58 protein-coding genes (1 of these 58 only partly in view) are annotated in these 54,845 nt (G+C 70.6%); 27 read left to right on the top strand and 31 right to left on the bottom strand.

Annotated features, from left to right (window positions below):
* The 6 genes in view from ACQPWU_RS54825 to ACQPWU_RS54800 are tightly spaced (at most 12 nt apart) and all read left to right on the top strand, a layout consistent with a single transcriptional unit that may run on beyond the window.
* Positions 1-963, top strand: the 3' portion of a protein-coding gene (locus ACQPWU_RS54825; RefSeq protein WP_433435040.1) for an acyl-CoA dehydrogenase family protein. The gene continues 225 nt to the left of window position 1, outside the view; only the last 963 of its 1,188 coding nucleotides appear in the window; its start codon lies beyond the left edge, outside the window; its stop codon occupies positions 961-963.
* 12 nt (positions 964-975) lie between these two features.
* Positions 976-2,151 carry an acyl-CoA dehydrogenase family protein gene (locus ACQPWU_RS54820; RefSeq protein ID WP_433435039.1) on the top strand — a complete coding sequence of 392 codons (1,176 nt, stop codon included), beginning with the start codon at positions 976-978 and terminating at the stop codon, positions 2,149-2,151.
* The gene (locus tag ACQPWU_RS54815; RefSeq protein WP_433435038.1) at positions 2,148-3,185 is read left to right on the top strand and encodes a BMP family ABC transporter substrate-binding protein; all 1,038 of its coding nucleotides are present in this window, start codon (positions 2,148-2,150) and stop codon (positions 3,183-3,185) included. The genes ACQPWU_RS54820 and ACQPWU_RS54815 overlap by 4 nt, the downstream gene beginning before the upstream one ends.
* Positions 3,185-4,762 (top strand): ABC transporter ATP-binding protein, encoded by a 1,578-nt coding sequence (locus ACQPWU_RS54810; RefSeq protein WP_433435037.1) that lies wholly within the window; start codon positions 3,185-3,187, stop codon positions 4,760-4,762. Before ACQPWU_RS54815 ends, ACQPWU_RS54810 begins: the two co-directional genes overlap by 1 nt.
* The gene (locus ACQPWU_RS54805) at positions 4,759-5,886 is read left to right on the top strand and encodes an ABC transporter permease (protein ID WP_433435036.1); all 1,128 of its coding nucleotides are present in this window, start codon (positions 4,759-4,761) and stop codon (positions 5,884-5,886) included. Before ACQPWU_RS54810 ends, ACQPWU_RS54805 begins: the two co-directional genes overlap by 4 nt.
* Positions 5,874-6,782: an ABC transporter permease gene (locus ACQPWU_RS54800; protein ID WP_433435035.1), complete on the top strand. Its 909-nt coding sequence runs from the start codon at positions 5,874-5,876 to the stop codon at positions 6,780-6,782. The genes ACQPWU_RS54805 and ACQPWU_RS54800 overlap by 13 nt, the downstream gene beginning before the upstream one ends.
* A gap of 9 nt (positions 6,783-6,791) precedes the next feature.
* Here ACQPWU_RS54800 and ACQPWU_RS54795 read toward each other — a convergent pair whose 3' ends face one another.
* Entirely contained in the window at positions 6,792-7,346 is a 555-nt protein-coding gene (locus ACQPWU_RS54795) for an OsmC family protein (RefSeq protein ID WP_433435034.1), read from the bottom strand.
* Between the two features lie 106 nt (positions 7,347-7,452).
* On the opposite strand from ACQPWU_RS54795, the gene ACQPWU_RS54790 reads away from it, so the two are divergent.
* From ACQPWU_RS54790 to ACQPWU_RS54765, 6 genes are all read left to right on the top strand, one after another.
* Complete coding sequence (locus tag ACQPWU_RS54790) at positions 7,453-8,469, top strand: helix-turn-helix domain-containing protein (protein WP_433435033.1); 1,017 nt, start codon at positions 7,453-7,455, stop codon at positions 8,467-8,469.
* A gap of 122 nt (positions 8,470-8,591) precedes the next feature.
* Positions 8,592-8,978, top strand: a complete 387-nt coding sequence (locus ACQPWU_RS54785) for a DoxX family protein (protein ID WP_433435032.1) — start codon at positions 8,592-8,594, stop codon at positions 8,976-8,978.
* Between the two features lie 114 nt (positions 8,979-9,092).
* A complete protein-coding gene (locus tag ACQPWU_RS54780) occupies positions 9,093-10,307 on the top strand; it encodes a cytochrome P450 (protein WP_433435031.1) in 1,215 nt (404 codons plus the stop codon).
* Between the two features lie 2 nt (positions 10,308-10,309).
* Positions 10,310-10,954, top strand: a complete 645-nt coding sequence (locus tag ACQPWU_RS54775) for a TetR/AcrR family transcriptional regulator (RefSeq protein WP_433435030.1) — start codon at positions 10,310-10,312, stop codon at positions 10,952-10,954.
* A 13-nt stretch (positions 10,955-10,967) separates the two neighbouring features.
* Positions 10,968-11,168, top strand: coding sequence for a ferredoxin (locus ACQPWU_RS54770; protein WP_433445531.1), 201 nt, complete (start codon positions 10,968-10,970; stop codon positions 11,166-11,168).
* A 37-nt stretch (positions 11,169-11,205) separates the two neighbouring features.
* Positions 11,206-12,414 (top strand): cytochrome P450, encoded by a 1,209-nt coding sequence (locus ACQPWU_RS54765; RefSeq protein WP_433435029.1) that lies wholly within the window; start codon positions 11,206-11,208, stop codon positions 12,412-12,414.
* Here ACQPWU_RS54765 and ACQPWU_RS54760 read toward each other — a convergent pair.
* Positions 12,404-13,573, bottom strand: coding sequence for an FAD-dependent monooxygenase (locus ACQPWU_RS54760; RefSeq protein ID WP_433435028.1), 1,170 nt, complete (start codon positions 13,571-13,573; stop codon positions 12,404-12,406). The genes ACQPWU_RS54765 and ACQPWU_RS54760 overlap by 11 nt on opposite strands.
* A gap of 18 nt (positions 13,574-13,591) precedes the next feature.
* A complete protein-coding gene (locus tag ACQPWU_RS54755; RefSeq protein ID WP_433435027.1) occupies positions 13,592-14,068 on the bottom strand; it encodes an SAM-dependent methyltransferase in 477 nt (158 codons plus the stop codon).
* Between the two features lie 97 nt (positions 14,069-14,165).
* Between ACQPWU_RS54755 and ACQPWU_RS54750 the strand changes: the two genes are divergently transcribed.
* Both ACQPWU_RS54750 and ACQPWU_RS54745 read left to right on the top strand, forming a co-directional pair.
* Positions 14,166-16,880, top strand: coding sequence for a helix-turn-helix transcriptional regulator (locus ACQPWU_RS54750; RefSeq protein WP_433435026.1), 2,715 nt, complete (start codon positions 14,166-14,168; stop codon positions 16,878-16,880).
* 151 nt (positions 16,881-17,031) lie between these two features.
* Positions 17,032-17,394 (top strand): YciI family protein, encoded by a 363-nt coding sequence (locus tag ACQPWU_RS54745; protein WP_433435025.1) that lies wholly within the window; start codon positions 17,032-17,034, stop codon positions 17,392-17,394.
* A 48-nt stretch (positions 17,395-17,442) separates the two neighbouring features.
* Here ACQPWU_RS54745 and ACQPWU_RS54740 read toward each other — a convergent pair whose 3' ends face one another.
* Entirely contained in the window at positions 17,443-18,468 is a 1,026-nt protein-coding gene (locus tag ACQPWU_RS54740; protein WP_433435024.1) for a hypothetical protein, read from the bottom strand.
* Between the two features lie 153 nt (positions 18,469-18,621).
* Here ACQPWU_RS54740 and ACQPWU_RS54735 point away from each other — a divergent pair, with 153 nt between their 5' ends.
* From ACQPWU_RS54735 to ACQPWU_RS54725, 3 genes are read left to right on the top strand one after another with little or no spacing between them, the layout of a single operon-like run.
* The gene (locus ACQPWU_RS54735; protein ID WP_433435023.1) at positions 18,622-19,107 is read left to right on the top strand and encodes a phosphoheptose isomerase; all 486 of its coding nucleotides are present in this window, start codon (positions 18,622-18,624) and stop codon (positions 19,105-19,107) included.
* The gene (locus tag ACQPWU_RS54730) at positions 19,104-19,316 is read left to right on the top strand and encodes a HypC/HybG/HupF family hydrogenase formation chaperone (RefSeq protein ID WP_433435022.1); all 213 of its coding nucleotides are present in this window, start codon (positions 19,104-19,106) and stop codon (positions 19,314-19,316) included. The genes ACQPWU_RS54735 and ACQPWU_RS54730 overlap by 4 nt, the downstream gene beginning before the upstream one ends.
* On the top strand, positions 19,313-19,912 hold the full coding sequence (locus tag ACQPWU_RS54725; protein ID WP_433435021.1) for a D-sedoheptulose-7-phosphate isomerase: 600 nt from the start codon (positions 19,313-19,315) through the stop codon (positions 19,910-19,912). Before ACQPWU_RS54730 ends, ACQPWU_RS54725 begins: the two co-directional genes overlap by 4 nt.
* 26 nt (positions 19,913-19,938) lie before the next feature.
* Here ACQPWU_RS54725 and hypE read toward each other — a convergent pair whose 3' ends face one another.
* The 13 genes from hypE to ACQPWU_RS54660 are packed head-to-tail and all read right to left on the bottom strand — an operon-like array spanning position 19,939 to position 29,369.
* The gene (hypE, locus tag ACQPWU_RS54720; protein ID WP_433435020.1) at positions 19,939-21,012 is read right to left on the bottom strand and encodes a hydrogenase expression/formation protein HypE; all 1,074 of its coding nucleotides are present in this window, start codon (positions 21,010-21,012) and stop codon (positions 19,939-19,941) included.
* The gene (gene hypD / locus ACQPWU_RS54715) at positions 21,009-22,163 is read right to left on the bottom strand and encodes a hydrogenase formation protein HypD (protein ID WP_433435019.1); all 1,155 of its coding nucleotides are present in this window, start codon (positions 22,161-22,163) and stop codon (positions 21,009-21,011) included. Before hypD ends, hypE begins: the two co-directional genes overlap by 4 nt.
* An 11-nt stretch (positions 22,164-22,174) precedes the next feature.
* Positions 22,175-22,447, bottom strand: coding sequence for a HypC/HybG/HupF family hydrogenase formation chaperone (locus tag ACQPWU_RS54710; protein WP_433435018.1), 273 nt, complete (start codon positions 22,445-22,447; stop codon positions 22,175-22,177).
* Complete coding sequence (locus tag ACQPWU_RS54705; protein ID WP_433435017.1) at positions 22,425-22,790, bottom strand: hydrogenase maturation nickel metallochaperone HypA; 366 nt, start codon at positions 22,788-22,790, stop codon at positions 22,425-22,427. Before ACQPWU_RS54705 ends, ACQPWU_RS54710 begins: the two co-directional genes overlap by 23 nt.
* A gap of 6 nt (positions 22,791-22,796) precedes the next feature.
* The gene (locus ACQPWU_RS54700) at positions 22,797-22,904 is read right to left on the bottom strand and encodes a DUF6893 family small protein (protein WP_433435016.1); all 108 of its coding nucleotides are present in this window, start codon (positions 22,902-22,904) and stop codon (positions 22,797-22,799) included.
* Between the two features lie 11 nt (positions 22,905-22,915).
* Positions 22,916-23,713 (bottom strand): hydrogenase maturation protease, encoded by a 798-nt coding sequence (locus ACQPWU_RS54695; protein WP_433435015.1) that lies wholly within the window; start codon positions 23,711-23,713, stop codon positions 22,916-22,918.
* A complete protein-coding gene (locus tag ACQPWU_RS54690; protein ID WP_433435014.1) occupies positions 23,710-24,585 on the bottom strand; it encodes a hypothetical protein in 876 nt (291 codons plus the stop codon). The genes ACQPWU_RS54695 and ACQPWU_RS54690 overlap by 4 nt, the downstream gene beginning before the upstream one ends.
* A gap of 6 nt (positions 24,586-24,591) precedes the next feature.
* Entirely contained in the window at positions 24,592-25,230 is a 639-nt protein-coding gene (locus ACQPWU_RS54685) for a DUF6084 family protein (protein ID WP_433435013.1), read from the bottom strand.
* A gap of 11 nt (positions 25,231-25,241) precedes the next feature.
* A complete protein-coding gene (locus tag ACQPWU_RS54680; RefSeq protein ID WP_360688155.1) occupies positions 25,242-25,460 on the bottom strand; it encodes a hypothetical protein in 219 nt (72 codons plus the stop codon).
* Entirely contained in the window at positions 25,457-26,056 is a 600-nt protein-coding gene (locus tag ACQPWU_RS54675) for a DUF5947 family protein (RefSeq protein ID WP_433435012.1), read from the bottom strand. The genes ACQPWU_RS54680 and ACQPWU_RS54675 overlap by 4 nt, the downstream gene beginning before the upstream one ends.
* Positions 26,053-26,490 carry a hypothetical protein gene (locus ACQPWU_RS54670; protein ID WP_433435011.1) on the bottom strand — a complete coding sequence of 146 codons (438 nt, stop codon included), beginning with the start codon at positions 26,488-26,490 and terminating at the stop codon, positions 26,053-26,055. The genes ACQPWU_RS54675 and ACQPWU_RS54670 overlap by 4 nt, the downstream gene beginning before the upstream one ends.
* Before the next feature lie 10 nt (positions 26,491-26,500).
* Positions 26,501-28,306 (bottom strand): nickel-dependent hydrogenase large subunit, encoded by a 1,806-nt coding sequence (locus ACQPWU_RS54665; protein ID WP_433435010.1) that lies wholly within the window; start codon positions 28,304-28,306, stop codon positions 26,501-26,503.
* Between the two features lie 16 nt (positions 28,307-28,322).
* Positions 28,323-29,369: a hydrogenase expression protein HypE gene (locus tag ACQPWU_RS54660; RefSeq protein WP_433435009.1), complete on the bottom strand. Its 1,047-nt coding sequence runs from the start codon at positions 29,367-29,369 to the stop codon at positions 28,323-28,325.
* A 108-nt stretch (positions 29,370-29,477) separates the two neighbouring features.
* Here ACQPWU_RS54660 and ACQPWU_RS54655 point away from each other — a divergent pair, with 108 nt between their 5' ends.
* Positions 29,478-29,993: a hypothetical protein gene (locus ACQPWU_RS54655; protein ID WP_433435008.1), complete on the top strand. Its 516-nt coding sequence runs from the start codon at positions 29,478-29,480 to the stop codon at positions 29,991-29,993.
* Positions 29,994-30,045: 52 nt separating this feature from the next.
* On the opposite strand, the gene hypF is transcribed toward ACQPWU_RS54655, so the two are convergent.
* From hypF to ACQPWU_RS54610, 9 genes are all read right to left on the bottom strand, one after another.
* Positions 30,046-32,313 carry a carbamoyltransferase HypF gene (hypF, locus tag ACQPWU_RS54650; RefSeq protein ID WP_433435007.1) on the bottom strand — a complete coding sequence of 756 codons (2,268 nt, stop codon included), beginning with the start codon at positions 32,311-32,313 and terminating at the stop codon, positions 30,046-30,048.
* An 89-nt stretch (positions 32,314-32,402) separates the two neighbouring features.
* Positions 32,403-33,128, bottom strand: a complete 726-nt coding sequence (locus tag ACQPWU_RS54645; protein ID WP_433435006.1) for a hypothetical protein — start codon at positions 33,126-33,128, stop codon at positions 32,403-32,405.
* A 130-nt stretch (positions 33,129-33,258) separates the two neighbouring features.
* On the bottom strand, positions 33,259-33,936 hold the full coding sequence (locus tag ACQPWU_RS54640) for an alpha/beta fold hydrolase (RefSeq protein ID WP_433435005.1): 678 nt from the start codon (positions 33,934-33,936) through the stop codon (positions 33,259-33,261).
* Between the two features lie 83 nt (positions 33,937-34,019).
* Positions 34,020-34,295: a GlsB/YeaQ/YmgE family stress response membrane protein gene (locus ACQPWU_RS54635; protein ID WP_360688182.1), complete on the bottom strand. Its 276-nt coding sequence runs from the start codon at positions 34,293-34,295 to the stop codon at positions 34,020-34,022.
* 311 nt (positions 34,296-34,606) lie between these two features.
* Positions 34,607-34,732, bottom strand: coding sequence for a hypothetical protein (locus ACQPWU_RS54630; protein WP_433435004.1), 126 nt, complete (start codon positions 34,730-34,732; stop codon positions 34,607-34,609).
* 100 nt (positions 34,733-34,832) lie between these two features.
* Entirely contained in the window at positions 34,833-39,146 is a 4,314-nt protein-coding gene (locus tag ACQPWU_RS54625) for an HAD-IC family P-type ATPase (RefSeq protein ID WP_433435003.1), read from the bottom strand.
* Positions 39,147-39,174: 28 nt separating this feature from the next.
* On the bottom strand, positions 39,175-39,807 hold the full coding sequence (locus ACQPWU_RS54620) for a hypothetical protein (RefSeq protein WP_433435002.1): 633 nt from the start codon (positions 39,805-39,807) through the stop codon (positions 39,175-39,177).
* 117 nt (positions 39,808-39,924) lie between these two features.
* On the bottom strand, positions 39,925-40,536 hold the full coding sequence (locus tag ACQPWU_RS54615) for a VC0807 family protein (protein ID WP_433435001.1): 612 nt from the start codon (positions 40,534-40,536) through the stop codon (positions 39,925-39,927).
* Positions 40,536-41,936, bottom strand: coding sequence for a hypothetical protein (locus ACQPWU_RS54610; protein WP_433435000.1), 1,401 nt, complete (start codon positions 41,934-41,936; stop codon positions 40,536-40,538). The genes ACQPWU_RS54615 and ACQPWU_RS54610 overlap by 1 nt, the downstream gene beginning before the upstream one ends.
* A 110-nt stretch (positions 41,937-42,046) precedes the next feature.
* Here ACQPWU_RS54610 and ACQPWU_RS54605 point away from each other — a divergent pair, with 110 nt between their 5' ends.
* The gene (locus ACQPWU_RS54605; RefSeq protein ID WP_433434999.1) at positions 42,047-42,643 is read left to right on the top strand and encodes a TetR/AcrR family transcriptional regulator; all 597 of its coding nucleotides are present in this window, start codon (positions 42,047-42,049) and stop codon (positions 42,641-42,643) included.
* 28 nt (positions 42,644-42,671) lie between these two features.
* On the opposite strand, the gene ACQPWU_RS54600 is transcribed toward ACQPWU_RS54605, so the two are convergent.
* Entirely contained in the window at positions 42,672-43,142 is a 471-nt protein-coding gene (locus ACQPWU_RS54600) for a PPOX class F420-dependent oxidoreductase (protein ID WP_433434998.1), read from the bottom strand.
* 70 nt (positions 43,143-43,212) lie between these two features.
* On the opposite strand from ACQPWU_RS54600, the gene ACQPWU_RS54595 reads away from it, so the two are divergent.
* Positions 43,213-43,845, top strand: coding sequence for a nucleoside/nucleotide kinase family protein (locus ACQPWU_RS54595; RefSeq protein ID WP_433434997.1), 633 nt, complete (start codon positions 43,213-43,215; stop codon positions 43,843-43,845).
* 7 nt (positions 43,846-43,852) lie between these two features.
* Here the strand turns inward: ACQPWU_RS54595 and ACQPWU_RS54590 are convergent, their stop codons facing one another.
* Positions 43,853-44,200, bottom strand: coding sequence for a luciferase family protein (locus ACQPWU_RS54590; protein WP_433434996.1), 348 nt, complete (start codon positions 44,198-44,200; stop codon positions 43,853-43,855).
* A 216-nt stretch (positions 44,201-44,416) separates the two neighbouring features.
* Between ACQPWU_RS54590 and asnB the strand changes: the two genes are divergently transcribed.
* The 4 genes from asnB (at position 44,417) to ACQPWU_RS54570 (ending at position 49,192) form a co-directional block, all read left to right on the top strand.
* Positions 44,417-46,267, top strand: a complete 1,851-nt coding sequence (asnB, locus tag ACQPWU_RS54585; protein ID WP_433434995.1) for an asparagine synthase (glutamine-hydrolyzing) — start codon at positions 44,417-44,419, stop codon at positions 46,265-46,267.
* A 203-nt stretch (positions 46,268-46,470) separates the two neighbouring features.
* Positions 46,471-47,310, top strand: coding sequence for a glycerophosphodiester phosphodiesterase (locus tag ACQPWU_RS54580; RefSeq protein WP_433434994.1), 840 nt, complete (start codon positions 46,471-46,473; stop codon positions 47,308-47,310).
* 98 nt (positions 47,311-47,408) lie between these two features.
* On the top strand, positions 47,409-48,113 hold the full coding sequence (locus ACQPWU_RS54575; protein ID WP_433434993.1) for a ThuA domain-containing protein: 705 nt from the start codon (positions 47,409-47,411) through the stop codon (positions 48,111-48,113).
* Complete coding sequence (locus ACQPWU_RS54570) at positions 48,098-49,192, top strand: Gfo/Idh/MocA family protein (RefSeq protein ID WP_433434992.1); 1,095 nt, start codon at positions 48,098-48,100, stop codon at positions 49,190-49,192. The genes ACQPWU_RS54575 and ACQPWU_RS54570 overlap by 16 nt, the downstream gene beginning before the upstream one ends.
* A 79-nt stretch (positions 49,193-49,271) precedes the next feature.
* On the opposite strand, the gene ACQPWU_RS54565 is transcribed toward ACQPWU_RS54570, so the two are convergent.
* Positions 49,272-50,387, bottom strand: coding sequence for a Vgb family protein (locus tag ACQPWU_RS54565; RefSeq protein WP_433434991.1), 1,116 nt, complete (start codon positions 50,385-50,387; stop codon positions 49,272-49,274).
* Positions 50,388-50,650: 263 nt separating this feature from the next.
* Positions 50,651-51,223, bottom strand: a complete 573-nt coding sequence (locus ACQPWU_RS54560; protein WP_433434990.1) for a hypothetical protein — start codon at positions 51,221-51,223, stop codon at positions 50,651-50,653.
* A 339-nt stretch (positions 51,224-51,562) separates the two neighbouring features.
* Between ACQPWU_RS54560 and ACQPWU_RS54555 the strand changes: the two genes are divergently transcribed.
* Genes ACQPWU_RS54555 through ACQPWU_RS54545 form a run of 3 tightly spaced genes read left to right on the top strand, consistent with a single transcriptional unit; the run spans position 51,563 to position 54,006 of the window.
* Complete coding sequence (locus ACQPWU_RS54555; RefSeq protein ID WP_433434989.1) at positions 51,563-52,150, top strand: hypothetical protein; 588 nt, start codon at positions 51,563-51,565, stop codon at positions 52,148-52,150.
* Positions 52,151-52,155: 5 nt separating this feature from the next.
* Complete coding sequence (locus tag ACQPWU_RS54550) at positions 52,156-53,232, top strand: hypothetical protein (protein ID WP_433434988.1); 1,077 nt, start codon at positions 52,156-52,158, stop codon at positions 53,230-53,232.
* A gap of 42 nt (positions 53,233-53,274) precedes the next feature.
* The gene (locus tag ACQPWU_RS54545; protein WP_433434987.1) at positions 53,275-54,006 is read left to right on the top strand and encodes a class I SAM-dependent methyltransferase; all 732 of its coding nucleotides are present in this window, start codon (positions 53,275-53,277) and stop codon (positions 54,004-54,006) included.
* 166 nt (positions 54,007-54,172) lie between these two features.
* On the opposite strand, the gene ACQPWU_RS54540 is transcribed toward ACQPWU_RS54545, so the two are convergent.
* Positions 54,173-54,802 (bottom strand): TetR/AcrR family transcriptional regulator, encoded by a 630-nt coding sequence (locus ACQPWU_RS54540; RefSeq protein WP_433434986.1) that lies wholly within the window; start codon positions 54,800-54,802, stop codon positions 54,173-54,175.
* Positions 54,803-54,845 lie beyond the last annotated feature (43 nt).

Raw genomic sequence — 54,845 nt, 5'->3', positions numbered from 1 at the left:
CTCGCGGTCGCCGATTCATCCGTGGCTCAGACCCTGCTCCCGCACTTCGTGCTGCTCGGCGCGGTTGTCGGGCTGGCCTCCGACGAGCTGCGCGAGCGCGTGCTGCGCGACGTCCTCGCCGGCGGACTGATCGGGAACGCCACCTCGGAGCGCGGCACCAAGCACGCCTGGGATCCGCGGACGACAGCGCGCGCGGACGGCGGCGAGGTCGTGGTGAACGGGCGCAAGTACTACGCCACCGGCGCGCTCAGCGCCACCTGGATCTCCGTGCTCGCGAAGGACGAGGAGGGCCGGCTCGTCACGGTGTTCGTCCCGCGTGACGCCAAGGGGCTGGAGCTGTCCGGCGACTGGACCTCCTTCGGCCAGCGGGCGACGGTCAGCGGCAGCGCCGTGCTGAACGACGTGCGCGTCGACGCCTCTCACGTGGTGCCGCTCTATCGGGCGTTCGAGGGCCCCACCGTGGGCGGTGCCTTCGACCAGCTCATCCACATCGCGATCGACGTCGGCATCGCCCGCGCGGCGCTGGAGGACGGCGCCGCCTTCATCCGCGACCACAGCCGGCCCTGGTTCGAGTCCACCGTCGAGCGCGTCACCGACGAGCAGAGCGTGCTCGTCCGGTTCGGCCAGATCGCCGGCCGCGTGCTCGTGACCGAGCTCGCACTCGCCAGGGCCGCCCAATTGCTCGACGAGGTCGTCGCCGCCGGGCCGGACGATCACAACACCGCGCTGCTGTCCGCCCACGTGGCCGCCGTGAAGACGCAGGCGGCCCAGGTGGCGGTGCAGACCTCCAACGACGTCTTCGAGCTCGCCGGGACCCGCGCCACCGACGCCGCGTACGGGCTCGACCGCCACTGGCGCAACGCCAGGACGCACACACTCCACGATCCGGTCCGCTGGAAGGAGTTCCACCTCGGGAACTTCCTGCTCAACGACGTCCGCCCGCCGCGCAACCCGCTCAACTGAAGGGCCGCCGACGTGACCTCGAACCTCGACAAGATCAGAGCAGTGATCGAGAGCCTCCACGACGGCGCCGCCGGGCGCGACCGGGACCGGGAGCTCCCCGTCGACGAGCTCCAGGAGCTGGTCAGGGCCGGCATCGGCGCGCTGCGGGTGCCGGAGGAGCACGGCGGGTCCGGCCTCCCCGTCAGCGTCCTGGCAGAGATCCTCATCGAGCTCGCCGCTGCCGACTCCAACCTCGCCCAGATCCTCCGTGGCCACCTGGGGCTCGTCGAGCTGCTCCGGCTGTGGCCCGCCGGGGCCGGGCGCGACCGGCTGCTCCGCTCTGCGGCGGCGGGGGAGTTCTTCGGGCCGGCGGGGGCCGAGCGGACCGGCGCCGACCTGCGTACCCTGTCCGCGCGCCTCGACGCGGACGGCGACGCCCTCTTCCTGAGCGGCGAGAAGTACTACACCACCGGCAGCCTGTTCGCCGACCGGCTCAACGTGCTCGTCCCCTATCGGGACGGGTACGCCTCGGCCGTCGTCCCGAGGAACGCGCCGGGCGTCAGCGTGATCGACGACTGGGACGGCTTCGGGCAGAGACTGACCGCCAGCGGGACGGCCACCTTCGAGCGGGTGCCCGTCGATCCGGAGCTGCTGTTCCCGCACGACGATCCGGCGGCGAACGACTACGTGGACGCGTTCTACCAGTTCGTGCACTCGGCGACGCAGGCGGGAATCGTCCAGCGGCTGGCCGACGACCTGTCCGCGCTGGTCCGTGAGCGTAAGCGCAGCTATCCCCTGGCATCCACCCAGACGCCCAGCGCGGACCCGCAGGTGCTCGCGCTGGTCGGGCAGGTGCACAGCCACGCCTTCGCCGCGCGGGCGGCCGTGCTGTCGCTGGCCGGCGGCCTCGGCGGCTGGGCGGACGCCGAGGCACGCGACCGGGCCGCTCTCGACCGGGCGGTCGTCCAGTCCGCGGCGGCTCAGGTGCTCAACACGAGGCTCGCCGGTGAGGCGTCCTGGACCTTCTTCGACGCGGCCAGCGCCTCGGCCGTCAAGGGCTCGCTGAACCTCGATCGTCACTGGCGGAACGCACGCACGATCTCGTCTCACAACCCGGCGATCTACAAGGCCGCCCTCATCGGCGAGTACGCCGTCAACGGCACCCTCCCCGGCGGCTTCTTGAACTCCCACCGCGAAGGAAGATCATGAAGAACGGCAGGTCAGGGATCGCCGTCTCCGTCGCGCTGTCGCTGCTGCTCAGCGGATGCGGTGCGGCGGCCCGGCCGTCCAAGGGCTCGGGCGGTCCCGAGTTCGTCTACATCACCGACGCGCCCATCGGCGTGAACCAGTTCCTCGAGCTGGGCAAGACCGGCACGCGGGACGCCGCCAAGGCGCTGGGCGGCACCGCCAGGACGTTCGAGAGCGCCGACACCGACCAGTCCCGCCGCTCCAACATCGAGGCCGCCATCGCGGCCCGGCCCAAGGCCATCGTGCTGATCACGTTCGAGTTCGACGACCTGTCGGTGGAGTACGCCAAGGCGAATCCCGATCAGCAGTTCGTCCTGATCGATTCGTGCCCGGACGGCGCCGTCCCGGCCAACCTGCGATGCGGGGTCTTCAAGGAGTACGAGGCCTCCTACCTGCTGGGCGTGGAGGCGGGGCTGCTCACCAAGAGCAACCGCGTCGGGACGGTGGCGGCGATCGACATCCCGTTCTTCCACCGCTGGTCCAACTCGTTTGCGCTGGGTGCGAAGAGCGTCAACGCCAAGGTCTCCGACCAGCAGTTGTTCGTCGGCGGCGACAATCCCGTCGGGGATCCGGCACGGGCCAAGGAGCTGGCGCTGACCATCACCCAGGCAGGGGCCGACCAGGTCTTCGCCGTGACCGGCGGCGGCAACGGCGGCGTGTTCGAGGCGGCCAAGGAGTCGGAGGCGCTGGCCTACGGCGTCGACGTCAACCAGTGCCCGCAGGCGCCGGGACGCATCGTGGACAACGCGATCAAGCGGATCGACGTCGTGGTGAAGGACCTGCTCACGGGCATCGTCAAGGGTGAGCCGGGCGGGGTGAGCACGGCGTACGGGCTGGCCGAGAACGGGTCCACGGTGACGAGCCTCAGTGACGGCGCAGCCGCCAGCCAGTGCGCGATCATGAAATATCCGGACATCTTGGCGAAGGTTCGGCAGGCGCGCGACAAGATCGTCAGCGGCGAGGTCGTCGTGCCCGACCCGGTGAAGGCCGGTTGATGGTCCACCTGGAGCTTCAGGGCATCACGAAGAGGTTCCCCGGAGTCCTCGCCAACGACGCGATCTCCCTGACCGTGCCCGCGGGGCAGGTGCACGCGCTCATCGGCGAGAACGGCGCGGGGAAGTCCACCCTGATGTCGATCCTGTACGGGCTCGTCCGGCCAGACTCGGGCCGCATCCTGCTCGACGGCGTGGAGCGGTCGTTCGCCTCGTCGCAGGACGCCATCCGCGCGGGCCTCGGCATGGTGTTCCAGTCGTTCAAGCTCTTCGAGGAGCTCACCGTCGTCGAGAACGTGGTCTTCGGAGCCGAGCCACGGCGGGGCCGGCTCCTTGGGCGAGGCTGGTTCCTCGACCGCGGGGCGGCCGAGCGCACGGTCGAGGAGATCTCCCGTACGTTCGGGTTCGACCTGCCGCTCCGCCGCCGGGTGAGCGATCTCCCCGTCGGCGTGCTGCAGCGGGTCGAGATCGTCAAGGCGCTCTACCGCGAGGCCGAGGTGCTGATCCTCGACGAGCCCACCGCGGTGCTCACGCCGCAGGAGGCCGAGGCGCTGTTCGCGGTGCTGCGCTCCCTGGCCGTCGCCGGCAAGTCCGTCATCTTCATCACTCACAAGCTCGACGAGGTGATGGCGGTGGCGGACCGGGTCACCGTGCTCAGGGACGGCCGCGTGGTCGCCACCCACGACGTCGCGCGGACGTCGCCGCGCGAGATCTCCGCGGAGATGATCGGGCGGGAGGTCGAGCCCCGGGAGCGGCGGGCGGGCCGGGAAGGCGGCCCTGTCGTGCTGGAGGTCGACTCGCTCAGCGTGAGAGCCGGAGGGCGGAGCCTGCTCGACGACGTCTCGCTCCGGGTCCACGGCGGAGAGATCGTGGGGGTGGCCGGCGTGGCCGGCAACGGGCAGGACGTGCTGGCCGCCGCCCTCGCCGGCCACACCCCCGTCGCGAGCGGGACGATCACGCTGCTCGGCCAGGACGTCACACGGGTGGGCAACGCCCGGCGCCGTGCCGCCGGGCTCAGCCACATTCCCGAGGACCGCAACCGGTCCGGGACCGCGGCGCAGGGCGACGCCGTCGTCAACCTCGGCATCGGCTACCACCGTGCCCCTCCGCTGCTCGAAGCCGGGCTGCTGCGCCCACGCGCGCTCCGGGCCCACGCGGAGCGCCTGATCGACCGGTTCGGCGTGAAGATCACCTCACCTTCCACACCGGTGGGCACGCTGTCGGGCGGGAACGCGCAGAAGCTCGTGGTGGCCCGCGAGCTGGGGCGCGAGACCCGGTTCCTGCTGGCCGAGCAGCCCACCCGGGGCGTCGACATCGGCTCGATCGAGGCCATCCACGCCGAGCTCGACGCGTACCGGCGGCGAGGTGGTGCGATCCTGCTCGTCTCCAGCGAGCTCACCGAGATACGTAGCCTTTGCGACCGCGTCGTCGTCATGTTCGAGGGGCGCGTCATGGCCGACCTGGCGACCGGCACGGTCAGTGACGCCGACCTCGGCCTGCTCATGGCCGGCCGCCACCCCGTCGCCGATCAGGTGGAGGAGCAGCCGGCCTTCGTCGACCAGTTCGGGGAGCGGTCGTGAGGGAGCGGCTCAAGGCGCGCGGGGCCGACGTCGTCCTGGCCGACGGCACCGTGGCCGCGGCGGGCCTCACCGTTGTGATCGTCGCGGCCCTGCTCCTCGCGTCCGGATACGACCCGGTCGCCGTCTACGTGACGATGGTCGGGGGCTCCCTGAACGGGGCCGGACTGGTGTCCACGCTCCAGCAGGCGATCCCCGTCATCGGACTGACCCTGGCGCTGAGCTTCTCGTTCCGCGCGGGCGTCTTCAACCTGGGCGGCGAGGGGCAGTTCGTGATCGGGGGATGTGTCGGCGCGGTCGTGGCGCTCAGCCTTCCTGGGCCGGGAATCGTGGTCATCGCCGCATCTCTGGCCGCGGCCGCGCTGGCCGGGGCCGTATGGGGCGCGATCCCCGCACTGCTCCAGGAGCACCTCGACGCGCCGATCTTCGTGACCAGCCTCCTGCTGAACTACCCGGCGATCGCCATGACCTCCTATGCCGTCAAGACCTGGCTGAAAGACCCGGGCAGTTCCCTGATGGCCACGCCGCGCGTCGCGGAGAGCCGCCAGATCGGGCCGCTCATCTCCGCCGACTCCGGGCCGGGGCAGACCATCGCCCAGATGTTCGGCTCGGACAGCGCCGCGGCCCTGATCACGTCGGGCCTCAGCCGGTCGGTGCTGGTGGTGGCGGCCATCTTCCTGCTCACCGTCTTCGTCGACACGCGCCTGCCCATCGGGCTCGAGGCGCGCGTACTCGGACTGAATCCGCAGCTCGCCAGGCATGCCGGGGTGGACGTCGCCCGCGTCATCCGCGTGCACATGCTCATCGGCGGCGCGATCACCGGCGTGGTCGGCACGCTCGTCGTCCTGAGCAGCCACTACCGGTTCATCGACGGCGCGCTGGACGGCACCGGCTACGCCGTCACCGCACTCCTGGTCGTGCTGCTCGGCCGGAGCCGGCCGTGGGGTGTCGTGCTCGCGGGCTTCCTCTTCAGCGCCCTGATCGTGGGCGGCCAGGCGATGGAGCGGGAGTACGGTCTGTCGTCCTACCTGTCCATCATCATCCAGGCGCTCGTGATCTTCCTGGTGACGCTGCGCCTCCTCCGCCGATTCCCGCGATGGGTCTGGAGCACGCGATGGAAGTCCTGACCGAGCTGCTGTCGCCGGGGACGCTGGCCTCGTTGACGCGTGCGCTGATCCCGCTGCTGCTGCTGGGCATGAGCGGGCTGCTGTGCCATCGGGTCGGCGTGTTCAACATCGCGCTCGAAGGCTTCATGCTGATGGGCGCCTTCGCCGCCGTGGCCGCGAGCGCCATCACGGGCCTGCCCTATGTCGGGGTGGCCGCGGCTGGGCTGAGCGGCGGGGTGGTCGCCACGGCGTTCGCGATCGGCACGGTCTGGCGGCGCGGCGACCCGATGGTCCTCGGCATCGCCGTCAACCTGCTGGTCTCGGGGCTGACGACGTACCTGCTCTGGGCGGTGTTCGGCGTGCGCGGCACTTTCCAGACACCGGAGATCAGGCCCCTGCCGTCGCTCTTCGGCTCCGGCCTGCCGGTCGTGGGGCCGGCGCTGGCCACGCTGAGCGCCCTCGGCCTGCTCGCGCTCGCCGGCCTGCCCGCCATGCAGGTGTTCCTGAACAGGACGGTCTGGGGACTACGGCTGCGCGGCGTCGGCCTGGACGCGAGCGCCGCGGAGTCGCTCGGCGTCAACCCGCGTCGCCTCCGGTTCCTCGTGATCGCGTTCGCGGGCGTGCTGGGGGGCGTGGCGGGGGCGCAGCTGTCGCTCGGCTCGGTGGCGCTGTTCACGGAGAACATGTCGGCCGGCCGGGGCTGGGTGGTGGTGCTCGCTCTCCTGCTCACCAACGGCCGCGTCTGGCCGCTCGTCGGCGTGCTCGCCGTGTTCGCCCTGGCCGACGCCGTGGGGATCAGGCTCCAGACGTACGGCTTCCCGGTGCAGCTGTCCGACGCGGCGCCCTACCTCGCCACGCTCGCCGTGATCGTCGTCGTGGGCCTCCAACGGCGCAGGCGGCGCCGTCTCGCGGAGTGACGGACGCGGTCAGGCGGGGTCGACGATCCGCAGGCTGGCCACCACCGGCGTCGGGCGCCGGATCGTGTTGGCCACGGGGGAGCCGCTGATGACGCGATCCCACAGGTCCCTGACGACCTCGTCGTCGGCGTCGGCGCTGACGGAGCCGACGACCTGCAGCGTCAGGTAGCCGGTGGTGCCGTCCTCGGCCGGATCGCCCTTCTGCAGGAGGTTGTCGAAGCCGCCCGTGACCTCGACACTGAGGTGGCGCAGCGCGATGCCCCGAAGCGTCGTCTGCAGCACCATGCCGGCGGCGATGCAGGACCCCAAGGCCGCCAACACGTATTCGTGCGCGGTCGGCGCGGCGTCGTGGGAACCGAACTCGGCCGTCTCGTCTGCGTCGATGTGGTGGCCCCTGGCGCTCGTGACCGTGTGAAAGCCGTTGTCCCACGTCGTGGTCGTCGTCCAGGGCCGGCTGACCGGCTGCACGCGGAGGGCGTCGGACAGCTTCGCGCCGAGCTCCAGGCGGAGCCGGGAGTCGATGCCGTTGACCGTGCCGGCCTCTGTGGGCCTGTCCGGGTTCACGGCCCGATGGTATCGTCCCGGGACTTGATAGCCTGCCCCTCGAGTCCGAGCGCGGATCATGCGGGTCCGGCGTCCGGACGATCGGCGTCGGCGAAGGTTGCGCAGGTTGAGTTCAGCCCAGTTCGGTATCGGTCGGCTCGACGACCTTTTCCACGGGCTCATCTGGGGTGAGAACATCGTCTGGATGCTGGTGGAGGGCCACGGCCCCGCCTTCGTCCCGGCCGTGGCCGACGCGGCCCGCACCGCCAACGCCGAGGTCCACGTCCTGGGCGCCGACGACCTCGTCCCGCCGAAGACGGTGGACACCGGGCGCGAGGCGATCTACCTCATCGACCTCACCGGGGAGAGCGGCGAGGCGGACCTCGGGAGCCGCGTGGCGGACGTCGCCGGGCAGGTGTTCCGCGGCCGGGCCGTCGCCCATTGGTTCGTCCGCGGGCAGGAGGACCCCACCGACGGGCTCGCGCAGTGCGTGATCAGCGTCGACCGGGACCACCTGCGCATCGACCGCGCCGACTCCCGCCCCAACACCATCCGGGGCGCGCTCCTGCCCTTCGAGGTCGGCGACGACGGGCGCCTGAAGGTGGGCCCCACCTCCGCCGCGTCCCTGCTCGGCAGGGGCATCAGGAGCTTGCGCAAGGAGCGCAACTGGAGCCAGACGCAGGTCGGAGCCCTGATCGGGGTGTCGGGGAGCGCGATCTCGCAGGCTGAGCGGGGCCAGCACGCGCTCTCGCTGGAGAGCGTGCTCGAGCTGTCGGAGAAGACCGGCATCCCGCTCGACCAGTTGCTGCGGAGCACGCCGACCACGGACGTGTACGTCTACCGGCCGCGCGAAGCGGACACGGGACAGCAGCAGCCACCGGGTGTCCTGGTCGACGACCCGCGGCACGGCATCCGGATGTCCAGCATCGTCATCCCGCCCCGCGGATCCACGACGCCCTCCCAGACAGGGCAGGCCTCGTCGTTGCTGGCCGTGGCCTCCGGCTTCGTCCGGGTCGTCCACTCCTCCTCGTCCCGGGTCGTCCTGCGCCAGGGCGACGTGCTGCGGGTCGCCTCGGGGACGGTTGCCAGCATCAGGAACATCGGTGACGTGAGCGCGCTGATCTTCTGCGTCACCTACGGATGACCGCCCGCTGATCGGCCGGGGGCGATGTCACACTTCTCGGGGCCGGGGCCTCTCAGAGGGTTGCCCAGGTGACGGCGCGACGCGCCGGCACCGCTCTCACGAATCATCCTTGGGGGTTCCCCGTGTCCACCGCCTATGTCGTCACCGCTCTGGTGACCATCGCCTTCAACACCTTCTCGGGTTTCGCCGCCATGACCCGCCTCAAGCCGATCATGCGGACGCTCGGTCCCGCGCTTGACAGGGCGGGCGTGCCGGAATCGTGGCTGGTCTTCCCGATAGGCGCGCTCAAAGCGGTGGGTGCGCTGGGGCTGGCGCTCGGGCTCCTGGGCGTGCCGTTGATCGGTACGGCCGCCGCGGCCGGTCTCATCCTCTACTTCGTCTGCGCGCTCTACACCCACCTGCGCGTCAGCGACTTCTCGCCGCAGTTCTTCCTCGCGATCGTGTTCCTCGGGTTGGCGGTGGCCACGCTGTCGCTGGACCCCGCGGTGGTGCTGGACATCGCGGGCTGATGGGTGAGCCCGCGCATTCGTTGAAGAGGAGGTAGATTTTAAATCAGTCGCTTGACTTAAGGTGCGCCGCTCTGGTTGGCTGATCGCGGTCGATGTCCACTCTTGGAGGTCACGGTGAGTAAAGCCGGCAGTGAGCAGGTGTTGAGCTATCCGATTCCGAGCGAGGCGGCGCTGGAGCCGCCCGCGGAGTGGGCGGAGCTGCGTCAGCAGTGCCCGGTCGCGCGGATCAAGCTGCCCAGCGGCGACGAGGCGAAGCTGGTGACCCGCTACGAGGACGTCAAGCAGGTGCTGTCCGACCCGCGCTTCACCCGGCAGCTGAACGCCGGCGACGCCGCCCGGATCTCCGCCAACGAGTCGGGCGGCGTCTTCAACTCGGACATGGCGATGTCGATTCCCCAATCCGGCGAGGGCCACCTGCGGTGGCGGCGGATGGTCGGCAAGTGGTTCACCGCCAAGCGCATGGCCGCGCTGCGGCCGGGGATCGAGGCGATGGCCGAGCGGCTCATCGACGAGATGGTGAAGGCCGGCCAGCCGGCCGACCTCAAGGCGGGCCTGGGCTTCCCGCTGCCGGTCTGGGTGATCTGCGACATGCTCGGGGTGCCCGACTCCGATCGGGACAGGTTCTCCCACTGGTCCGACACGCTGCTCAACCTGACCCGCTACACCGACGCGGAGATCCGCGCGGCGCATACCGAGTTCTTCGCCTACATGGCCACCCACATCGCCGCCAAGCGGGCGCAGCCGAGCGACGACCTGCTCAGCGAGCTGATCACCAGCGCCGAAGACGGCGGGCTGTCGGACAACGAGCTGGTGGCCACCGGCCTCGCCCTGCTGATAGCCGGGCACGAGACCACGGCAAATATGATCGGCAAGATGCTGAGCATGCTGCTGGCCGACCGGAGCCGCTGGGAGCGGCTGCTGGCGGACCCGTCGCTGGTGCGTACGGCGGTGGAGGAGGCGCTGCGCTTCGACGCCAACTCCGGCTTCGGCATGCCGCGCTACATCGGCGAGGAGGCCGAGGTCGGCGGGACGGTGCTGGCGCGCGGCACGACCGTGGTGTGCAGCATGGCCGCGGCCAACCGCGACGAGACCACCTTCGACGGCGCGGGCGAGATGGATTTGGGCCGCAGCCCCAACCCGCACCTGGCCTTCGGCGCCGGCGCGCACTCGTGCCTGGGGCAGGCGCTGGCCCGCACCGAGCTGCAGGCCGTGCTCGAGGTGCTGCTGCGCAAGCTCCCCTCCCTGCAGCTCGCCGTCCCGGTGGAGGACCTGCGCCGGCTCGAAGGACTCGTCGTCGGCGGCCTGCGGGAAGTCCCGGTGCGGTGGTGAGCATGGCCGTGCGAGCCGAGCGGGTCAGCGCGACCCGCGAGCAGATCCTGACGGCGGCGGAGCGGCTGTTCGCCGAGCACGGAGTGTTCGCCGTGTCCAACAGGCAGGTCAGCGAGGCCGCCGGACAGGGCAACAACGCGGCGGTCGGCTACCACTTCGGCACGAAGGCCGACCTGGTGCGCGCGATCCTGCACAAGCACGCCGAGCAGCTCGAGCGCATCCGCGCGCGCATGCTGGCCGAGGTCGGCGACTCGGACGAGGTGCGCGACTGGGTGGCCTGCCTGATCCGCCCGGTCACCGAGCATCTGGACGCCCTGGGCAACCCCACGTGGTTCGCCAGGTTCGCCGCGCAGGTGATGACCGACCCCGCGCTGCGCGACATCGTGATCGACGAGGCGCTGACCTCGCCCACGCTCGTCGAGATCGTCGCCGGGCTCAACCGATGCCTGCCGCAGCTGCCACCCGAGGTGCGGGCCGAGCGCAACGACATGACGAGCCAGCTCATGATCCACATGTGCGCCGAGCGCGAACGCGCCCTGGCCGACGGCAGGCCGACACCCCGGGCCACCTGGCACGGCGCCGCGACCGGGCTGATCGACGCCATCGTCGCGCTGTGGGCGGCCCCTGTCACATCATCCGACGCGTAGAGAGGAACCCATGATGAAAATTCGCGTTGACGAGGACAAGTGCTGCGGCGCAGGCCAGTGCGTGCTGCTCGCGCCAGACGTCTTCGACCAGCGTGAGGACGACGGCATCGTCGTCCTGCTGGAGGCGGAGCCCGCCGAGCACCTGCACGCGTCGGTCCGCGAGGCCGCCGCCGTCTGCCCCGCGGCCGCCATCGAGCTCAGCGAGAGCGCGTAACCCCTCTATGCCGACTTCTCCGGAAGGAGAGCACGCGATGACCGACACGTTGAGCCCGGCCGATGCTCCGGAGTTCCCGATGGCCAGGGCGGCCGGGTGCCCGTTCGACCCGCCGCCGGCGCTGCGCGACCTGCAGCAGGAGGGGCCGCTGGCCAAGGTCCGGCTGTGGGAGGGCCGCACCTCGTGGCTGGTGACGACGTACGCCGAGCAGCGGGCCCTGCTGGCAGACCCCAGGGTCAGCGCCGACATCACCCGCCCCGGCTACCCGAGCCCGGCGCCCAGCAGCGGCGGTTCGCTGAGCTTCATCCTGATGGACGACCCCGAGCACGCCCGCCAGCGCCGCATGGTGCAGGCGGCGTTCACGGTCAGGCGGGTGGAGACCATGCGCCCGGCCGTGCAGAAGATCGTGGACGACATGATCGACGACATGCTGGCAGGGCCGAAGCCGGTGGACCTGGTCGAGGCGTTCGCGCTGCCGGTGCCCTCGCTGGTGATCTGCGAGCTGCTCGGCGTGCCGTACGCGGACCACGACTTCTTCCAGCACAACAGCAAGACCATCATCAGGCGCACCGCGACACCCGAGGAGCGGGCCGCCGCCTTCGGGGGGCTGGCCCAGTACCTGGACGGCCTGGTGGGCAAGAAGCTCGCCGAGCCGGGCGACGATCTGCTGTCGCGGGTGGCCGGCAGGGTCAGCGCCGGCGAGCTGACCCGGCAGGAGGCCGCCCAGATGGGCGTGCTCCTGCTGATCGCCGGGCACGAGACCACCGCGAACATGATCGCGCTCGGCACGCTCGCCCTGCTGCAGAACCCCGGCCAGCTGGCCCTGCTGCGTGACACCGACGACCCCAAGCTGGTCGCGGGGGCGGTGGAAGAGCTGCTGCGCTACCTCAACATCACCCACAACGGGCGTCGTCGCGTCGCGCTGGAGGACATCGAGATCGCCGGCCAGACCATCCGGGCGGGGGAGGGGATCATCATGGCCAACGACATCGGCAACCGCGACCCCGCGGTCTTCCCCGATCCCGACGAGCTGGACATCCGCCGTGACGCCCGCCGCCACGTGGCCTTCGGTTTCGGCGTGCACCAGTGCCTCGGTCAGCCGCTGGCCCGCATGGAGCTGCAGGTCGCCTACAGCACCCTCTACCGGCGCGTCCCCACCCTGAGCCTGGCGACCGACCTGGACCAGATCCCGTTCAAGCACGACGGCGCGGTCTACGGCGTCTACGAGCTGCCCGTCACTTGGTGACGTTTCCCGCCAGTTCCGACAGGTTCATCGCCATCGTGTGATGGACGGCGGGGACCCAGTCCAAGGCGCGCAGGGCCGTGTTGCGCAAGGAGCGGAGGGGGCCGTTGCCCAACGTCGCGATTCGCGTCATCTTGTGGGTGAACGCGACGACCTCCTCCGCGACCGGGCGGCGCTCGGCCTCGTACGCGTCCAGGACCGTCTCCGGGGCGCCGTCACGCAGCAGCGCGGTGAGCTTCCCGGCGAGGTTGAGGGCGTCCTGGATGCCGGTGTTCATGCCCTGACCGCCGGCCGGGCTGTGGACGTGGGCCGCGTCCCCGGCCAGGAAGATCCGGCCCGCCCGGTAGCGGTCGGCCAGCCGGTGATGGACGCGGAAGCGGGAGCTCCACACGAGGTCGGTGACCTTGGCCGGATGGGTACGCGGACCGCGGGTGTCGAGGAGCGCCTGCACGTCGGAGATGTCCGGGCGTTCCGGGGCCTCGTCGAGCGTCGCGACGATCCGGTGGCGGCCGCCCGGCAGCGGGGCGACGACGGTCAGCCCCTCCGGGGCGAAGTACAGGGAGACCTCGTCCGCGGCTCCGGCCCAGTCGAGGCGCACGTCGGCGAGGATGAACGACTGGGCGTAGGTGTCACCCGTGAAGGGGATGCCGCTGTGCTCGCGTACCGTGCTGTGCATGCCGTCGGTGCCGACGACGTACGAGGCGAGGATCCGCCGGCCGTCGGAGGTCGTCGCGGTGACCCCCGTGGAGCTCTGCTCGACGGCCGTGATCTCGTGCGGGCGGTGCACCGTGCCGCCTACGGCCAGCAGCCGGTCCAGCAGCACCCGCTCCGTGACGTCCTGGGGCACCATCAGCGTGTACGGGAAGTCGGTCGGCAGCTTGTCGAAGGCCACCGTCAGCAGGATCCGGTCGTGGTCGCGTACGGTGAAGCGGGGCACGATGACGCCGCAGGAGACCAGCTCATCGCTCACGTCGATGTCACGCAGCACCTCTAAGGTGCGGGCGTGCACGACGGCGGCCCGCGAGGTGTTGGCGCCGCTCGCCGCCTTGTCCACCAGGACGGCGTCCACGCCCTGCCCGGCCAGCGCGGTGGCCAGGGCCAGGCCCGCGGGGCCCGCGCCGACGATCAGGACGTCCGTGCTCTCCGGAAGCTGTGCGTTCATGTCCGGGATCCCCTTGTCTCAGTAGTAGTTGCGCATCAGCTCGGTCGCCCAGGCCGGCTGCACGGTCTCGCCCTGCGGGGCGAACTCCGCCATGTACGGCTTGAGATCGAGGACCGGGCTGCCGTCGATGGCGTCCAGTCCGCGTACGCGCACATCGAGGCCGTCGACGGCGAGCAGCCGGCAGCGGGAGACCCCCAGCCGGTTCGGCCGGTTCTTGGCCCGCTGCGCGAAGATGCCCACCGGCGGCCAGTCGGGATTGCCCCTGGGGCGGCGGGCCGAAGTGTGTACGGAAGCCGGGTCCACGAGGTGGAAGAGGAACACCACCTCCAGGTGCGAGAACTCGTCAAGCCCGGCGAGCGAGTCCGGCCCGAAGCGTGTCCCGTCGAGGCGGATCAGCGCTTCCTCGGTGTTCCAGTCGTCGTCGAACGCCTCGGTGCGCCCGCCGACCACGGTTCCCACCGGTTGCAGGGACACGGCGGTCATAGTTCCTTCCATGCTCACGACCGTACGGGCCGGCCGCCGCCGGTGAATAAGTCACGATGACCGGGCGGCTCGCGGGCGCCGGCTGCCGCTTAGGTAGGGTCGGGGCATCATGATCGGGCGTAATGCGGAGATCGCCCTCCTCGAGAAGATGATCGTCGAGTCCGGGGGCAACGCCGTCCTCGTGCGCGGCGAAGCCGGGATCGGCAAGTCGGCCCTGCTGGCGGAGGTCGTGCGTACGGCCGGGGACGACCTGCTGGTGCTGCGGGTCACCGGCGTCGAGGCCGAGGCGGAGCTGCCCTTCGCGGCCCTGCACCTGCTGCTGCGGCCGGCGCGGCACCTCGTCCCCGGCCTTCCGGCGGCGCAGCGGGCGGCGCTGCTCGGCGCGTTCGGCGAGAGCCAGGAAGGCGCCCAGGACCGCTTCCTCGTCGGGCTCGCGGTGCTGACCCTTCTCGCCGACCTCGCCGAGGAGCGCCCCCTGCTGTGCCTGGTCGACGACGTGCAGTGGCTGGACCGCGCGTCGGTGGACGCGCTGGTGTTCGCGGCGCGCCGGCTGGAGGCCGAGCGGATCACCATGATCCTGGCCGCCCGCGACGACGGGGCGGAACTACCCGTCCACGGCGTTCCCGAGCTGAGGCTGGCCGGTCTCAGCCGAGCCGACTGCGAGACGCTGCTCGCGGAGTCGGCCGCCGACCTGGTCCCCGACGTCCGGGACCGCGTGATCGAGGAGGCCGAGGGGAACCCCCTCGCCCTCCTGGAGTTCGCCGCGATCCTCACCCCTGAGCAGCGCGCGGGGCAGCTGGCTCCGCTGCCGCTGCAACCGCCCAGGCTCTCCCTGGCCGGACGGCTCGAGCAGTCGTTGCGCGCCGCGGTCCGGCGGCTTCCCGAACGCACGCAACTCCTGCTCCTGGTCGCCGCGACCGAGGGCGCCGGCAGCTTGGAGCTCGTCCTGCGGGCGGCGGAGGGCTTCGGGGCGGGGCTGCCCGACCTGGAGCCGGCCGAGCGCCGCCATCTGGTGCGGGTCTCCGACGGCCGGCTGCGCTTCCGGCATCCCCTGGTCAAGACGGCCGCGTACCACGAGGCGCCCCTCGCCCGGCGTGTGGCCGCCCATCGGGCGCTGGCCGATGCGCTCGACGGCGACGAGCACGCCGACCGCAGGGCCTGGCATCTGTCCGCCGCCGCCGTCGGGCCCGACGAGGAGACGTCCGACGTGCTGGCCGCCGCCGGGGAGCGGGCCCGGCTGCGCGGCAGCCACGCCTCCGCCGCGACCGCGTACGAGCGGGCGGCGCAGCTGACCGTCGATCAGCACCGGCGGGCCGGCCGGCTGGCCGCCGCCGCCGACGCGGCGCTGGGCGCCGGGCAACTGGCCCGGGCCGGCGCCGCGGCCGATCGGGGCCGGCGTCTGACCGAGGATCCCGTGGTGCTGGCCCGGCTGGCCGCCGTACGGGCCGCGGTCGACTCCGAGCACGGCAACCCGATGCCGGGGGCGCTGATCGACGCCGCCGCCAGCATCGCCCGCACCGCGCCGGCCGACGCCGCGTCCCTGCTCGCGACCGCCGCCGGCGGGGCCTGGTTCGCCGGTGACCACGCCGCGCTGGAGCAGGCCGCGGACCTGCTGGAATCCGTCGTGCCCGGCGACGATCCCGTGGCCGGAGTGGTGCGCGGCATGGAACGGGTGGCCGCCGGCGACCCGGCCGCGGGCCTGCCGCTCATGCGCGCCGCCGTCTCGCCGCGCGACGCCATGGACCCGGTCGTCGGTACGTACGCGGTGTTCAGCGCGTTGATGACCGGCGACGACGACGCGGCCTGCGAACTGGCCGCCGCACGAGTGGCCGCCTGCAGGGAGCAGGGCCTGATCGGCGCGCTGCCGCATGCCCTGCAACTGCTCACCCAGGCGCAGATCCTACGCGGTAGACACGCGGAGGCTGCGGAGTCGGGCGCCGAGGCCTGGCAGATCGCGCACGACACCGGGCAGGCGGGGCGGCTGCGGCATCTGCACGGCATCCTGGCGCGGCTCGCCGCCGTCGAGGGCGAGGACGAGAAGTGCGTACGGCTCGCCCGGCAAGCCGAGGGCGCCGCCCAGGAACGCCACGGATCCGGGTGGGGCGGTTGCGCGCTCACCCTGCTCGACCTCGTACGAGGCCGGTACGAGGCGGTGGCCGAGCGGATGGCGCGGGTCCTCGACGGCCCGCTCGGCCACACCGTGATCGTCACCTTCGCCATAGCCGACTACGTCGAGGCCTGCGCCCGGCTGGGCGAACCGGACCGGGCGTCCGAGGCGTTCGCCAGGTTCGACGCCTGGGCGGCGGCCAGCGGCCGGCCGTGGGCCGCCGCCGTCGCGCACCGCTGCCGCGCCCTGCTCGCCCCGCGTGGCGAGGCCGAGGCGCACTACGACGCGGCGCTCCAGTGGCACGCCCAGGGAGGGCGGGAGTTCGAGCAGGCCAGGACCCAGCTGCTGTACGGCGAATGGCTGCGGCGGGCGCGCCGCCGCTCCGACGCCGGAGCGCAGCTGCGCGCCGCGATGAGCCGGTTCGCCGCGATGGGTGCCGCCCCATGGGCCGAACGGGCCCGTACGGAGCTGGCCGCGACCGGTGCCCGCGCCGACATGCCGGAGCTCGGCGTCCAGGCCAAGCCACTCGACGCGCTGACCCCTCAGGAGCTCCAGGTCGTACGGCTCGCCGCCACGGGCGCCACGAACCGGCAGATCGGCGCCCAGCTGTTCCTGAGTCCGCGGACGGTGGGGTTCCACCTGTACAAGGCTTTCCCGAAGCTGGGCATCTCCTCGCGCGCCGACCTGTCGGGCATCGACCTCGGCCGCCCCACCTGAGGGCGCGCCGTCCTTGACCGCTCTCGTCGTGGTTGTCCAGGCTGGCCTGGAGACCGATGTCGATTCGGCGGGGAGCCGTTCGTGTAGCTGGTGACCGCCGGCGCGGTGCCGGCGTCGTCATCCCCGAACGTCAAGAGAGGATCTCAGCGAGATGAGGCACTACCTGCTCAGCATCCAGCAGCCCGACGGCGGCCCGCTGCAGCCGGAGCTCCTGGAGCCGATCATGCGGGAGGTCGCCGCCTTCGACGAGGAGCTCAAGGCCGCCGGGGCCTGGGTCTTCGCCGGCGGGCTGCACGACGCGGGCGCGGCCGCCGTGGTGCGTCCAGGGAACGGCGAGTCGCTGGTTACGGACGGCCCGTACGTCGAGGGCAAGGAGCACGTCGGCGGCCTGTCCATCATCAAGGCGCCCGACCTGGAGTCCGCGCTGGAATGGGGCCGCAAGCTCGCCCGCGCGACCACACTCCCGATCGAGGTCCGCGAGTTCCAGGGCGAACCGGACGACCACCTGAAGTAGCCGGCCCGCACGTGACGGCGGGGCCTCACGGAGTCCCGCCGCCGCGGCTCACGGTGCCAGGGCGGCCGCGGCGCCGAGCGCGATCGGCCACACGACGAGCAGGTAGGACTCTCTCGGCCGGTTGGACAGCCGGTCGCCGTCACGGCTGCGGCCGTGCACCCGCAGGCCGTATCGCCCCGCGCCCTGGAACGTCAGGTTCGGCTCGGCGCCGTCCCCGCTCGTCAGGCCGGGGATGCACATCACGCCGGTCGTGGTGACGAACTCGATCTCCTCGTTCTGCTCCCAGCGCCGCACCGCCGCCTGCGGCGCGGCAGGCCGCCAGGTCACGTGCAGGTCGACGAGGCCCATCCGCTTCTCCGTGCGGATGAGCAGCGAGTCGGGAGCGGCGGCCACGAGCCCGTCCGGCAGCGGCGGCGGCACGGCGACGTCCTGGAACGGGTTGACGATCCGCACCTTGTGATCCGCAACTCGTGCCACGCCGCGCACCGGGGTGGGCAGCGCGGGCCGCCTGTCATGGCCCGTCACCCGGCCCCGTTCCGACTGCGGTAGCCCGTGCTCGCGGGCCCACCGCCGGATCTCGGAGGATTTGTCCGGCAGCCCCAGCTCCTCGGCGACCCCGACACCGAGCCTGGCCTCCGCCTCCGGGCCCACGTCCAAAGGCCACACGGTCACCAGGTAGAACTCGAACGGCACGCGCGGCACCGCCGTGGGGTCGATGTCGCGGCCGCGGGCCTGCACGCGCATGGCGTACCGGCCCGGCCCCTGCGGCGTCAGGATCGGAAAGCCTTCCGGAGGGTCTGCCATCAGGCCACATAAGCGCACCTCGCCGGTGAAGGTGATGAGCTCCACCTCCTCCACCTCGTCCCATCCCGCCGTGTCGAGTGGGGGCGGCTGATCGGCCAGGCGCACGGTGACGTCCACCACGCCGGTGTGGATCCCCGTCAGGATCACAGCGGCGCCGGGGGCGGAGGCGGTCAGGCCGTTGGGGGCACTGGTGGGATGATCGCTGCCAGGATCGCCGACCACGATCTGGCGGTAGCAGACGTTGACGTCGGCGCGGGCGGTGAGGGCCATGCCCGGGAGGCTACGGGTCCGGTCCGACATTCAGGGTGGGGCGCGGGCGGGCGAATCTTGCCGGGATCTTGCCGAATCGGTGGCGGAGAAATCCCCATCACCTGTGTCGGCCCACGGTCGAATGGGAGATGTCGTGCATCCGAGGAAGACGGGATGTCGAGAGTGCTCGATCGGGTCCGTGACGCCGCGGGTATGGCGCTGGTGGAAGACGTCGGCGCCGTCATCGAGGCCGCCTGCGACATGTCGGGGCGGTTCGGGCGAGGAGGCAGACTACTGGCCTTCGGCCGGGCCGAGGCGGCCGCGGACGCGGCGCACGTGGCGGTGGAGTTCACCCACCCGGTGATCGTGGGCAAGCGGGCGCTGCCCGCGTTCTGCCTGGGCAGCGAGCCCTCCTTGCTGCCGATCCTGGGACGCCCTCAGGACATCGCCCTGGGGATCCGGCCCGCCGGTGACGATCTCGCCGCCGCTCGCGAGCTCGGCATGCTGACCATCACCCTGACGGCGAACGAGGCGTACGCCGAAGCGGATCACGTGCTGCCGGCGCGGAGCGGGGATCCGCTGGTCGCGCGGGAGATCCACATCACGATGTACCACCTGCTGTGGGAGCTGGTCCATGTGTTCCAGGAGGCCGCCGCATGACCGAGGACGAATGTGAATCCTGCGTGACGTGCGGCGACGTCGCCGTACAGGTGCGGGTCGTCGGCCTGCTGCCCGCGGGGCTGGCCCGGGCCGACACCGGCGAGGGAACCGAGGAGATCAGCGTGGCGCTGGTGGACGCGCGGGTCGGCGACACCGTGCTGGTACACGCGGGTGAGGCCATCGCCGTGATCGGGAGGGACGGCCAGTGACCGGGACGCTCTATCCGTTCCTGCGGCGCGACCCGCTCGACCTGGCGATGTCCACCGCCGCGAAGGCTCTCGAGAGCCTGGAGCTGCGGAGGCGAGTGCTCGACGAGCTGGAGGAGCCGCTGCGGGCGTGCGCGGCGGCGATGGCCGCCGCATTCCGCGGCGGCGGGCGGCTGTTCACGTTCGGCAACGGCGGCAGCAGCACGGACGCCCAGTCGGTCGCGGCACTGTTCACCGGGCGTGGCCTGCCCGCGGTGTCACTGGCCTGCGACTCGGCGCTCGTCACGGCGCTGGGCAATGACATCGGCTTCGACGTGGTGTTCGCGCGCCAGCTCGCCGCGCTCGGCGGCGAAGGCGACATCGCCTGCGCGCTGTCCACCAGCGGCGGCTCGGCGAACGTGCTGAGCGGGCTGGCCCGGGCCGGGAGCCAGGGGATGGTGACGATCGGCTTCGCCGGCTCCGGTGGCGGGCGCATGGCCGAGGAGCGGATGGCCGAGCACCTGTTCGTCATCCCGTCGTCGTCGGTGCACCGCATCCAGGAGGCGCAGGCGACGCTCTACCACGTGCTGGCCGGGCTGGTCTCAGCACATGCGGCGTAGCGTCTCAGCACATGCGAGGTGGCGTCTCAGCAGATGCGGGGTAGCGGGTCGCCCACGAGCACGTCGACCACCCTGGTGCCGCCGAAGGCGGTGCGGAGCAGGACCAGCCCGGCAGGTGCGGCGGCGACGGTGCCGATGATCGCGGCGTCGGAGCCCAGCGGGTGGGAGCGCAGCGTCTCGAGTGCCTCGCCGGCGTGCTCGCCGTCGACCACCATCACGAAGCGGCCCTCGCAGGCCACGTAGAGCGGGTCGAGGCCGAGGAGCTCGCACACGCCGGTGACCTCGGGACGTACCGGGACCTGCTCCTCCTGCAGCACGACGGCCACCTCCGACGCGCGGGCCACCTCGTTGAGCACCGTGGCCACCCCTCCCCGGGTGGCGTCCCTCAGCGCCCTGAGGTGCTGCGGCAGCACCTTCAGCAGCTCGGCGACGATCCCGTGCAGGGGAGCCGTGTCGGAGGTGATCGGCGCCTCGATGCCGAAGTCGTCCCTGGCCAGCATGATCGCGGCGCCGTGCTCGCCGATCGGGCCCGACACGATGACGGCGTCCCCCGGCCGCGCCCGCGTGGCCGACAGCGTGACGGGCTGCTCGACGAGCCCGACTCCGGCGGTGGTGATGTAGCAGCCGTCGGCCTTGCCGCGCTGCACGACCTTGGTGTCGCCGGTGACGATCGTCACCTCGGCCACCGCCGCGGCCGCGGCCATCGAGTCGGTGATGCGCCGCAGGTCGGCGACGGGGAAACCCTCCTCCAGGATGAAGCCCGCCGACAGGTGGACCGGGCGGGCCCCGCACATGGCCAGGTCGTTCACGGTGCCGTTGACGGCCAGGTCGCCGATGTCGCCGCCGGGGAAGAACAGCGGCGACACCACGTAGGAGTCGGTGGTGAAGGCTATCTGGTCGTCCCCGAGCCGCAGGAGCGCGCCGTCGTCCAGGGGCGCGAGCAGCGGGTTGCGGAACGCCTCCAGGAAGACGGCCTCGATCAGGGTCTGCGTGGCCTTGCCGCCGGCGCCGTGGGCGAGCGTGATGCGCTCTTCCCTGATGACGGGCTTGCGCCGCCGTATGCGCTCGATGCGGTCGAGCACCTGCTGTTCGCGGCTCATGCCGGGCTCACCTCCTCCGCCGGCGGCCGGTGAGCCGCCGCACGCATCTGCTCCCGGCTGAAACGCCCGAAGTTGTAGTACGCGGCACAGGCGCCTTCCGAGGACACCATGCAGGTGCCGATCGGCGTCTCCGGGGTGCACGCGGTGCCGAACACCTTGCACTCCCACGGCTTGAGCACGCCCTTGAGCACCTCGCCGCACTGGCACGACTTGGGGTCGGCCACGCGCACGCCGGGCAGCTCGAAGATCCGCTCGGCGTCGAAGGAGGCGTACTCGTCCGCCATGGCGAGGGCGGAGTGCGCGATGAACCCGAGCCCGCGCCACTCGAAGTGCGGCCGCAGCCGCATCACCCGGCCGATGGCCGACAGCGCGATCTGGTTGCCGTGCCAGGGCACCACGCGGGCGTACTGGTTCTCCACCTCGCAGCGGCCCTCGGCGAGTTGGCCGAGCAGCATGTGCACGGAAGCGAGGATGTCCAGCGGCTCGAACCCGGCGACCACCATCGGCTTGCCGTAGTCGCGGGCGATGAACTCGTACGGCTCGCAGCCGATCACCGCCGAGACGTGGCCGGGACCGATGAACCCGTCGAGTCGCAGGTCCGGCGAGTCGAGGATGGCCTTGACCGCCGGAATGATCATGACGTGGTTGCAGAAGACGGAGAAGTTGGCCAGGCCCTCCTCCGCGGCCCGCAGCACGGTCATGGCGGTGGAGGGCGCGGTGGTCTCGAACCCGATGGCCATGAACACGACTCTGCGGTCCGGATTGGCCCGCGCGATCTTGAGCGCGTCCAGCGGCGAGTACACCATCCGGATGTCGGCACCCGCCGCCTTGGCGTCCAGGAACGAGCCCGCACCGCCGGGCACCCGCATCATGTCGCCGAACGACGTCATGATCACGTCCGGCTGCCGGGCGATGTGGATGGCGTCGTCCACCCTGCCCATCGGGATCACGCAGACCGGGCAGCCCGGACCGTGCACGAGGTTCACCTCGGGCGGCAGGTGGTCTTCCAGGCCGTGCTTGTAGATGGTGTGCGTGTGACCGCCGCACACCTCCATGAACGTGTACCGGCGGCCCGGCCGGCAGCGCGCGGCGATCTGCGCGGCGAGTGCCCGCGCCCGGTCCGCGTCGCGGTACTCATCGACGAACCGCATCAGAGGTCCCCTCACCCGATGTCCGAGGCACGCAGCGCGTCGAGCTCGTCCGCGTACGGTTGCCCGAGCCCCTCCAGGTAGTCGAGCACGGCCTGCGCCTCCTTCTCGGAGATCTTGGACAGCGCGAACCCGACGTGAACGAGCACCCAGTCGCCCGGTACGAGCGGCTCGTCGGCGAGCAGGCCGATGTTGATACGCCTGCGCACGCCGCTGACCTCCACCACGGCCAGGTCCTCGTGCTCGGGGAGGCGTTCGACGAGCTCACCGGGGATGCCGAGACACACCGGGCACCTCCTCGCCGAAGGTGACGGACTCGAGGACCAGCTCGTCGCCGCCGCTGATGTCGACGTCGTCACCGCCGCAGACCGGGCAGACGGCCAGCGTGTCCACCGATTCGGAGAGGCTGCCGCAGGTCTCGCAGCGCACCGTCATCGGCGTGACGACGAGCTCCAACGCGGCGTCCTGCACCGCCGTGCCGGCCGCGGCCATCGTGAACGCCTGGTCGAAGGCGTCGTCCACGACGGCGTGCCGGGCGCCGACGCGTACCCGGGCGGCCGTGACCCGCCTGCCTCCCGCCCGCTGCTGGATCAGCTCGACGAGGCCCTCGCACATCCCGATCTCATGCATGCCGACCTACATTCGTTCCATCTTCATGTACCGCCGGATGTCCGGCCATTGGTGGACGATCAGCGCTGCCAGCCCACAGAGGACGAGCAGCGTCACCACGCGCGATTTCCACATCTCACATCACCTCACCGGGGTGCCGGATCGCGGGAGCCCGGAACGGTGCTTTCCGCAATCATTTCCATAACCAGGGACTTCACAAGGCTCGCCGCCTCGCCGACCATCGCCCGCACCGGCTCGCTCAGCTCGAACGGCGCCTCCTCGACCGCCGTCGGCTCGCAGCAGACGACCCGCACCAGCGTGGGGAGCCTGCCGAGCTGGCGGGCCAGCCGCAGGACCCTGACCGGGTCCATGCCGTGCGTCTCCACCAGCGTGTCGCTCTCGTCCGGCAGCTCGGGCTCGAGGACGGTGAGCGTGCCAGGGACCTGGCCGCGCGCCGCCGCGTCCACGAAGACCACGCCCGCGTAGTCCCGTTGCAGGGCGTAGGCCAGGTCCATGCCGCGGATGCCGAAGTCGACGACGTCCACGCCCGGGATGGGCGGCTCCTCGGCCAGGCGGCGGACCACCTCGACCCCGAACCCGTCGTCTCCCAGGAACACGTTCCCGATCCCGGCGACCAGGACGCGGGTCGGGCTGCCGAGGGGCTCGATCTCCTCGACGGAGTAGAAGAACCGGTGGCCGGGCAGCCTGGCCTCGCCCAGGTCGCGCCCGGGATCGTCGTCGAGCGTGACCGCGACGTGGAAGGCGCCCTCGTCGTCCTGCTCCACGCTCTCCACCACCGCCTCGCGGCCGTCGAGCACGAGGTCGAAGACGTCAGCCTGGCTCCGGGGCCGCAAGCGGACCCGGCTTCCCGGCCCGACCGGCACGCCCGCGACGACCACCTCGTCAGGGCCGCGGCCCTCCATCTGCTCCCAGAATTCGTTCATGGCTCCGTCCTGTGCATGATGCCGTGCAGCCGCATCAGCTCCTCGGGTGTGAGGGCTTCGCAGCGGTCGAGGATCTCGCGGGCGCGCGGGTCCCCGTCACGGATCTCGTTCCGCTCCTCGTCGCTGAGGGCGAGCACGCTGAGCGTGAGAAGCTGGTCGATCTCGGTCGCGTCGAACAGGTCGCCGGGGCTCTCCGGCGCGATCTTCGGGTTGTCGTACAGGATGATCGGTGAGGACAGGACGGTGTCCTGCCCGACGAGCACCGGCCAGGCGCCGACGTTGTCGCAGCCCGCCGCGTACGCCCGCAGCTCCTCGGGCGGGTCCATGAGCGAGACGAACCGGGCGTCCGGCGCGTGCAGCACGGTGTGCGCGGAGACCAGCGTGCGCCGCATGGCCTCGTCGCGGGTGCCTCCGTGCCAGGGCGTCGTGTTGACCACCTCGGCCGTGATCTGGAACAGGCCCGGCCGCAGCAGCCGCGCGCTCACCTCGATCCGGCCGCACAGCGCCTCCCAGCCGCGCCCCACTCCGGAGCCGCGCCGCAGCCCGCCAGGAATGTCGATCTTCGTGATGACGGGGCCGGACAGCAGCTCGTCCAGGACGAGGTCCGGCACGTTCACCTCGCGCTCCTGCGCCTCCTGGCCGGGCGGGTCGCGGGTCACGACGTGCAGGAAGCGCACGCACACGTCCACGGTGTCGCCGGGCTCGGCTTCGAGCAGGCACTCGGTACGCATCAGCCACGGGCTGCCGTATCCCTCGGGGTGGATGCCGCCGATCGTCCAGCGATGCCGGTTCTTCAGCGCCGACTCCCGGTACGGCCACAGCAGGTAGCCCTCGTACAGCACGGCCTGCGCGATCTGCCTGACATGGTCCATGCGAGGTCAGCCTCCGCTCGTCTCCAACAGCGACCGCACCGCGTCGTCCCAGCCGAGCAGGGTGTGCCGCACCCGGTGCGCGTACAGGCGGTCGAACGTGTCGCGCTCCAGCCGGATCCAGGCGGTGCGCGGGAAGTGGCGGTCCATGAGCTCCCTCCACACCTCCACCGGCATGCGGAAGTCCGCCTCGGTGTCCCACGGCAGGTGGGCGGCCTGCAGGCGTTCCTCGTCGAGATAGAAGACGGTGCCGGTGAACAGGAACCGCAGCGGCACCTCGCCGTCGGGCAGGCCGTGCAGGTATTTGGCCGCGGCCACGTCGAAGTCATAAGTGCAGGGGACGCTGATCTGCGTGGTGGTGCTCCCGGCGAAGGCGGGAACGTGGGTGACCGTCTGCGTCCACAGCAGGCTGGAGAGGTTGCGCGCCCAGCTCTCGGGCCGGCCGAACAGCTCCGCGAGCCGCTCCCGCGCGTGCTCGTCGTAGCCGCGGCCGGTGGCGTCGATGCGGACCTGCGTGGCCAGCGTGAGCGCGCGGATCGGAGCGTCCGCGTCCAGGTGGAGCAGGAAGCGCAGCGCGGGCGCGACAGCGGGCTCCGCCGCTTCGGCGCCGCGCACCTCGATCCGCAGCGCCGGTGATGTCGATGGCATCGTGATCGAGGTCAGGCGGGCGACAGGTTCGGCATGTCGGGGTCGATCGGCTCGTGCATGCCGGGGTTGATGCCGGTCGAGCGCCTGGCCGTGGAGCGGCCGTCGGGCAGGTGCCCGTCCTGCTTGTCGTAGTTGCCGCTCTCGTTGCCCTCGTGCACGCCCTTGACGTGGGCGGGGGTGTCGGGGCGGACGTCCGCCCGGCCTGTCTTGATCGTCGTCTTCTTTCTCACGCCGTGCTCCTGTCACTGAGGTCGGTGAAGAATCGGTTGATGTGCTCGCGTACGTCCTGGCCGCCCGTCAGCCCTCGCCACCGGGTACGGATCGCGCCGACGAGCGCGTAACAGTCGTCCACCGGCACGATCCAGGCGCCGCGGTCGCGGTCGGCGAGCAGGGCCTCGACGTCGGGCTCCAGCTGCTGGAGCACCGGGTTGTCACGCCGCAGGCGCTCCCAGGCGGGCTGGTCGACGGGCGCCTGCACCGCCCCGGCCGGGCTCGGGTAGTACTGCGTCGGGAGCCCGGTGCCCGAGTCGTGGATCACGAACACCGTGCGTACCGGCGTCCGCAGGCCGGCCCAGGTCTCCTCGTCCAGGCTGAGGCCGCTCAGCCGGCGGCGGCGCTCCGGCACCAGCCGGTAGTGCCCGCCGCCGGCCGCCGCGTGGTCGAACAGCACCTGGCAGGCGCGGCACGCGCAGCGCAGCTCGCGTGCCGGCAGTTCGAGCAGGTGGCGGTGGGTGGCGGGCAGCGGCTCGGCGCACAGCTCGCAGTCCTGTGCCTGATGTGGCCGCTCACGTGGCCGCGAGGCGAGCCGGCGCAGCAGGCCGGTCATGTCGCCCGTGCCCGCCGGACGGCCAGGCTCTCGACCGGGATCAGGGCCGTGTCCACGAACTCGATCTCGACCCGTTCGATCTCCGGGGCCGCGTCCTGCACCGCCTGCCGCATGGCTGCCGTGGACGAGCGGCAGGCGCCCGCACGCAGGCGCAGGCGTACCAGGTCCTCCTCGACGGCGAGGACGTCGGCCGCGCTGCCGGCGAGCGCCGTCTCCACCCGGGCCCGCGTGTCCAGCGGGTGCAGGTCGTGCAGCAGGAGCAGCGGCGAGACCAGCTCGTCCGCGGCCAGGTGCGCCGCCTCCTCCTCGCCCACAAGGGCCATGACCCGTGCCAGGCCCTCGCCGTACAGGGCGAGCAGCTCGCCGACGAGCTCGGTCGTGGCCGGGTCGGCCTGCTCGAGCAGGGACTCGATCCTGTCGATGCGCTCGTTCATCCGCCGTCCCCTAGCCGGAGAAGCTCGCGCCGAACGTGGGCGAGTGCACCTGCTTGAGCACCTTGCCGTCGCCCAGGTACATGTGCACCCCGCAGGGCAGGCACGGGTCGAAGCTGCGCACGGTACGCATGATGTCGATGCCCTTGAACGAGTCGGCGCCGTTCTCCTCGAAGATCGGCATGCCCTGCACCGCGTCCTCGTACGGGCCCGGCGTGCCGTACCTGTCACGCGGGCTCGCGTTCCACGGCGTCGGCGGGTACGGATGGTAGTTGGCGATCTTGCCGTCGCGGATCACCATGTGGTGCGAGAGCACCCCGCGCACCGCCTCGTGGAAGCCGACGCCGATCGCCTCGTCCGGCACGTCGAAGTCGGTGAACACCTGCGTGCGCCCGGCCCTGACCTCGGACATCGCCTGCTCGAGGAAGTACACCGCCATCGCCGCCGCGTACGCGATGAAGTAGGCGCGGGCGCGGTTGCGCTCGATGGTGTTTGCCCAGCGCGGGATCTTCCACTCCAGCCGCATCTCCGGCATGGACGTGCTCTTGGGCAGGTTGATCTCCACGCTCTCACCGGTGGAACGGACCGTGCCGGTGTCGACGAGGCGGGCGAGCGCCGTGGACCACAGCCGGGCCAGCGGGCCGCCGCCGGTGTCGAGCGCCAGATGGTCGCCGGTGCGCGCGTCGTACCAGCGGGGGCTCATCACCCAGCTGTAGTTTCCGCTTTCCAGGTCGCGCTTCTGCGGCTTGGGCAGGGTCGTCTGGTTCCACGGGTGGCGCTGGTCCACCGGGTTGCCGAGCGGGTCGCGGGTGACGAACGTCTCCTCGGACTGCCAGTCGTCATAGTACGAGCTGCCCAGCAGGATCCTCATGCCGAGGTTGATGTCCACCAGGTTCGTGGTCAGCAGCTCGCCGTCCAGGACGATGCCCGGCGTGACGAACATCCGGCGGCCCCAGCCGTTCATGTTGCGGTAGTCGTAGTCGACCACCGCCGGGTCCTGGAAGGCACCCCAGCAGCCGAGCATCACCCGCCTGCGGCCGACCTCCTCGTAGCCGGGCAGCGCCTCGTAGAAGAAGTCGAAGATGTCGTCGTTCATCGGGACGGCCTTCTTCACGAAGTCCAGGATCTTCAGCAGCCGCGCCATGTAGTCGGTGAACACCTGGGGCGTCGCCACCGTGCCCACGCCGCCCGGGTAGAGCGTGGACGGGTGCACGTGCCTGCCCTCCATCAGGCAGCACATCTCCCTGGTGATCCTGCTCACCTGCAGCGCCTCCCGGTAGAGGTCGCCGCTGAACGGGTTGAACGCGCGCATGATGTCGGCGATCGTCCGGTAGCCGTGGATGCCGGAATTGGGCGCCTGGGTCGTCTCGGCCCGGCGCAGCAGGCTCGGGTTGGTCTCCTTGACCATCTGCTCGCAGTAGTCGACGAAGACCAGGTTGTCCTGGAAGAGCGTGTGGTCGAACATGTACTCGGCCGCTTCGCCCAGGTTGATGATCCAGTCCGCCAGCGGTGGAGGCTTGATCCCGTAGGCCATGTTCTGGGCGTAGATCGAGCACACCGCGTGGTTGTCGCCGCAGATGCCGCAGATGCGGCTCGTGATGAAGTGCGCGTCACGCGGGTCCTTGCCCCTCATGAACACGCTGTAGCCGCGAAACAGCGACGAGGTGCTCTTGCACTCGACGACTTCGCGATTCTTGAAATCGATCTTCGTGTAGATGCCCAGGTTCCCGATGATCCTGGTGATCGGGTCCCAGGACATCTCCACCAGCTCGCGGGCCTCGCCCGCGCGCTTCTTGGCCGGCTCCGTACGGATTGCCACCTCGCCGCTCTCCCTCTTAACCGTTTCCCCAGCGCGGGTCGAACCCGCTTGTCAACTTGCGGCGGTTGTGGCGCCACTTGGGCTCTTTGTTCGCCGCCTTGTTGGTGATCGCGCGAAGACGGCGGATCAGCCGGCCGTACGAGCTGCTGAGGGCCACCGACACCGCCGCGCCGGGGGGTTCGTCCATGAACGGCATGAACTTGTCGGGGAAGCCGGGCATCGTGCACGCGATGCAGATGCCGCCCACGTTGGGGCAGCCGCCGACGCCGTCCATCCAGCCCCGCTTGGTGACGTTGCAGTTGACCACCGGGCCCCAGCAGCCGACGCGCACCAGGCACTTGGGGGAGTTGTAGTCACCGGCGAAGTCGCCCTGCTCGTAGTAGCCCGCCCGGTCGCAGCCCTCGTGCACGGTCTTGCCGAACAGCCAGGTGGGGCGGAGCATGTCGTCCAGCGGGATCGTCGGCGCCATGCCGGCGGCCTGGTACAGCAGCCAGGTCAGCGTCTCCATGAAGTTGTCCGGCTGGACGGGGCAGCCGGGCACGTTGACGATGGGCAGGCCGCCGGCCGAGCGGAAGTCGCGGCCCAGATAGTCGGCCAGCCCCATGCAGCCGGTCGGGTTGCCGGCCATCGCGTGGATGCCGCCGTACGTCGCGCAGGTGCCGATCGCGACGACCGCCCACGCCTTGGGGGCGAGCCGGTCGATCCACTCGTTGACCGTGATGGGCTCGCCGGTGGCCGGATCGTTGCCCATCGACGTCCAGTAGCCGTCGCCGTTGATCCTCTCGTTCGGGATGGAACCCTCGACGACGAAGATGAACGGCCCCAGCTCGTCCCTGTGTGCCTGGTGGAATGGGGCCATGAAGGCGTCGCCCACCTCGGCGGCCAGCACCTTGTTGTGCAGATGCACCTTGGGCAGTCCCGGCACGAGCCCGAGGAGGACGTCCTCGAGACTCGGCAGTGTGGCGGCGGTGACCGAGACGGTGTCACCGTCGCAGCTCATGCCCTCCGAGGTCCACAGGATGTGCACCTCTTCCAGGGCAGTCGGCATTTGCGTGGTTGTCATGGCCCAAGCCCCCTTATTGGCCCTGTAGAGGTTTAGGTCCCCATACATTTGGTATCCGACCTGCGACTCTACGTAGCGGACATACCGTGTTGAGGAGGGTTGTAAACCATGACCCAGACCCTGCCACCCCGTACCGGCCCATACGAGGACCTGCGGGAACGCGTAGCCGTCCGGCCTCGGCGGTCTCTGCCGCGCGCCGGCGCGCGGGGAATGATCGGCGCCATGGCGATGTCCGGGCTCCGGCAGTTCACGACGTCGATCGGACTGGTGGCGAAGGTGCCGCCCGAGTCCGTGCTCGAACGCACCGTCCCCAGGCTCGTCCGACAGGTGCCCCGTGAGCAGCGGCCGGCCATCGTCGAGCTGACGCACTGGGGGTACGGCGCGTTCGGAGGAGTGCTGTTCGGACTGCTGCCTTCCAGGGTGCGCGGCCGCCCATGGGTCGGGCCGATCTACGGGGCGGCGTTCTGGGCCGCCTTCGAGGCGGCCATCGCGCCCGCGCTCGGCCTGCCCCGCCATCCCCGCACCACCGTGGAACGGCTCGCGCTACTGGCCGACCATCTCCTGTACGGGGTCGTGGTCGGCGCCTCGCCCTGGCCGCATCAGGAGAAACCCGCCGAGGACTGATCGCCGTCACGGCTGGAGCCGGTCCTGGGGCCCCGTACGCGCGGAGCCGGCCTCAGGGCTGATCCCCGTACGCGCTGAGCCGGTCGCGGCCGGCGGCCACGGCCACCTGGCCGAGGCTGATGCCGCCGTCGTTGGCCGGCACTCCGGTGTGGGTGAGCACCCGGAACCCCGCGCCACCCAGCCGTTCCACCGTGCGCCTGAGCAGGAGCATGTTCTGGAAGACGCCGCCGGACAGCGCCACCGTCGCCAGCCCCGTGGCGTCGCGCAGCGCGCGGCAGCAGCGCACGATGACCTCGCTCACGCCGTTGTGGAAGCGGGCGGAGATGACGGCCGGCTCGACCCTCGCGACCAGGTCCGCCGCGGCGGCCCGCACCAGATCCGCGCCTGCCACGACGAGGTCATCGGACACGCCCGCCGGGTAGGCGCCCCGCTCGGCCGGATCGGCGAGCCGCTCCAGCTCGATCGCGGCCTGACCCTCGTAGGTGATCGTGTCCCGCACGCCGAGCAGCGCCGCCACGGCGTCGAACAGCCGCCCCGCACTGGAGGTGAGCACTGCGCCGGGCATCATCGAGGTCACGCTCGCCCACCACCGCTCATGGCGCCGGGCCACGTCCAGCGCCTCGCCGTCGCCGTCCAGGTACGCGGCGGCCATGCGCCATGGCTGCCGGATCGCCAAGCTGCCACCCGGCATCGGCACGGGCGCCAGGTGCCCGGCCCGCTCGAACGACACCAGGTCGGCCAGGAGGAACTCGCCACCCCACAGGGTCCCGTCGAGCCCGTACCCGAGCCCGTCGAACGCGACCCCGATCACCCGCCCGTGCTCACCGTTGTCGGCCAGGCAGGAGGCGATGTGCGCGTGGTGGTGCTGTACGGCGGTCAGCTCGACGTCGGGCAGGTCCAGGGCGTGCTTGGTGGACAGGTACTCCGGATGCGGGTCGTACGCGACCACCTCCGGGCGCACGCCGAAGAGCGCGGCGAAGTGCTCGATCCCTTCGGCGTAGGACCGGAGCGTCTCGTAGTTCTCCAGGTCACCGATGTGCGGGGAGACGAACGCATGACGCCCCTTCCCCAGGCAGAACGTGCTCTTCAGCTCCGCGCCGCAGCCGAGGATGTGCCGGGACGCCTCGTACGGCAGCGTGAAAGGGCGAGGGGCGTGCCCGCGCGATCTCCGCAGGATCATCCCCTGCCCCCTGAAGGGGCGCACCACCGAGTCGTCGGCACGGAGGTGGATGGGCCGGTCATGCGTGAGGAACGCGTCCGCGATGCCGCCGAGCCGGTCCAGGGCGTCGTGGTCGTCGTACGCGATGGGCTCGTCCGAGCCGTTGCCGCTCGTCAGCACGATCGGCGCGCTCACGGCGGCGAGCAGCAGGTGGTGCAGCGGCGTGTACGGCAGCATCAGCCCGAGGCAGCGCTCGCCCGGTGCGACCGCGCCGGCCACCGCCGCCTCCGGGCGGCGCGGCAGCAGCACGATGGGACGCGCGCGATCGGTCAAGAGCGCCGCCGCCACTGTGTCCACCTCGCACAGCCGTCCGGCCTCGTCCAGGTCGGCGACCATGACGGCGAACGGCTTGTCCGCGCGCCGTTTGCGCCGCCGCAGCTCGGCGGCGGCGCTCTCGTCGGAGGCGAGCACCGCGAGGTGGTACCCGCCGATGCCCTTCACCGCCAGCACCCCGCCCGCCCGCAGCACGTCGGCGGCCCCGGTCAGCGGGTCGCCTGCCGCGCCCATCAGGCTGAGCGTGGGGCCGCAGGCGGGGCAGCAGATGGGCTGGGCGTGAAAGCGGCGATCGGCCGGATCGTGGTACTCGGCGCGGCAGTCGCCGCACATCTCGAACCCGGCCATCGTCGTCAGCGGCCTGTCGTACGGCACCGCCCGCACGATCGTCAGTCGCGGCCCGCAGTTGACGCAGTTGACGAAGGGGTAGCGGTAGCGCCGGTCAGCGGGATCGGCCAGCTCGGCCAGGCAGTCGGCGCAGGTCGCGATGTCGGGCGACACCAGCGTGCGGGACGTTCCCGACGGGTCGCTCTCGACGATGCGGAACCGGCCGCCTGCCCGCGTCACACGGGGGGTCGAGGTGACGGTGACCCGTTCGATCGAGGCCAGCGGGGGCGCGTCGCATTCCAGCCGTACGAGGAACTCGCCGATCTGGTCGCGGCCGCCCTCCAGCTCGACGAAGACGCCGTGGGCGTCGTTGCCGACCTGGCCCGCCAGGCCCAGCTGCGTCGCCAGCCCGTGCACGAAGGGCCGGAACCCCACCCCCTGGACCACGCCTTCGACCCGTACCCGAACCCCCATCATCACAGTCTGCAACGGAACCAGCACGGACTGAATCACCATCGCCGCCCGCGTCGTGTGTCGGCAGGCGGCGGCCCGGCTCCCCAAGGAGCCGGGCCCACCTGGGGGAGCCCCGGTCAGCCGCGCGAGATCAGTGACCAGCCGTTGTTGACGGGGGAGAAGGCCACGTTGTGGATCGGCAAGCGCTTCGCAGCGAACTTGCGCATCGTCTGGTAGCACTCGTTGTCGATGCCGCGGGTGTAGAAGGCGTTCCCGGCGACGACGGCCCAGCCGCCGGTGTAGGGGAAGGCGACCCGGGTCACACGGTGCCCGCCGCGCGACAGCTCGCGCATCTTCTGATAGCACGCCTCGTCGATGTTGCGGGCAAAGAAGCCCTTCGTACCGACCACGACCCAGCGATTGCCGCCCGCCGGAGGGAAGGCGACGTGCACGACCTGCTGGCCCGCCTTGTAGTACGAGAGGATCCGCTGGTAGCACTCCTCAGGGATGTTGCGGGCGAACAGCGTACGGTCGCCGGTGATCACCCAGCCGCCTCCAGGGGCGAAGGCGACACAGTGGATCCTGTTGCCGTCCGCGATCATCTGCTTCAGCTTGGCGAAGCACTCGTCGGGGATGTTGCGCGCGAAGTAGCCGCCGTTCTGCGTCACGATGACCCAGCCGTTGGACGGCGTGAACGAGAACGAGGTGATGCCGGAGGCCGCCAGCTTGCCCATCTTCTTGTGTGCCTCGTCCGGAATGCGGCGGTTGAAGAAATGGCCGCCGGCGGCTTCCGCCGTGCCGGCGAATCCCAGGGTGGCCAGCCCGGTGGCGCCGGTCAGCGCGAGAAACCCTCTCCGGTCCATGTCAAACTCCTCTTACAGATTGTGGATGCGCGTGCCAGTTCGGCCGCATCTGGGAGAGGATGCCATGATCTCGTGAGTTTTGCACCCGATCGTCCGTTGTTTGACCAGTTAGCGCGCTGGCCGGCCGGTTTCACGAAAGGAAGGCGCTCACCGCGGCGATGAACGCCTCCGGCCGGTCCCTGTGGACGTGATGTCCGACCGGAATCGTCGTCATATGCCCGTCGGGTACGAGCTCCGCTATCCGGGCGAGCTCATCTTGCGGCAACTGGCTCTGCCGCCCCCCGGCGATGACCAAGGTGGGTGCCGTGATGCGCTTGAGCAGGTCCCAGTAGGTGGGATCGGGTTCGTTGCGCTGGCGGTAGATGGCGGCGACGGCGTTCCAGTCGAAGGGCGCGTCGGGGTCGGGGTCGTCCGGCAACGTTCGCGGCGGGTTCGCCGCCACCGGTGGAGGCGGCTCCTCCAGGACGAGCCGGTCCACGCGCTCGGGATCTTCGCCCGCCAGGAGCCAGGAGACGACCGCCCCGAGCGAATGCCCGATCAACGTCACCTTGGCCAGCCCCAGCGCGTCCAGGGCGGCACGCACGTCGTCGCGCATCAGCTCGAACGAGTACTCGCCGGCCCGGTCGCTGCTCCCGTGCCCGCGCAGGTCCACCGCGTAGACGCGATGCGTCCCGGCCAGCACGGGCGCCACGACGTCCCAGGCGGAGCCGCTCTCACCGAGTGAGTGCAGAAGGATCACCGGCGGCGCCGACGCCGCTCCCCATGTGCTGTAGGCCAGCCGCAGACCGTTCACCTCAACTGTGTCCATGTCCACAGTCTCGCAGCGGCAGGCGCTCGGCACCTGTTCGAACGGCCACGGGGAGGTGACCGTGGCCGTTCGGAACGCTGCCGCTACTCGCGCCGCCGCTTGCCGCCGTACAGGCCGACCGACAGCGACACGCCCAGAGCGGCCAGGGCGATCTGGATGCCGAGCTCGATCCAGTCGACGCCGCGGGTGTCGGCGACTCCGAGAGCGGCGGCGATCGCGGTGCCGACCAGCGCCGCGATCACGCCGATCACGATCGTCAGCCAGATGGGAATGCGCTGCCGCCCTGGGACGACCAGTCGTCCCAGGGCGCCGATCACGATGCCGATGATGAGGCCGGAAATGATGCCAGTGATCTCCACGCTGAACTCCCCGGAAACTCGGTGGTCCGCCTGTCCTGCACAACGAACGCGACCGCGGTGGAGGTTCCTGCGTCAGGGCCCGGTCACGACACAGATGTGTCCGTGGGCACACCCATCGGGTGCACGCCGGGCGTACGTCCCGCGACGGGGTGGAACAGCGGGCGTCGCCGCACGTGGTTGAGCCGTTCTTGACGTCGGCCGGCATGTAGCACGAAACGTACGTCCTGATCGGCGTCGACGGCTCAGCAGGCGCCGTACACCAGCCGATGACGTCGAACCGACGGCCGGGAGAAACCTGGTCGGCGGGGTCTTCAGACGAGACGGAGACCCGCCGGCTGGATGATCGACGCGGCAAGACTCTGGATGAAGCGCGTGATCAGCGCCTCAAGAAGCATCATGGCGGCCTTGGCAAGCAGGGAGGCCAGGAACTCGGACAACTCTCTACCTAACTGACGAAACTGCACTTAATGTCATATTTGGGTAGGAAGGTGTCCATACGGTCACATTTGAGGTGTCTATTCGGTGAACAACCTATGACTACTCCGGACTCGGCCGTTCGATCATCGCCGCCAGTACGGCCGCGACCACGGCGCACCCCAGCCCGATGCCCCAGCCGATCGGCCCGACCGGACGGCAGCCGAAGAGCTGGCTGAGCCCGGGCACCGAGACGATTACCCCCAGCGCGGCCAGGGACGACACCGCGGCGAGCACCACCATACGGTCCCGCCCGCCCAGCGCCAGGGTCTGCATCAGCTGGGCCGACACGAGGCCGATGAGGCCCACCGTGTCCGCCCGCCCGCGGGTGCCGGTCATCCGCGCGAGCAGCCACGCCGCGCCCGCCGCGACGGCCGTCGTGATGGCGCGCAGGTAGATGTCCCGGGTCAGGGCGGCGCCGAGCGAGGCTTCGGGTCCCTCGGCGAGCAGCCTCTCGGGGCTGGCGGCGCTGGGCGGCCGGACGGCCACCGCCATGGCGGGCAACATGTCGGTGAGCATGTTGACCAGCAGGAGCTGGCGGGCGTTCAGCGCGCTCCGGCCGGTGAGCAGGCTCGATCCCAGTGTGAAGGCGATCTCTCCGACGTTGCCGCCGAGCAGGATGCCCAGCGCGTCGCGGACGGAGGCCCACATGGCCCGGCCCTCGACGATCGCGTCGATGATCGTCTCGATGCGGTCGTCGACCACGACGATGTCGGCCGCGGCCCTGGTGGCGGGGGCGGCGTGCGACCCGATGGCGACGCCCACGTCGGCCAGCCGGATCGCGGGCACGTCGTTGGCGCCGTCGCCGGTCACGGCCACGACGCTGCCGGCCTTACGCAGGCAGGTGACGATCCGCGCCTTGTGCTCGGGCGTGACCCTGGCGAACACCGCCACCTCCGTCAGCGCCTTGGCCAGCGTGTCGTCATCCAGCACCTCGAGCTCGGGGCCGGTCATGACGCGCAGGCCGTTCAGCGCGCCGGTCTCCGCGGCGATGGCCTCCGCCGTGCTGGGGTGGTCGCCGGTGAGCATGACGACGCGTACGCCAGCCCGGATGAGCCCCTCCACGCTCCGCTTGGCCGTCGGGCGCACCGGGTCGGCCAGGCCGATGAACCCGAGGAAGCACAGGCTCTCGATGCGGGACTCGTCGAGGTCGGCGCGGCTGGAGGCGGGACGTTCGGCGACGGCGAGCACGCGGTAGCCGCGCAGGGCGAGCCGGTCCACCTCCTGCTCCAGCTGCCGCCTGATCCGATCGTCCAGCGGGACCTGCTCCCCGTCGATCGCGATGCTCGTGGAGCGGGTGAGCACGATCTCGGGAGCGCCCTTGACGCTCAGCAACTGTCCCGACTCGGACCGGCCGAGCACGGCGTGGTAGCCGCGGGCCGGTTCGAAGGGCAGCTCGTCCACGCGCTGCCATGTGCGCAGCCCGTACCGCGGCGTGACGCCGAGCTTCCCCGCACCCTCCACGATCGCGCGGTCCGTCGGGTGCGGGATGGCGCGCCCGCCCTCGAACCTGGGCCCGGCGCGCAGCGCGGCGCCGACGATGGCCCTCAGCTCGGGCGTGGCCTCCTCCACCACCTGGTCGACCCGGCCGTTCGACACACAGCGCAGGCTGATGTGACCCTCCGTGAGAGTGCCCGTCTTGTCGAAGCAGAGCACGTCCACCCGGCCGAGCGCCTCGATCGTGGACGGGTTGCGTACCAGCGTGTTGTGGGCCGACAGCCGCTTGGCGGAGGCGAGCTCGGCCACGGTGGCGATGAAAGGCAGCCCTTCGGGTACCGCCGCGACCATCATGCTCACCGCGGGGCCGACCGCCTGCGACAGCGGCGAGCCGCGGAGCAGCTCGACGACCATCAGGAGCAGGCCGGAGCCGAGGGCGGCCGGGAGTATCCGGCGGCTCAGCGTGCGCAGGCGCAGCTCCACCCCGCTCGGTGGCGGCCGTTCCTGGGACAGCCTGGCGGTCCTGCCCGCCTCGGTCGCATCTCCCGTGGCCACCACCACGGCGAGACCGTGCCCCGCCGCGACGGTCGTCCCCTCGTACACCATCGAGATGCGGTCCGCGACGGCGGGCGCCGCGGTCGGCGCGTCCGTCTTGGTGACGAGCTGGGACTCGCCGGTGAGGGGGGACTCGTCGATCTCGAGTCCGTGCGCCTGGATGAGCCGCCCGTCAGCCGGTACGGCATCGCCGGCCCGCAGCTCGATCACGTCCCCGGGCACCAGGGAATCGGCGTAGGCCGCCACGGCGCCGGTGGGGCGGCGTATGCGTACCCGGACGGCGGTGGTCTCGGTGAGGTCGTGCAGCGCCCGGTCGGCGCTACGCCGCTGGGCGCCACCGAGCAGGGCGTCCACCCCCATGACGCCGCCTATCAGCACGCTGTCGAGCACCGAGCCAACCGCGGCCGACACGCCCGCCCCGGCGGCCAGCACCGGGGTCAGCGGGTTGGCCAGCTCGTGGACGGACGCGCTGATCAGGGACTCCGGACCGGTGACCACCGGACCCGCCGGCGCCGTCCTGCGCTGCTCGGCCTCGGCCTCGGTCAGCCCCTCCGGCGAGGTACGGAGCCGGGCCAGGACGTCGCGGGCCGCCATGGCGTGCCAGGGCGTGTGGTCGGCGCGGACCGGTGCGGGACCCCGTCCGACGCTACGGCCCGCCCACTCCCCGGCCACGAGGGCGCCGAGCGACGTGCAGTCACGCGCCAGGTTGGCGCGTCCGACCGCGGCCGTGGACGGACCGAGGAACGCCAGCCCCGCCCCGGCGATCGAGCCGGCCGCCGCCACCCACACGCTCCGGACACTCGCCTTCCTGGCCGAGGGCAGGCACTGGAGCAGCAGGTACGCGCCCTCGAGCGCGCCGATCACGTCGGCGTCCCACGGGACCCTGCGCACCCCGTCGAGCACGCCGATGCCCAGGTCGGCCTGGCGCAACCCGCGCCGGCCGCGCTGGGACACCACGGCGACGGCGTGCCCTTCGGACTGCAGCACCCGTATGGACGAGACCAGCCGGTTCCCGCTCTCGACGACCCGGTCCACGCCCAGTCGCCGGGCGAGGGCGGAGTCCCCTCCGGCCAGGATCACGTCGCACGTCGCCTTAGGGGCCGCGACCAGGGCCTCGGCGAGAGGATGCAGCTCGCGGGCCAGGCGGACCAGGGCGATCGGGGTCCCCTCCCGCGCCACTTCGACTGACAGGACTCCCTCCTCGGGCGTCTCCGCGCGGGGCTCGGCGCTCCACCCGTCGCGCTCCCGCCGGGCCGAGGGGTCGGTGAGGTCGAGGAGCGTGTACAGCCGGGCGTGCAGATCCTCCAGGTCCACGTCGGGAGCGAGCGGGACGACGCCGTCGATCGTCCACGCGCCCGTGGTGAGGATGGCGGCGTCGAGTACGACGGCGTCGATGCGGTCCATGCGGTAGAGGGCCTCGCGGTCGAGCACGATCGTGCCACGCGCGGCGAGGCAGCGGACGACGGCGCTGGTGAAGGCGTCCCTGCCGATGGTCGCGGCCTTGGGGATGCCGGCGATCAGCACGGACAGGCCACGCTGCTGGTCACGGCTGAGCACAGTGGTGATGCCGTGCCCGGCCAGTGCCGCCGCGCTGGCCGCGTCGGCGTAGCGCTCCACCGGCCCACGGGGCAGCGGGACCGGGCGCGGGGCCACGGCGATCCTGGTGTGACGGTACGCCCCCGCCCCGGCGGCGAACTCCTCCTCCCGCAGCTCCCATGCCCGGGACCCGGCACGCGAGGCGGCGAACCGGCCGGCCGCGGCGATGGAGTCGATCAGCAGCGACGTGGGACGCATGGCCAGCGTGTACGTGACGAGCCTGGTCATCGTCATCAGCGCGTCCGCGCCCGGCTTGCCGATCCGCTGCTCCAGCTCCCTGCGGACCCGCGGGGTGTTCTCGGCCAGCGCGAGGAAGCTGGGGACCGCTGTGGACAGCCTCGGGACGCGAGCCAGCTGGCCGGCCAGGGCCAGCCCGGTGCCGGTGAGGTGCAGGCCGAGGCTGACCGCGGCGCGGGCCTGCTGCTCCGCGCCGTCCAGCGCACGAGGAGGGGTGGGTCTACCACCCCCCTCGCCCTCGCCTTCGCCGGGCTCGTCGAGCTCCTCCACGACGGCGACGTACTTGTCCGGGTCGGTCGTCTCGGCGTCGCAGGCCACGAACACGTAGCCGAGCGCCCCGTTCACCTCGGCGCGCGGGGCTCCGAGCGCACGTAGCCGCTCCTCCAATACGCGGGCGGGCCGCTCGGTCCGCGGCCCGCCGATGTTCCGCAACTCGATTCGAACCCCGCCGGGGCACGGCTGTACCCGGCGGGAGCGCGGGAGGATGCTCCTTATCGGTTCGGGGAGCATGTTGAGCAACGTGTCAGCACTGAGCAGGCCGAACAACGCCATGAGGCCTCCCGTCTACGGCGTCGCGGCTTCACCTGCTCGGTGAGGTGCTCTTTCGCCTGCTGGTTGAGCTGGAAGTCGAAGTGGTCTTTCTGGTGGTGGTCTTGCGCCCGCCGGCCCCGGCGGTGGTCGTGGCGGCCCCGCGCCGTGTGGTCGTGGGCTTGGCCGCCGCGGTGGTCGTGGGCTTGGCCGCTGCAGTGGTCTCGCGCCGGGTGGTGGTCGTGGGCTTGGCCGCCGCGGCGGTCTCGCGCCGGGTGGTCGTGGCCCGCCCGCTCGGCGTCGAAGGCTTGGCTGCCCCGGCGGTCGTGCGTGGCCGGCCGAACGCGGGTGCCCCCGGCCGCCGCTGCGCGATGATCGTTCCGGCGCCGATGGCGGCTGCCACGGGCCACTCGAGCACGCCGAAAGCCGCGAGCGCGCCGAGCGCCCCGTAGTAGGCCATGCGGTCGGGCGACGGGAGGAACGTCCGGGCGACGTCCACATAGTGGCCGAGCTCCTGCTTGCTGAGGCCCGGCATCTCCATGTGCGGCATCCCAATGTGCGGCATCTCAATGTGCGGCAGCCGGACGTCAGGCTGGCGAACCTGAATGCTGAGCATCGGCAGGTCCAGCGTGAACTGCTTCTTACCGTTGGACGTGGCAGTGCTGCGCCGCTGCGCCTCAGCCATGACCCCTCCTCCAGGACGAGGAAACCTGTAGGTCTCCCTATCCACCACCAGGCCCTTTATTCTGGACAGGAGGAATTTGAAGGTTTTTGCCGACCTAAATTTGGGGCAACGTAACAGCTACCTGACCGCCTTCTCCGCCCGTCGCTTGCGATAGAGGAGGGTCCAGGCCATCAGTACGACGATCGTGCCCAGTTGCAGGGCGGTGGACACGCCGGTCATGACGTCGAGCGGGATGCTGTAGATCAGCGGTAGCCGGACGAGCGCCTCGGCCAGCGCTCCGGCGCCCCAGACCAGGGTGATGGTGGTGAAGACGCGCCTGAACTCGGGACGAACCTGCCAGAGACGGTCCCATTCGTCCAGCTTGTCGTGGTCCTCCGCGTTCAACCGGCGCATCAGCGCGTACATGAGAGGGCGCCCCACCAGGCAGGAGCCGAGCAGGAGCAGGCCGAGCAGCCCGGAGACGATCGACTCCTTGGCCAGGACCAGGCGTGGGTCGCCGGTGAGCGCCGCCAGGACGATCGCCACGCCGAAGCCCGCCGCCACGAGAGCGGCCAGGCCGTCGAAGCGGCGCAACCGGGCGGCCACGATCGCGATGCGGAGCAGCGCGGCGAGCCCACCCAGCAGCAGGGCGGGCATCTGGTCCAGGCCGACGGCCCGGCAGACGTAGTAGACGGCGACGGGCAGCACCACGTCGGCGAGGACGCCCTTGATCAGAGCGGACCGGTTCATCAGGACTCCTTGGGTGTGACGAAGACAGGGTCGATCGACAGGTGGAGGTGGATGACGCCGTCGGTGATCTCGAATGGCACGTGTGCGCCGAAGGCGTCGACGGCGTGCGCGGCGGGGGAGGGCCAGGGCCAGGCGAACGGTTCGGCTCCGTCAACGTCGCGCCAGGCGACGAGCAGCGGGCCGCCCCGTGCCCGGCGGACATCGAACACGTGGAGGCCGGGGCGCCGGTCGATCTTTTGGACCTCGGTCACGGTGTCGAGATGGCGTGACATCAGGGCGAAGGTGTCGGCGGGCGGGTGCCGGCGGCCGTTGCCGTCCAGGAGCGCGAACGTGTCGAACATCAGGCCCCGGACCGTACGCGGGTTGTCATGCGGCCCCTCCGGCGCGATCTGGAAGCAGGCCGTCCTGCGGACTCCGGACGACAGGAGGAGCAGCGTGCGGGCCACGATGTCGCGGCTGCTCAGCCGCTGCCGCCTGGCGGCGAGCTCGGGCGGGCAACCGGTCAGGAACATCTGCAGCGTCTCGGGAAGGTCCGCCATCCGCTCGTACAGGGCGACCACGGCGGGGTCGTCCGGGCCCGCGCCAGGCCCTCCCTCGGACACCGGGACCTGGCCGAGGAACATGCGGCTGTGCATGGCCAGCACGTCACCGAGCTCGACGAAGTTGGCCGGAAACGCGGTGGGCATCGGACCGTTGTACTCACTGGCGACGATCGGCCTGCCGTATCCGTGCCGGGCCATCTGACGACGGCACGCCTCGATCAGCTCCGGGATCCGGTAAGGGTCTCCGTACGCGTGGACGTCGAAGACGTCGAAGCAGGCGCCGCCGTCCCGGAGGATCCGGTCGAAGTAGTCGATCCACAGCGTGTTGCCCTGCCGCTCGTCGGCGATCATCGCGGCCGGAACGGCGCCACCGAGGCCGACGAGGGCGCCGGGGTCGGCCTGCTTGACGGCGTCGTGGAAGGTACGCAGATGAGCGACGTAATCGCCGGCCGTGCCGTCCCAGAGCATCGGGATGCACGGCTCGACCTCGCACTGCCAGAAGCGGACGCGTCCGGCGGCGCGGCGGACGAGCTCGCCGACGAAGGCGTGGTAGCGGGCGGGATCGGTGGAGGGCGAGGACGGGAGGAAGCGGGTCGGGCGGCGAGTGGCCCAGGTCGAGCTGGAACAGACGGTCACCCAGGCCTCGTCGCCGTCCTGGAGCTGGTCGAAGAAGGCGTCGGCCGCCTTCCAGTCGAAGTCGCCCGGCTCTGGTTCGAGCTGCGACCAGAAGAGGTTCACGCGGATGAAGCGGCTGCCCAGGTCACGTGCGTGGGTCATGAACGGGTCGGGGTCGCCGAACAGGCCATAGGTGAAACCGCGGTTGAGGCCCGTGCGGATGTCGTCGAGCTGTGTGGCCATGAAATCACTCCCTGCGGACTTGACGTCCCTTATTAGGGGACGTTTAGTACCGTACTCGGAATGGGCCTAGGATGCAATAAGGGACGGTCCGGACCGTAGGGAGGTCGTGCGTGGTCAGTGAGACCCAGGACAAACGTTCGCGACGGCGGGGAGCCGAGCTGGAGCAGGCGATCCTGCGGGCGGCGCTCGACGAGGTGGCCGAGGGCGGCTACGCCCGGCTCACCATGGATCGGGTCGCGCAGCGCGCGGGCACCAACAAGACGGCGATCTACCGGCGCTGGCCGAGCCGAGCCGCGCTCGCCCTGGCCGCCCACCGCGAGTTCGTGGCCCAGCCCGCCACTCCGCCCGACACCGGAGACCTGCGCTCCGACGTGCTCGAGTTGCTGCGGGGGGCGGCCGCCAGGATGAGCTCGCCGGTGGGCGGCGAGATCCTGCGCGGGGTGATGTCGGAGCTGCACCAGCAGCCCGAGCTCAGGCGGCGGCTGCGCGACGAGCTCACCCAGGAGCCGGGCACGATGATGACCATCCTGGCCAGGGCCGTGGCCCGCGGCGAGGTCAGGCCGGAGTCACTGCTGCCACGCATCGCGACCGTGCCCGTGGCGCTGCTGCGTAACGAGTATCAGATGAGCTTCGTCGGCGAGATAGCCGACGAAGCGCTCATCGAGATGGTGGATCAGGTGTTCCTGCCGCTGGTGCGGCCCCGCTGACGTCGCCGCGACGACCGCGCGGACTGATCTACTGTCCGGACACCAGGCGGGCGGGGAAGCCGCCGGTCGCGATGGGACCCCAGGCGTCGATGTGGATGCGGATCAGCGACTTGTCCTGGCGGCGCATGGCGGCGCGGTATTCATCCCAGTCGGGGTGCTCGCCCGAGATGCACCGGTAGTACTCGACGAGCCCTTCGAGGGCGTCGGGCATGTCGAGGACCTCGGCGTGGCCGTCGACCTGGACGTACGGGCCGTTCCAGTCGTCGGACACCACGCAGATCGACACGCGCTCGTCACGGCGGGCGTTGTGCGCCTTGGCGCGGTCGGGGTAGGTGGAGACCACGATCCGGCCACCCTCGTCGACCCCGCAGGTGACGGGCGAGAGCTGCGGCCGCCCGCCCCTGCGGTTGGTGGACAGCAGGCCGTGGTGCCTGGGGCGGAGGAAATCGAGTAGTTCGGGCAGGTCTACGTGACGGGCAGTAGCGACGTTCGGAGCCATCTCATGTGCCTTTCGGTCATACTCAGTCCTCCGATCCTTTCATCCGTCATCGACCTCTATCCTTCGTGCCGTGAACGGTGAGCAACTCCTCCGGCGCGTCAACGGGCTGGCCGCGGCCGGTGACCGGGTCGTGGTGGGCATCGCGGGATGCCCGGGCGCGGGCAAGTCGACGCTGGCCGGCTGGCTGGCCGAGCGCCTCACGGCGTCCGGGCTGCCGGCGGTGTGGGTGCCGATGGACGGCTTCCACCTGGCCGACGTCGAGCTCGAACGCCTCGGCCGGCTGCGGCGCAAGGGCGCCATGGACACGTTCGACGCCCACGGGTACCTGGCGCTGCTGCGCCGCGTCCGCGCGGAGACCTCGGCCGTCGTCTACGCCCCGTCGTTCGACCGCGAGATCGAGCAGCCCATCGCGGGCGCCATCCCGGTGCCGCCGGCCGCGCGGGTCGTGGTCAGCGAGGGCAACTACCTTCTGGCCGACGCCGACCCGTGGCGGCAGGTGCGGGCGGCCATGACCGAGGTCTGGTACGCCGAGGTCGACGACCGCGTACGCCTGCACCGCCTCACCCAGAGGCACGTCCGGTTCGGCAAGTCCCCCGATCAGGCCGCCCGCTGGGTCGCCGAGGTCGACGAGCCCAACGCCGTCGCCATCCGCGCGACCCGCGAGAGCGCCGACCTGCTGGTACACCCCGACGTGCTCTCCTGAACCCGCCTCAGGCGGCGTGTGCCTTGATCGCCACGCTGGTCAGGGCGAGGAGCAGGTCGAGGTCGGGTTCGGCCTCGACCCGCAAGGCCACCCATGTGTGGTCGGCGCACAGCTGGACCTGATCGCAGTCGCCCAGCTGGGGCTCCAGTCGTTCGATCGCGGGCGCCGTCAGGCGCAGGCGCACCTCGTCCGCGCCGGTCAAGCGCAGGATCTCGGTGCCCTGGACCGCGAAGGCCACGCCGCGCCGGGTGTCGCGCACCTCCAGTGCCGGCCATGCCAACAGCTGAGCCACCGCTCTGGCCAGGTACGGCCCGCGGCGCAAGGTCGATCTCCGCTTGGCGGAAATGACTGCCACGTCTCCATGCTGCTGCACACGCCACACCCTCGCTATTGTCCGTTCTTCAACTGTTATCCGACCGGAAAAGATTGGCCGCGCGCCGGCCTGCCGCGTACAGGGCCGCCGGGAGCGGCGTTCAGTCGTTCTTCCTGGTCAAGGGGTGTTCGTCCGCGTGATATCCCGCCCGGCCCGGGCAGCTGACGGGTCTTACGGAGAAAACCGGGGGGAAGCGACATGTGCGGCATATGCGGATGGGTGGACTTCGAGCGGGACCTGAGCGACGCCAGGGAGACCGCGCAGGCCATGACGGACACGATGGCCTGCCGTGGCCCCGACGACGAGGGGCTCTGGCTGGCGCCGCACGCCGCCATCGGCCACCGCAGGCTCGCCATCATCGACCTGCCGGGCGGTCGGCAGCCGATGGTCACCGACGACGCCGGGCGCGAGCCGGCCGTGCTGACCTACAGCGGAGAGGTCTACAACTACCACGAGCTGCGCGCGGAGCTGGCGGCCCGCGGGCACGACTTCCGTACCCGCAGCGACACCGAGGTGGTCCTGCGCGCCTACGTCGAGTGGGGCGAGGAGCTGGCCGGCCGCCTGAACGGCATGTACGCCTTCGCGGTATGGGACGCCGCGCGCGAGGAACTGCTCCTCGTCCGCGACCGCATGGGCATCAAACCGCTGTACTACTACCCGACGCGGCACGGCGTGCTGTTCGGATCGGAGCCCAAGGCGATCCTCGCCAACCCGCTCGCCCAGCGGGTGCTCGACGCGGACGGGATGCGTGAGCTGATGTCGTTCGTCAAGACGCCGGAGCACGGGGTCTTCAAGGGCATGTACGAGGTGCGCCCGGGCCAGATCGTCAAGGTGGGGCGCGAGGGGATCAGCAAGCGCCGCTACTGGCAGCTGGAATCACGAGAGCATCCGGACGACGTCGACTTCACGATCAAGACGGTACGCGGCCTGCTGGACGACATCGTCACCCGTCAGCTCATCAGCGACGTGCCGCTGTGCGCGCTGCTGTCCGGTGGCCTCGACTCCAGCGCCATCACCGCGATCGCCGCGAAGGGCCTGCGGGATCAGGGGCTGGGCCCGGTCCGCTCCTTCGCCGTGGACTTCGCCGGATACACCGAGCACTTCAAGCCCGACCTCACCCGCTCGACGCCCGACGCGCCGTACGTGCACGAGGTGGCCGAGCACGTCGGCGCCGAGCACATCGACATCGTGCTCGACTCGGCCGAACTGATGAACCCGGCCGTGCGCGAGGCCGTGCTGCGCGCCCGCGACCTGCCGATCGGCATCGGCGACATGGACAGCTCGCTCTACCTGCTGTTCAAGGCCATCCGGGGGCACTCCACGGTGGCGTTGTCCGGGGAGTCGGCCGACGAGGTCTTCGGCGGCTACCGGTGGTTCCACGACCCCGAGGCGGTGGGGGCCGACACCTTCCCGTGGTTCATCGGCGGGCTTTCGCCCCAGACCGGGGCGGAGCACCTGCTCAGGGACGACGTGCAGCGCGTCCTCGACGTCCCCGGCTACCAGGACGAGAGCTACCGCCAGGCGCTCGCCGAGGTGCCCGCGCTGCCCGGTGAGACGGGGCACGAGCGGCGCATGCGGGAGGTCAGCTACCTGCACCTCACCCGGTTCGTGCAGATCCTGCTCGACCGCAAGGACCGGATGAGCATGGCCGTCGGACTGGAGGTGCGCGTCCCGTTCTGCGACCACCGGCTGGTGGAGTACGTCTTCAACGTCCCCTGGGCGATGAAGACCTTCGACGGGCGCGAGAAGAGCCTGCTGCGCGCGGCCGCCGCGGACCTGCTGCCCGACTCGGTACTCAAGCGCGTCAAGAGCCCGTACCCCTCCACCCAGGACCCGGCCTACGAGCAGGCCGTGCGCGACGCAGCCCGCGCCCTGATCGAGCGTGGCGACTCGCCCTGCGCTCAGGTGATCGACCTGGACAAAGCGCGCGCGATGATCGACCGGCCGATGGGCGAAACCAACGGCGTCATCGGTGACCGCGCCGCGCTGGAGCGCCTGCTGCAGTTCGACGCGTGGCTCAAGGAGTACCAGGTCCGTCTCGCCCTCTGATCGGGCGGCGCGTATCGCGATCGACGAATCCTTGGCCGGCGGTGCGCTCTCGCCAACCGTGTTTCCGACCCGGCAAAGAGTTCGTCCCGATATGAGCGACACGCCGGGCGGACCGCTCGCTGCTGGCACCTAGTGGGCACTTTCCACTCATTCGACATAAGAGAGGCTTTGTCGGGTTCGGGTTACTAGCCCGAGGAGGAAGCATGTATCGCCCGCTTGGTGCCACCGTCACTGCCGCCCTGGCCACTGTGGCTGCTCTGGCCTTCACACCGGGGGCGGCCCACGCCTCGCCGTCGGTCGACAACATCGCGCATCGAGGCGGCGCCGCGTATGGGCCCGAGAACACCATCGCGGCCTGCGCTCTGGCACGGATGCAGCGGGCCGACGCCTGCGAGTTCGACATCCAGCAGACCAAGGACCAGCAGCTCGTCCTGATACACGACCAGACGCTGTCCCGCACCACCAACGTCGAACAGCTCTTTCCCGATCGGTCTCCGTGGAGGGTCGCCGACTTCACGCTCGCGGAGATCCGGCGGCTGGACGCCGGATCATGGTTCTCCTCGCGGTTCCGCGGCGAGAAGGTGCCCACTCTCGAAGAGGCGCTCCGGGCCATGGGCCGGTACAACATCGGGCTGCTGCTGGATGTCAAGCACTCGCCGGGCAACACGGGCATCGACCAGCGAGTGGCCGACCTGCTGAAACGAGACCGTTCGTTGTGGAGCGGCCGTGGGCTGGTCGTGCAGGCGTTCGACTGGAACGCGATGCGGTCCTTCCACCGCATGATGCCCGAGGTCCCCATCAATTTGCTCGGCAAGCCGGACCTGAACAAGCTCTCCGACCTGGGCACCTTCGCCAAGGCGCTCAGCCTGCCGCGCTCCAGCATCACACCGGAAGTCGTCAGGACGGTCCATGCCAAGGGCATGCGGGTCTACACCGGGCCGACGGACCGGCCTGGCGTCCTGCGCCGCCTGGTCTCGTACGGCGTGGATGGCATCATGACCAACCGGCCCGGCCAGCTCGACAGCATCGAGCGGTACTGGTGAGCCGGCGAAAATCAGTCAGTACCATTCCACCCCTTCAGATAGTTCGTTCATAAATGCGAAGATTAGAGTCGTTTGTCCCCCGACTGATAGGCGACCGCATGACAGACGAACACGGCCGAAGGGCCCTGGTGGTGAGAGGCGGCTGGGAAGGGCACGTCCCGGTCGAGGCCACCGACCTCTTCATCCCCTTCCTGGAGAAGCACGGATTCGAGGTGCATCGGGCGGAGTCTCCGGCGCCGTACGCGGATCCGGAGTTCATGTCCGGCGTCGATCTCATCGTGCAGTGCTACACGATGGGCACGATCGAGCAGGCGGAGCTGCGCGGTTTGGAGGCCGCGATCCGGGCGGGCACGGGGATGGCGGGCTGGCACGGCGGCATCGCCGACTCCTACCGCAACTCCTCCGACTACCTGCACCTCATCGGCGGGCAGTTCGCCTGCCACCCGGGCAAGGACCCGGCCGAGCGCGAAGGCTCGCAGGCTGACAACTTCGTGCCGTACAGGGTGAACATGCTGCCCGAGGCGGCCACTCACCCCATCACCGAGGGCATCGCGGACTTCGACCTCGTCACCGAGCAGTACTGGGTCCTGACCGACGACTACATCGACGTGCTGGCGACGACGACCCAGAAGGTGCGCCCATGGGACCCCTGGCACCGGGAGGTCACCTCGCCCGCGATCTGGACCCGGCAATGGGGGAGCGGACGGATCTTCGTCACGACGCCTGGGCACAGCCTCGACGTCCTGGAGAACGACAGCGTGCGCACCATCATTGAGAGGGGAATGTTGTGGGCCAGCAGGTGAACGTCGGCGTCGTCGGATGCGGCGCCATCTCGGCCCAGTATTTCCAGACCATCGACCGGCTTCCGCAGTTGCGGCTCGTGGCCGTCGCCGATCTCGACCTCGATCGGGCGCGGGAGGCGGTCCGGCCCTATGCGGGGGTCGATGTCGTGAGCGTGGCGGAGTTGCTGGCGGATCCGCGCGTGGACGTCGTACTCAACCTGACTGTCCCGGCCGCGCACGCTGAGATCGCGCTGCAGGCCATAGCGGCGGGCAAGGACGTCTATTGCGAGAAGCCCCTTGCCGCGACCGTGACGGATGCCGGGCAGATGCTGCGGGCGGCCGACGCCGCCGGGGTGCGCGTGGGGTGTGCCCCCGACACGGTGCTGGGCACGGGTACGCAGACGGCGCGCAAGGCGATCGACGACGGGCTGATCGGCAGGCCGATCGCGGCGACCGCGACGATGATGACGCCCGGCCATGAGCGCTGGCATCCCAACCCCGACTTCTACTACGTCCCCGGCGGCGGCCCGCTCCTGGACATGGGGCCCTACTACATCACCAGCCTGGTGACCCTGCTCGGGCCGGTGTCGACGGTCATCGGGGCCGCCAGTCGCACGCGCGCCAAGCGCACGATCGGCTCGGGCCCCCGCCGGGGCGAGGAGATCCCTGTCACCGTCGACACGCACGTCACCGGAGTGCTCGTACACGCCTCGGGAGCGCTGACCACGCTGGTGATGAGCTTCGACGGGGCGGCGACCAAGGCGCCCAACATCGAAGTGCACGGGGAGAAGGGTTCGCTCGTCGTACCCGATCCCAACCGCTTCGACGGGTCCGTCCTCGTATCGGGGGTGGGTGAGGAGGGCTGGCGGCCCCTTCCCGAGGCGGCCGGCTACGCCGGGGCCGGGCGCGGCGTGGGCCTGGCGGACTTCGCCTCGACCCCGGAGGGCGAGGAGCCCCGTGCGGGCGGGTCGCTGGCCTTCCACGTGCTCGACGTCATGGAGTCGCTGCTGGCCTCGGCGCACTCGGGGGCGGCGGTGACCATCACGAGCACCTGCGCACGGCCCCGTTCCGTGGCGCTGATTCCGAGCGAAGGCGCATAACACCAAAGCAGGACGAACCCGAAGTTCTGGACCAGTCGGCGGCGCGCTTCTCCTGGAGAGCGGCCGCCGACCGGTTCGCTCAAGGAGTGATGACCGCTATCTGGTCGACATAGTCCTCGGTGAGCCAGAGGTTGTCGTCGGATCCTTCCGTGATGTCGAACGCCCCCGAGAAACTGGTGGGCAGTGAGTACTCACTGATCGTCCCGGACGTAGTGATGCTGCCCACCTTGTCGGCGATCTGCTCGGCGAACCACAGGTTGTCGTCGGGACCGGTGGTGATGCCCCACGGGAAGCTGTTGACGTCCTCCAGGTCGTACTCGGTGAAGTCGCCTGACGTGCTGACAGAGCTCACCTTTGCGTTGGCGTCGGTGTACCACAGGTTGCCGTCCGGACCCGAGGTGATCCCGACGGGGATCGCGCCGGACGACGGGATGCTGAATTCGGTGATCGTTCCGTCAGTGGTGATCTGCCCGATCTGGCCCGCCAGCGACTCCGTGAACCACAGATTGTCGTCCGGTCCCGCGGTGATGCGCATCGGATAGGCGTCGCTGGTGGGCAGGCTGTATTCGGTGATTGTCCCGCCGGTGGTGATCCGGCCGATCTTGTTGCCGAGCTGCTCGACGAACCACAGGGCGTCGTCCGGCCCGCTGGTGATACCCCAGGGGTAGGCGTCGCTGGTCGGCAGGCTGTATTCCGTGATGGTCCCGCTGGTGGTGATCCGGCCGATCTTGTTGCCGACCGCCTCGGTGAACCACAGGGCGCCGTCAGAGCCGACGGCGATGTGACCCGGCTGGGAATCGCTGGTGGGAATGGAGTATTCGGTGAACAGCCCCCCGGTGGTGACGCGTCCGATCTTGTTGGCGGTGTTCTCGGTGAACCACAGCGCGTTGTCCGGCCCGCTCGTGATGCCGACGGGGGTGGCGGGGTTGGTCGGAATCGAAATTTCGTCGATCGTCGCCCGCTGGGCCTGCGCCGCGAGCCTGGCAGGAGAGACGCGCCGGGGCGGAGGCGGGAAGTGGCAGCGTATACGCCGGTGCTCGGGCATCCGTTTGAGCTTGAGACAGAGCTTCACCCAAGGACGTGGGGGTGACGAGCCGGAGTCCGCGTCAGCGGACGCGGACGCGGACGAGAGCGTGCTTGCCGCCAGGGCCATCGCCATGACCACCAGCGGATATTTCAGACGTCGAGAACGCATGACATCCTTTCCACAAGAAAGAACGAAAGGCCGCTGAACCCGCTCGGCGCATCGGAACCAGCGGCTGTCATGCCGCCACCAGCCGAGCCCCTGCGGCACCGGCGCACACCTTGAAGCCCGATCTGGGTGCGGTCGCTCCGGCGCTTTCAATATCACCCACGGTCACCGCAAGCCTCGTGCCGCCCGTGCTCGTGGCTGGTCATGGAAACGTCAACTCATCGGTGGGCCGCTGTATCTCCCACGAGGGGGAGCGCCGTGGCCGTTCAGGCGGCCGAGTGACTGATGACGCCCGTATAGGTGCCCGCGACGGCGGAGACCGGGACGGTGATGACGAGCGTGGGTGCCCAGCTCGTCGACTGGGTGACCGCCGCGGTTTTGCGTCCGCTGAACGCGGTGCGCTGCACTGCCAGGGGGACTTTGTCGTTCGCGGAGGGCTCGCCGGGGACACGGCTGCCAGTGCCTGACTGGGCGGTGATCGGGCCGGACCAATATGAGACGTTGCTTTTCGCGATGGTGTACGTGGACGCCCCACTGCGGGTGGTGAAGTCGGTGGCCGTGACGGCTGCCGTCCAGGGGGGAATCCCGTTCCTGCTGTCGACCACGCTCAGCGTGCCCAGGGAGGCACTGATCGTGCCGCTTGGATGGGCGCTTCCGAGGGTGACCGAGCCGCTGGGTACGGTGATGGTCAGCGTGTTGGCATGCCGGACGAGCACCGTGCTGAGCACGGTCCCGGAAGCCTCGGCTTCCGGCACGTACAGGGCAACCAGCAGCATGGCCGATGCGAGCAGCGACCAGGAGGCTCGTGTCACGGAGCCATCGGCATGGCTCGTCCTCATTCCGGTTCCTCGCGGGGTTGGCGTCGCCCTTCAGTGGTGTGCGCGAACGCTGGCAGCCTAGATCACAACAGCCCCGGAACGTCCCCCACCTCGTACGCGTACCGCAAGCATGGGGCAATGATCGCGGCAAGAGCGCCGACTCCGGGGCGATTGCTTTCGTCCCCTTCGTAGCGGGTTCTGGGGAAAGGAACGGGCGATCGAAGACGTCAGGCGGCCACCACGCGACCGCCAAGAATCACCCAGACGCCGCCTTAGTCGGTTTCGCTCTGTGACAGCTGCAAAGAATGTGATTACTGAGGCAGCCCGGACACAGGGCGATAGTGGTGAAGGAGATCAGTAGTGTTCATTCGTCGTCTGGGCATCTCTGTGGCGGGCGCCGCCGGCCTGGTAGCAGCCATGGGCGTGACCGCCCCCTTGCAGGCCGACACCTGCGCCCAGAGCACCACGTGTTCCACCACGGTGACCTTCACCGTGACCGCGGAAGACGGACTGACCATAACCGTGCCGGGCCCCACCCCCGCCGTGAACATCGGCGACGCCGCGCCAGGCGGACAGATCAGCGGGCAGCTCGGCTCGGTCACGGTGACCGACCAGCGCGCGGCTCTTGATGCCACCTGGGTCGCGTCGGTGATCGCCGCGACGGGCGGCTTCAAGACAGGCACCAGCACCGCCCCCGAAACCATTGCCAACTCCGACGTCTATTACTGGTCGGGCCCGTTTACGGCCAACACCGGCAACGCGCCCTGCACGCCAGGCCAGGCCGATGCCGCCGCTGCCCAGTCGCTGGACACCTCGCGCACCGCCTTCAGCAAGACGTCCGGCTCCGGCGACAATTCCTGCACCTGGAATCCCACGCTGGTGGTCCACGTCCCCGCCGCCGCGGTGGCGGGCACCTATACGGGCACGGTGAACCACTCCGTCGTCTAGCCCACATGTCACGATCAACGTTTCCCCGCCCCGCCTCCGCGGCGCTGCTGGCGTTCCTGCTGCACGCCATGATGGGCGCGCCGGCGGCCGCGGACGCGGAGCGGGGACGCACGCGTCCCTCTGACGAAGGCGCGATCAGCCTCAGGCTGCTGGAGATCCCCGCCAACCGGGTGGACGATCCGCGCTCACATGTGTTCATCGTCGACCACGTCAATCCGGGCACCACCTTCACACGGCGCCTGGAGGTCCGCAGCACCTCGGCCAAGCCTCAGCACGTGGAGCTGTACGCGGCCGCGGCCTCCGTCAGCCACGGCCGCTTCACCTTCGCGCCGGACCGCGGCACCAACGAGCTGACTTCGTGGATCACGCTCGACCGCTCGGCGGCGGATCTTCCGCCGCGTGGCAGCGCGCGGGTGAAGGCCACCGTCGCCGTGCCTCAATGGGCCGGCAAGGGAGAGCGCTACGCCGTCATCTGGGCTCAGGTCTCCTCGGAGCCGGCGGACGGGATCCACGGAAACGTCACGCTCGTCAACCGCGTAGGAGTCCGCGCCTATCTCGACGTCGGTCCCGGCGGGGAGCCGCCCTCGGACTTCCAGATCGGCACGATAATCCCGCAGCGGGCGGAAGACGGGCGCCCCAAGATCGTGGCAGCGGTCTCCAACACCGGCGAGCGCGCCGTCGACCTCAACGGACAGCTGACGCTGACAGACGGGCCGAGCTCCCTGAGCGCCGGGCCCTTCCTGATCGACCGAGGTACGACCCTGGCGCCTGGTGAGCGCGGGAACGTCACCGCGCAACTCGGCGAGGAGCTCCCCGACGGGCCGTGGACGTTCCACCTCACCCTCAACAGCGGCCGCGTCAGCCACACGCTGACCGGAACGCTCACCTTTCCCGCGAAGCCCGGAACGTGGGGCCTGGCCGCTTCGGTGGACTCCCCTTGGACCCTGGCCCTCGCGCTCGCCGCCGGGCTCGTCATCCTGATCGCCGCTGCGGTGATCCTCCTCCTCCGCTTCCGCCGTTTCCGCGCGCGGGCGTTCGCCTCGGGTCCCGCCAACGAAGAATCCAAGAGCTCCATTGGCTGACCTGTTGTGTTCCGCAGAGCCACATGCTGGATACTGCGGGGGATGTTCACCGATGCCGACGCCGCCGCCCTGTACGACCTGCTCAACCCGTGGGATCCCATCCGCTGTCCCAGCGACGCGTTCTACGACGAGTTCGTGATGGCTGCGGAGGCCGTTCTGGACGTGGGGTGCGGCACCGGAAGCATGCTGCACCAAGCGCGCGAGCTCGGTCACCACGGGCGGCTCACCGGGCTCGACCCGGACCTGGCGGCGCTCGATCGGGCCCGGCGGCGCAGTGACATCGAGTGGATTGCCGGTGTCGCGGCGGACATGACCTGGGATCGCGAGTTCGACCTGGCAATCATGGCCAGCAACGCGTTCCAGTGCTTCATCGGCGATGAGGAGCTCTCCAAGTCGCTGGCCGCGATCCGCAGGGCGCTACGCGACGGCGGGCGATTCGTTTTCGAAACGCGCAATCCCCAGGCGCGCGCGTGGGAAGAGTGGAACCCGTCGAACGCCACCGAGGTTGTGGACGGAAACGGCCGCAGGCTTCGCGTGTCGCACCAGGTCGAGTCGGTGGTCGCCGACGTGGTGACGTTCACCGAGACGACCAGCGACCACGACGGCGCCGTCCTGCGCGTCGATCGTGCGAGTCTGCGATTCCTGGATGTGCCGAAGCTCGGGGCGTTCCTCGGCGAGGCGGGCTTCGAGATCGAGGCGCAGTACGGTGACTGGCACCACGAGCCTGTCTCCGATGCCAGCCGCTCGATCGTCACGATCGCGCGGCGCGTCTAGCCGAGCGCCCTGCACACACTCGCCGAACAGACCCCCTGAACGAGCACCTCACCGGGCTTCACGTCTAGTGCGCGCAGCGGTGGCCGACGCCCGTTCGGCGTTCTCCTTGGTCGCCGTGGCCCGGACAGCCATGCGAGCGCTCCGGCTCTCCGCAACCGGACTGGCGCTATCGGGAGGCCGGGGTGACGCCGACGAGCTTGGTGAGGAAGCGGTCGACCTGCTCTTCCAGCGGCGGCAGCCGGTGGTCCGGCTGGTTGAGGCGCATGGAGACGGCGCCGTGGACGGCCGCCCTCAGGTCAAGTGCGACCGTGGCGGCGTCGTCGCCGGTGGGGGCGAGCCCGGCGTCCATGCAGCGTTGGATCGCCGCCGTGGTGCGTTCGCCGAGCACCGTCTTGAACGGCATCGGCATCCGCTGGTTGAGGGTGCTTTCGTGGAGGACCTTGTACAGCCCCGCGTGCTGGTAGGCCCACTGGCCCTGTAGGAGCACCCGGGCGCGCAGTTTGGCCACGGGGTCGTCGGATGCGGCTTCGGCTTGGTCGATGGCGTTGATGAGGTCGCTGTTGCAGCGTTCCATGGCCGCGAAGACCAGGGCGTCCCGGTCGGCGAAGTGGATGTAGACGGATGTCGCGGCGATGCCGATCTCGCGGGCTACGGCGCGCAGTGACAGTGCTTGGTCGTCGGCCAGTTCGTCGAGCAGGCGGAGGGCGGCGGCGATGATGTCCTCGCGTAGCCGTTCGCCCTGTCCCCGCCGGTTGCGGCTGCGGGCGCCACCTGGGGTCGGGGTGGTCGTGTCCATGTCCGCCATTGTATTGGGAACAAACGTTTCGCTACGGTCGTAG

It is taken from the genome of Nonomuraea sp. CA-141351 (assembly GCF_050944675.1).
Lineage (GTDB): Bacteria > Actinomycetota > Actinomycetes > Streptosporangiales > Streptosporangiaceae > Nonomuraea.
Note: the sequence above shows the minus strand (reverse complement) of the source record. Positions and strands in the feature narration are given on the sequence as shown.

What these genes read in the sequence shown, in the direction of transcription:
- ACQPWU_RS54545 (WP_433434987.1), top strand. Translation starts at nt 53,275, where the DNA reads ATGTTCACCGATGCCGACGCCGCCGCCCTGTACGACCTGCTCAACCCG.
- ACQPWU_RS54610 (WP_433435000.1), bottom strand. Translation starts at nt 41,936, where the DNA reads ATGGCCACACAGCTCGACGACATCCGCACGGGCCTCAACCGCGGTTTC.
- ACQPWU_RS54735 (WP_433435023.1), top strand. Translation starts at nt 18,622, where the DNA reads ATGTCGAGAGTGCTCGATCGGGTCCGTGACGCCGCGGGTATGGCGCTG.
- ACQPWU_RS54655 (WP_433435008.1), top strand. Translation starts at nt 29,478, where the DNA reads ATGACCCAGACCCTGCCACCCCGTACCGGCCCATACGAGGACCTGCGG.
- ACQPWU_RS54580 (WP_433434994.1), top strand. Translation starts at nt 46,471, where the DNA reads ATGTATCGCCCGCTTGGTGCCACCGTCACTGCCGCCCTGGCCACTGTG.
- ACQPWU_RS54670 (WP_433435011.1), bottom strand. Translation starts at nt 26,490, where the DNA reads ATGAACGAGCGCATCGACAGGATCGAGTCCCTGCTCGAGCAGGCCGAC.
- ACQPWU_RS54740 (WP_433435024.1), bottom strand. Translation starts at nt 18,468, where the DNA reads ATGGCCCTCACCGCCCGCGCCGACGTCAACGTCTGCTACCGCCAGATC.
- ACQPWU_RS54600 (WP_433434998.1), bottom strand. Translation starts at nt 43,142, where the DNA reads ATGGCTCCGAACGTCGCTACTGCCCGTCACGTAGACCTGCCCGAACTA.
- ACQPWU_RS54625 (WP_433435003.1), bottom strand. Translation starts at nt 39,146, where the DNA reads ATGGCGTTGTTCGGCCTGCTCAGTGCTGACACGTTGCTCAACATGCTC.
- ACQPWU_RS54700 (WP_433435016.1), bottom strand. Translation starts at nt 22,904, where the DNA reads ATGTGGAAATCGCGCGTGGTGACGCTGCTCGTCCTCTGTGGGCTGGCA.
- ACQPWU_RS54815 (WP_433435038.1), top strand. Translation starts at nt 2,148, where the DNA reads ATGAAGAACGGCAGGTCAGGGATCGCCGTCTCCGTCGCGCTGTCGCTG.
- hypD (WP_433435019.1), bottom strand. Translation starts at nt 22,163, where the DNA reads ATGCGGTTCGTCGATGAGTACCGCGACGCGGACCGGGCGCGGGCACTC.
- ACQPWU_RS54705 (WP_433435017.1), bottom strand. Translation starts at nt 22,790, where the DNA reads ATGCATGAGATCGGGATGTGCGAGGGCCTCGTCGAGCTGATCCAGCAG.
- ACQPWU_RS54800 (WP_433435035.1), top strand. Translation starts at nt 5,874, where the DNA reads ATGGAAGTCCTGACCGAGCTGCTGTCGCCGGGGACGCTGGCCTCGTTG.
- ACQPWU_RS54775 (WP_433435030.1), top strand. Translation starts at nt 10,310, where the DNA reads ATGGCCGTGCGAGCCGAGCGGGTCAGCGCGACCCGCGAGCAGATCCTG.
- ACQPWU_RS54640 (WP_433435005.1), bottom strand. Translation starts at nt 33,936, where the DNA reads ATGGACACAGTTGAGGTGAACGGTCTGCGGCTGGCCTACAGCACATGG.
- ACQPWU_RS54645 (WP_433435006.1), bottom strand. Translation starts at nt 33,128, where the DNA reads ATGGACCGGAGAGGGTTTCTCGCGCTGACCGGCGCCACCGGGCTGGCC.
- ACQPWU_RS54745 (WP_433435025.1), top strand. Translation starts at nt 17,032, where the DNA reads ATGAGGCACTACCTGCTCAGCATCCAGCAGCCCGACGGCGGCCCGCTG.
- ACQPWU_RS54565 (WP_433434991.1), bottom strand. Translation starts at nt 50,387, where the DNA reads ATGCGTTCTCGACGTCTGAAATATCCGCTGGTGGTCATGGCGATGGCC.
- ACQPWU_RS54695 (WP_433435015.1), bottom strand. Translation starts at nt 23,713, where the DNA reads ATGAACGAATTCTGGGAGCAGATGGAGGGCCGCGGCCCTGACGAGGTG.
- ACQPWU_RS54540 (WP_433434986.1), bottom strand. Translation starts at nt 54,802, where the DNA reads ATGGACACGACCACCCCGACCCCAGGTGGCGCCCGCAGCCGCAACCGG.
- ACQPWU_RS54560 (WP_433434990.1), bottom strand. Translation starts at nt 51,223, where the DNA reads ATGAGGACGAGCCATGCCGATGGCTCCGTGACACGAGCCTCCTGGTCG.
- ACQPWU_RS54810 (WP_433435037.1), top strand. Translation starts at nt 3,185, where the DNA reads ATGGTCCACCTGGAGCTTCAGGGCATCACGAAGAGGTTCCCCGGAGTC.
- asnB (WP_433434995.1), top strand. Translation starts at nt 44,417, where the DNA reads ATGTGCGGCATATGCGGATGGGTGGACTTCGAGCGGGACCTGAGCGAC.
- ACQPWU_RS54575 (WP_433434993.1), top strand. Translation starts at nt 47,409, where the DNA reads ATGACAGACGAACACGGCCGAAGGGCCCTGGTGGTGAGAGGCGGCTGG.
- ACQPWU_RS54730 (WP_433435022.1), top strand. Translation starts at nt 19,104, where the DNA reads ATGACCGAGGACGAATGTGAATCCTGCGTGACGTGCGGCGACGTCGCC.
- ACQPWU_RS54755 (WP_433435027.1), bottom strand. Translation starts at nt 14,068, where the DNA reads ATGGAAGGAACTATGACCGCCGTGTCCCTGCAACCGGTGGGAACCGTG.
- ACQPWU_RS54615 (WP_433435001.1), bottom strand. Translation starts at nt 40,536, where the DNA reads ATGAACCGGTCCGCTCTGATCAAGGGCGTCCTCGCCGACGTGGTGCTG.
- ACQPWU_RS54770 (WP_433445531.1), top strand. Translation starts at nt 10,968, where the DNA reads ATGAAAATTCGCGTTGACGAGGACAAGTGCTGCGGCGCAGGCCAGTGC.
- ACQPWU_RS54760 (WP_433435028.1), bottom strand. Translation starts at nt 13,573, where the DNA reads ATGAACGCACAGCTTCCGGAGAGCACGGACGTCCTGATCGTCGGCGCG.
- ACQPWU_RS54750 (WP_433435026.1), top strand. Translation starts at nt 14,166, where the DNA reads ATGATCGGGCGTAATGCGGAGATCGCCCTCCTCGAGAAGATGATCGTC.
- ACQPWU_RS54620 (WP_433435002.1), bottom strand. Translation starts at nt 39,807, where the DNA reads ATGGCTGAGGCGCAGCGGCGCAGCACTGCCACGTCCAACGGTAAGAAG.
- ACQPWU_RS54550 (WP_433434988.1), top strand. Translation starts at nt 52,156, where the DNA reads ATGTCACGATCAACGTTTCCCCGCCCCGCCTCCGCGGCGCTGCTGGCG.
- ACQPWU_RS54660 (WP_433435009.1), bottom strand. Translation starts at nt 29,369, where the DNA reads ATGACAACCACGCAAATGCCGACTGCCCTGGAAGAGGTGCACATCCTG.
- ACQPWU_RS54685 (WP_433435013.1), bottom strand. Translation starts at nt 25,230, where the DNA reads ATGCCATCGACATCACCGGCGCTGCGGATCGAGGTGCGCGGCGCCGAA.
- ACQPWU_RS54690 (WP_433435014.1), bottom strand. Translation starts at nt 24,585, where the DNA reads ATGGACCATGTCAGGCAGATCGCGCAGGCCGTGCTGTACGAGGGCTAC.
- ACQPWU_RS54675 (WP_433435012.1), bottom strand. Translation starts at nt 26,056, where the DNA reads ATGACCGGCCTGCTGCGCCGGCTCGCCTCGCGGCCACGTGAGCGGCCA.
- hypE (WP_433435020.1), bottom strand. Translation starts at nt 21,012, where the DNA reads ATGAGCCGCGAACAGCAGGTGCTCGACCGCATCGAGCGCATACGGCGG.
- ACQPWU_RS54765 (WP_433435029.1), top strand. Translation starts at nt 11,206, where the DNA reads ATGACCGACACGTTGAGCCCGGCCGATGCTCCGGAGTTCCCGATGGCC.